This is a genomic window from Streptomyces siamensis (assembly GCF_039543605.1).
Classification (GTDB): Bacteria; Actinomycetota; Actinomycetes; order Streptomycetales; family Streptomycetaceae; genus Streptomyces; species Streptomyces siamensis.
In genome coordinates this window covers 168,920-224,998 of the sequence record NZ_BAABKB010000021.1, presented here as the reverse complement: position 1 = coordinate 224,998, position 56,079 = coordinate 168,920, and the positions used below count along the sequence as shown (strand labels likewise).

General features: G+C 70.7%; 48 protein-coding genes and 2 pseudogenes (2 of these 50 only partly in view). 27 read left to right on the top strand and 23 right to left on the bottom strand.

What is annotated here, in order from left to right; translation table 11 throughout:
• Positions 1 to 164, top strand: a pseudogene (locus ABEB03_RS25480) (SAM-dependent methyltransferase) (its annotated part extends 17 nt beyond the left edge of the window); the annotation flags it as partial.
• 319 nt (positions 165 to 483) lie between these two features.
• Positions 484 to 1,488, top strand: coding sequence for a helix-turn-helix domain-containing protein (locus ABEB03_RS25475; RefSeq protein WP_345653888.1), 1,005 nt, complete (start codon positions 484 to 486; stop codon positions 1,486 to 1,488).
• A 126-nt stretch (positions 1,489 to 1,614) separates the two neighbouring features.
• On the opposite strand, the gene ABEB03_RS25470 is transcribed toward ABEB03_RS25475, so the two are convergent.
• The 3 genes from ABEB03_RS25470 to ABEB03_RS25460 form a co-directional block, all read right to left on the bottom strand.
• Positions 1,615 to 5,391, bottom strand: coding sequence for a S8 family peptidase (locus ABEB03_RS25470; RefSeq protein WP_345653886.1), 3,777 nt, complete (start codon positions 5,389 to 5,391; stop codon positions 1,615 to 1,617).
• A gap of 217 nt (positions 5,392 to 5,608) precedes the next feature.
• Entirely contained in the window at positions 5,609 to 6,016 is a 408-nt protein-coding gene (msrB, locus tag ABEB03_RS25465) for a peptide-methionine (R)-S-oxide reductase MsrB (RefSeq protein ID WP_345653881.1), read from the bottom strand.
• 346 nt (positions 6,017 to 6,362) lie between these two features.
• A complete protein-coding gene (locus ABEB03_RS25460) occupies positions 6,363 to 6,638 on the bottom strand; it encodes a hypothetical protein (protein WP_345653878.1) in 276 nt (91 codons plus the stop codon).
• A 424-nt stretch (positions 6,639 to 7,062) separates the two neighbouring features.
• On the opposite strand from ABEB03_RS25460, the gene ABEB03_RS25455 reads away from it, so the two are divergent.
• The gene (locus ABEB03_RS25455) at positions 7,063 to 7,560 is read left to right on the top strand and encodes a winged helix-turn-helix transcriptional regulator (RefSeq protein WP_345653875.1); all 498 of its coding nucleotides are present in this window, start codon (positions 7,063 to 7,065) and stop codon (positions 7,558 to 7,560) included.
• Between the two features lie 422 nt (positions 7,561 to 7,982).
• Here ABEB03_RS25455 and ABEB03_RS25450 read toward each other — a convergent pair whose 3' ends face one another.
• The 4 genes from ABEB03_RS25450 to ABEB03_RS25435 all read right to left on the bottom strand — a co-directional run bounded on the left by ABEB03_RS25450 (position 7,983) and on the right by ABEB03_RS25435 (position 15,080).
• Positions 7,983 to 10,481: a SpoIIE family protein phosphatase gene (locus ABEB03_RS25450; protein ID WP_345653872.1), complete on the bottom strand. Its 2,499-nt coding sequence runs from the start codon at positions 10,479 to 10,481 to the stop codon at positions 7,983 to 7,985.
• Positions 10,482 to 10,727: 246 nt separating this feature from the next.
• Complete coding sequence (locus ABEB03_RS25445) at positions 10,728 to 11,303, bottom strand: TetR/AcrR family transcriptional regulator (protein WP_345653869.1); 576 nt, start codon at positions 11,301 to 11,303, stop codon at positions 10,728 to 10,730.
• A 79-nt stretch (positions 11,304 to 11,382) separates the two neighbouring features.
• Positions 11,383 to 14,202 (bottom strand): helix-turn-helix transcriptional regulator, encoded by a 2,820-nt coding sequence (locus ABEB03_RS25440; protein WP_345653866.1) that lies wholly within the window; start codon positions 14,200 to 14,202, stop codon positions 11,383 to 11,385.
• Between the two features lie 266 nt (positions 14,203 to 14,468).
• Complete coding sequence (locus ABEB03_RS25435; RefSeq protein WP_345653863.1) at positions 14,469 to 15,080, bottom strand: FMN-dependent NADH-azoreductase; 612 nt, start codon at positions 15,078 to 15,080, stop codon at positions 14,469 to 14,471.
• Between the two features lie 360 nt (positions 15,081 to 15,440).
• Here ABEB03_RS25435 and ABEB03_RS25430 point away from each other — a divergent pair, with 360 nt between their 5' ends.
• The gene (locus ABEB03_RS25430) at positions 15,441 to 16,655 is read left to right on the top strand and encodes an ABC transporter permease (RefSeq protein ID WP_345653860.1); all 1,215 of its coding nucleotides are present in this window, start codon (positions 15,441 to 15,443) and stop codon (positions 16,653 to 16,655) included.
• A 12-nt stretch (positions 16,656 to 16,667) separates the two neighbouring features.
• On the opposite strand, the gene ABEB03_RS25425 is transcribed toward ABEB03_RS25430, so the two are convergent.
• A complete protein-coding gene (locus ABEB03_RS25425; RefSeq protein WP_345654753.1) occupies positions 16,668 to 17,333 on the bottom strand; it encodes a nitroreductase in 666 nt (221 codons plus the stop codon).
• A 148-nt stretch (positions 17,334 to 17,481) separates the two neighbouring features.
• Between ABEB03_RS25425 and ABEB03_RS25420 the strand changes: the two genes are divergently transcribed.
• On the top strand, positions 17,482 to 18,132 hold the full coding sequence (locus ABEB03_RS25420) for an FMN-dependent NADH-azoreductase (protein ID WP_345653857.1): 651 nt from the start codon (positions 17,482 to 17,484) through the stop codon (positions 18,130 to 18,132).
• A gap of 217 nt (positions 18,133 to 18,349) precedes the next feature.
• Here ABEB03_RS25420 and ABEB03_RS25415 read toward each other — a convergent pair whose 3' ends face one another.
• The 4 genes from ABEB03_RS25415 to ABEB03_RS25400 form a co-directional block, all read right to left on the bottom strand.
• Positions 18,350 to 18,835, bottom strand: coding sequence for a MarR family winged helix-turn-helix transcriptional regulator (locus tag ABEB03_RS25415; RefSeq protein ID WP_345653854.1), 486 nt, complete (start codon positions 18,833 to 18,835; stop codon positions 18,350 to 18,352).
• Between the two features lie 140 nt (positions 18,836 to 18,975).
• Positions 18,976 to 20,691 (bottom strand): PASTA domain-containing protein, encoded by a 1,716-nt coding sequence (locus ABEB03_RS25410; protein WP_345653851.1) that lies wholly within the window; start codon positions 20,689 to 20,691, stop codon positions 18,976 to 18,978.
• 298 nt (positions 20,692 to 20,989) lie between these two features.
• On the bottom strand, positions 20,990 to 21,340 hold the full coding sequence (locus ABEB03_RS25405) for a hypothetical protein (RefSeq protein ID WP_345653848.1): 351 nt from the start codon (positions 21,338 to 21,340) through the stop codon (positions 20,990 to 20,992).
• Positions 21,341 to 21,423: 83 nt separating this feature from the next.
• Positions 21,424 to 21,807: a WhiB family transcriptional regulator gene (locus tag ABEB03_RS25400; protein WP_425589294.1), complete on the bottom strand. Its 384-nt coding sequence runs from the start codon at positions 21,805 to 21,807 to the stop codon at positions 21,424 to 21,426.
• 230 nt (positions 21,808 to 22,037) lie between these two features.
• Here ABEB03_RS25400 and ABEB03_RS25395 point away from each other — a divergent pair, with 230 nt between their 5' ends.
• From ABEB03_RS25395 to ABEB03_RS25350, 10 genes are all read left to right on the top strand, one after another.
• A complete protein-coding gene (locus ABEB03_RS25395) occupies positions 22,038 to 22,772 on the top strand; it encodes a hypothetical protein (protein WP_345653842.1) in 735 nt (244 codons plus the stop codon).
• A gap of 300 nt (positions 22,773 to 23,072) precedes the next feature.
• Positions 23,073 to 23,681 (top strand): helix-turn-helix domain-containing protein, encoded by a 609-nt coding sequence (locus tag ABEB03_RS25390; RefSeq protein ID WP_345653839.1) that lies wholly within the window; start codon positions 23,073 to 23,075, stop codon positions 23,679 to 23,681.
• A gap of 103 nt (positions 23,682 to 23,784) precedes the next feature.
• Positions 23,785 to 25,086 (top strand): MFS transporter, encoded by a 1,302-nt coding sequence (locus ABEB03_RS25385; protein ID WP_345653836.1) that lies wholly within the window; start codon positions 23,785 to 23,787, stop codon positions 25,084 to 25,086.
• A gap of 11 nt (positions 25,087 to 25,097) precedes the next feature.
• Positions 25,098 to 26,453 carry an FAD-dependent oxidoreductase gene (locus ABEB03_RS25380; protein ID WP_345653833.1) on the top strand — a complete coding sequence of 452 codons (1,356 nt, stop codon included), beginning with the start codon at positions 25,098 to 25,100 and terminating at the stop codon, positions 26,451 to 26,453.
• Positions 26,450 to 27,640, top strand: coding sequence for a CaiB/BaiF CoA transferase family protein (locus ABEB03_RS25375; RefSeq protein WP_345653830.1), 1,191 nt, complete (start codon positions 26,450 to 26,452; stop codon positions 27,638 to 27,640). Before ABEB03_RS25380 ends, ABEB03_RS25375 begins: the two co-directional genes overlap by 4 nt.
• The gene (locus tag ABEB03_RS25370; RefSeq protein WP_345653828.1) at positions 27,637 to 28,422 is read left to right on the top strand and encodes an enoyl-CoA hydratase-related protein; all 786 of its coding nucleotides are present in this window, start codon (positions 27,637 to 27,639) and stop codon (positions 28,420 to 28,422) included. The genes ABEB03_RS25375 and ABEB03_RS25370 overlap by 4 nt, the downstream gene beginning before the upstream one ends.
• Positions 28,423 to 28,435: 13 nt before the next feature.
• The gene (locus ABEB03_RS25365) at positions 28,436 to 29,329 is read left to right on the top strand and encodes a dihydrodipicolinate synthase family protein (RefSeq protein WP_345653825.1); all 894 of its coding nucleotides are present in this window, start codon (positions 28,436 to 28,438) and stop codon (positions 29,327 to 29,329) included.
• Positions 29,329 to 30,102 (top strand): SDR family oxidoreductase, encoded by a 774-nt coding sequence (locus ABEB03_RS25360; protein ID WP_345653822.1) that lies wholly within the window; start codon positions 29,329 to 29,331, stop codon positions 30,100 to 30,102. Before ABEB03_RS25365 ends, ABEB03_RS25360 begins: the two co-directional genes overlap by 1 nt.
• Before the next feature lie 31 nt (positions 30,103 to 30,133).
• Positions 30,134 to 31,570, top strand: a complete 1,437-nt coding sequence (locus ABEB03_RS25355; RefSeq protein ID WP_345653818.1) for an aldehyde dehydrogenase family protein — start codon at positions 30,134 to 30,136, stop codon at positions 31,568 to 31,570.
• Positions 31,571 to 31,773: 203 nt separating this feature from the next.
• Positions 31,774 to 32,460: a hypothetical protein gene (locus ABEB03_RS25350; protein WP_345653815.1), complete on the top strand. Its 687-nt coding sequence runs from the start codon at positions 31,774 to 31,776 to the stop codon at positions 32,458 to 32,460.
• 12 nt (positions 32,461 to 32,472) lie between these two features.
• Here the strand turns inward: ABEB03_RS25350 and ABEB03_RS25345 are convergent, their stop codons facing one another.
• Positions 32,473 to 33,669: an alanine--tRNA ligase-related protein gene (locus ABEB03_RS25345; RefSeq protein ID WP_345653812.1), complete on the bottom strand. Its 1,197-nt coding sequence runs from the start codon at positions 33,667 to 33,669 to the stop codon at positions 32,473 to 32,475.
• A gap of 329 nt (positions 33,670 to 33,998) precedes the next feature.
• Entirely contained in the window at positions 33,999 to 34,574 is a 576-nt protein-coding gene (locus tag ABEB03_RS25340; protein WP_345653810.1) for a TetR/AcrR family transcriptional regulator, read from the bottom strand.
• Positions 34,575 to 34,650: 76 nt separating this feature from the next.
• On the opposite strand from ABEB03_RS25340, the gene ABEB03_RS25335 reads away from it, so the two are divergent.
• The 3 genes from ABEB03_RS25335 (at position 34,651) to ABEB03_RS25325 (ending at position 37,374) form a co-directional block, all read left to right on the top strand.
• A complete protein-coding gene (locus ABEB03_RS25335; protein WP_345653807.1) occupies positions 34,651 to 35,613 on the top strand; it encodes an alpha/beta hydrolase in 963 nt (320 codons plus the stop codon).
• Complete coding sequence (locus ABEB03_RS25330) at positions 35,610 to 36,575, top strand: CocE/NonD family hydrolase C-terminal non-catalytic domain-containing protein (RefSeq protein ID WP_345653804.1); 966 nt, start codon at positions 35,610 to 35,612, stop codon at positions 36,573 to 36,575. The genes ABEB03_RS25335 and ABEB03_RS25330 overlap by 4 nt, the downstream gene beginning before the upstream one ends.
• 127 nt (positions 36,576 to 36,702) lie before the next feature.
• Positions 36,703 to 37,374, top strand: a complete 672-nt coding sequence (locus ABEB03_RS25325; protein ID WP_345653801.1) for a DNA alkylation repair protein — start codon at positions 36,703 to 36,705, stop codon at positions 37,372 to 37,374.
• 30 nt (positions 37,375 to 37,404) lie between these two features.
• On the opposite strand, the gene ABEB03_RS25320 is transcribed toward ABEB03_RS25325, so the two are convergent.
• The 3 genes from ABEB03_RS25320 to ABEB03_RS25310 all read right to left on the bottom strand — a co-directional run bounded on the left by ABEB03_RS25320 (position 37,405) and on the right by ABEB03_RS25310 (position 40,557).
• Positions 37,405 to 38,487 carry a hypothetical protein gene (locus ABEB03_RS25320; protein WP_345653798.1) on the bottom strand — a complete coding sequence of 361 codons (1,083 nt, stop codon included), beginning with the start codon at positions 38,485 to 38,487 and terminating at the stop codon, positions 37,405 to 37,407.
• Between the two features lie 242 nt (positions 38,488 to 38,729).
• Positions 38,730 to 39,905: a pentapeptide repeat-containing protein gene (locus ABEB03_RS25315; protein ID WP_345653795.1), complete on the bottom strand. Its 1,176-nt coding sequence runs from the start codon at positions 39,903 to 39,905 to the stop codon at positions 38,730 to 38,732.
• Between the two features lie 235 nt (positions 39,906 to 40,140).
• The gene (locus tag ABEB03_RS25310) at positions 40,141 to 40,557 is read right to left on the bottom strand and encodes a hypothetical protein (RefSeq protein ID WP_345653792.1); all 417 of its coding nucleotides are present in this window, start codon (positions 40,555 to 40,557) and stop codon (positions 40,141 to 40,143) included.
• A 259-nt stretch (positions 40,558 to 40,816) separates the two neighbouring features.
• Here ABEB03_RS25310 and ABEB03_RS25305 point away from each other — a divergent pair, with 259 nt between their 5' ends.
• Both ABEB03_RS25305 and ABEB03_RS25300 read left to right on the top strand, forming a co-directional pair.
• The gene (locus ABEB03_RS25305; RefSeq protein ID WP_345653789.1) at positions 40,817 to 43,009 is read left to right on the top strand and encodes a PP2C family protein-serine/threonine phosphatase; all 2,193 of its coding nucleotides are present in this window, start codon (positions 40,817 to 40,819) and stop codon (positions 43,007 to 43,009) included.
• Between the two features lie 4 nt (positions 43,010 to 43,013).
• The gene (locus tag ABEB03_RS25300) at positions 43,014 to 43,376 is read left to right on the top strand and encodes a hypothetical protein (protein ID WP_345653786.1); all 363 of its coding nucleotides are present in this window, start codon (positions 43,014 to 43,016) and stop codon (positions 43,374 to 43,376) included.
• 121 nt (positions 43,377 to 43,497) lie between these two features.
• Here the strand turns inward: ABEB03_RS25300 and ABEB03_RS25295 are convergent, their stop codons facing one another.
• On the bottom strand, positions 43,498 to 44,217 hold the full coding sequence (locus ABEB03_RS25295; protein WP_345653783.1) for a DinB family protein: 720 nt from the start codon (positions 44,215 to 44,217) through the stop codon (positions 43,498 to 43,500).
• 477 nt (positions 44,218 to 44,694) lie between these two features.
• On the opposite strand from ABEB03_RS25295, the gene ABEB03_RS25290 reads away from it, so the two are divergent.
• Positions 44,695 to 45,321, top strand: coding sequence for a hypothetical protein (locus tag ABEB03_RS25290; RefSeq protein WP_345653780.1), 627 nt, complete (start codon positions 44,695 to 44,697; stop codon positions 45,319 to 45,321).
• Between the two features lie 146 nt (positions 45,322 to 45,467).
• Here ABEB03_RS25290 and ABEB03_RS25285 read toward each other — a convergent pair whose 3' ends face one another.
• Positions 45,468 to 46,427 (bottom strand): NAD(P)H-quinone oxidoreductase, encoded by a 960-nt coding sequence (locus ABEB03_RS25285; protein WP_345653777.1) that lies wholly within the window; start codon positions 46,425 to 46,427, stop codon positions 45,468 to 45,470.
• Between the two features lie 270 nt (positions 46,428 to 46,697).
• On the opposite strand from ABEB03_RS25285, the gene ABEB03_RS25280 reads away from it, so the two are divergent.
• Together ABEB03_RS25280 and ABEB03_RS25275 are read left to right on the top strand one after the other, a co-directional pair.
• Entirely contained in the window at positions 46,698 to 47,297 is a 600-nt protein-coding gene (locus tag ABEB03_RS25280) for a TetR/AcrR family transcriptional regulator (RefSeq protein WP_345653774.1), read from the top strand.
• 283 nt (positions 47,298 to 47,580) lie between these two features.
• Positions 47,581 to 48,228 (top strand): histidine phosphatase family protein, encoded by a 648-nt coding sequence (locus tag ABEB03_RS25275; protein ID WP_345653771.1) that lies wholly within the window; start codon positions 47,581 to 47,583, stop codon positions 48,226 to 48,228.
• A 46-nt stretch (positions 48,229 to 48,274) separates the two neighbouring features.
• Here ABEB03_RS25275 and ABEB03_RS25270 read toward each other — a convergent pair whose 3' ends face one another.
• Positions 48,275 to 48,889: a TetR/AcrR family transcriptional regulator gene (locus ABEB03_RS25270; RefSeq protein ID WP_345653768.1), complete on the bottom strand. Its 615-nt coding sequence runs from the start codon at positions 48,887 to 48,889 to the stop codon at positions 48,275 to 48,277.
• 95 nt (positions 48,890 to 48,984) lie between these two features.
• Here ABEB03_RS25270 and ABEB03_RS25265 point away from each other — a divergent pair, with 95 nt between their 5' ends.
• The 4 genes and pseudogenes from ABEB03_RS25265 to ABEB03_RS25250 all read left to right on the top strand — a co-directional run bounded on the left by ABEB03_RS25265 (position 48,985) and on the right by ABEB03_RS25250 (position 53,728).
• Entirely contained in the window at positions 48,985 to 50,247 is a 1,263-nt protein-coding gene (locus ABEB03_RS25265; protein WP_345653765.1) for an NADH:flavin oxidoreductase/NADH oxidase family protein, read from the top strand.
• A 245-nt stretch (positions 50,248 to 50,492) separates the two neighbouring features.
• The gene (locus tag ABEB03_RS25260) at positions 50,493 to 51,410 is read left to right on the top strand and encodes an acetoacetate decarboxylase family protein (protein WP_345653762.1); all 918 of its coding nucleotides are present in this window, start codon (positions 50,493 to 50,495) and stop codon (positions 51,408 to 51,410) included.
• A gap of 11 nt (positions 51,411 to 51,421) precedes the next feature.
• Positions 51,422 to 53,020, top strand: a complete 1,599-nt coding sequence (locus ABEB03_RS25255; protein ID WP_345653759.1) for a succinic semialdehyde dehydrogenase — start codon at positions 51,422 to 51,424, stop codon at positions 53,018 to 53,020.
• A gap of 68 nt (positions 53,021 to 53,088) precedes the next feature.
• Positions 53,089 to 53,728: pseudogene (locus ABEB03_RS25250) on the top strand (type 1 glutamine amidotransferase domain-containing protein).
• A gap of 90 nt (positions 53,729 to 53,818) precedes the next feature.
• On the opposite strand, the gene ABEB03_RS25245 reads toward ABEB03_RS25250, so the two are convergent.
• The 3 genes from ABEB03_RS25245 to ABEB03_RS25235 all read right to left on the bottom strand — a co-directional run.
• Positions 53,819 to 54,997, bottom strand: coding sequence for a Cmx/CmrA family chloramphenicol efflux MFS transporter (locus ABEB03_RS25245; RefSeq protein ID WP_345653756.1), 1,179 nt, complete (start codon positions 54,995 to 54,997; stop codon positions 53,819 to 53,821).
• A 346-nt stretch (positions 54,998 to 55,343) separates the two neighbouring features.
• Positions 55,344 to 55,823, bottom strand: a complete 480-nt coding sequence (locus ABEB03_RS25240) for a hypothetical protein (RefSeq protein WP_345653753.1) — start codon at positions 55,821 to 55,823, stop codon at positions 55,344 to 55,346.
• 41 nt (positions 55,824 to 55,864) lie between these two features.
• On the bottom strand, positions 55,865 to 56,079 hold the 3' portion of the coding sequence (locus tag ABEB03_RS25235; protein WP_345653750.1) for a DUF3592 domain-containing protein. It continues 211 nt past the right edge of the window; the window shows 215 of its 426 coding nt (coding positions 212–426); its start codon lies beyond the right edge, outside the window — the gene reads right to left on this strand; the stop codon is at positions 55,865 to 55,867.

The window sequence follows — 56,079 nt, the reverse complement described above, 5'->3', positions numbered from 1 at the left end:
CGCGATGACGGACGCCTTCACCGCCGCCGGTTCGTCTTTCCGTCATCAGTGAGCCGCAGCCCGACCCGGCGGCCCGTGAACTGTTCCCCGACGGCTTCCACGGCCTCTCGGCGAGGACCACGTTCCTGTTCTTCGCCGTCGAGGTACCGCCGTCGGCCGACGGCACGGACGGCCGGCCGGTCGCCGACCGCGACGGTGCCGTGGTGCGATGCGCCGGAGATTTCTACTTGCAAATCGCAAGTAACACTGTCAAGGTGGACGCCGCCACTTGCGCATCACAAGTGTCGAGTGAGAGAGCCATGACTGCCCGCACAGCGCGGTCGCCCGGCGGGCTGCCGCAAGGGGCCGGCCCACGGGGAGGAGTGCCTGTCACTGAGCGGGAGTGCCCCCGCAAGCGATCAGGTCTGTCGGCGGTCATAGAGTCCAACATGGGACGCCGGTCTTCCATGCCGCACGTCCGGCCAAGGATGGGAGAAAGACGCGATGTTGAAGGCGGTGGGCATCTCGGCCCACGAAGCCGACGTGTACCGCACCCTTGTCACCACCGTCACGGCATCGGCGGAGGAGATATCGGCGACGACGGGCGCCGACTGCGCCGTGGTGCAACGGCTTCTCGCGGCACTGGCCGAGAAGGGGCTCGCGCGGGCGGTGGAGGGCCGGCCGGGCCGGTTCGCGGCCAACCCTCCCGAACCCGCCCTGCTGCCGCGGCTCGAGCGCCGCACCAACGACCTCGAAAAGGCACGCCTCGCCGTCACCGACCTGACGGAGACCTACCGCCGCCACGCCTGGGCCCGAGGCCCGGTCGAGATGATCGAGACGATCACCGGTGCCGAAGCGCTGCGCCAGCGGCTGCGCCAGCTCCAGGAAGGCGCCCGCGACGAGCTGCTGTGGTTCTGCAAGGCGCAGTACGTGGCGATGCCGTCGGGGACGAACCAGGCCGAGTTCGAGGCCCTGGCCCGCGGCATCAGGTACCAAGTCCTGTACGAGCAGGCATTCTTCAACGATCCCGACGCCGTTGACAACGTAGTCAGAGCCGTCCGTGTCGGAGAGGAGGCACGTGCCGTTCCTGCGCTGCCGCTCCGGATGGCGATCGCGGACCGCACCGTGGCCATCTGCCCTCTGGCACCGGCCGGCTCCGTCGCGGACCCCGACGATGTCACGGCCCTGGTGATCCGCGGCAGCAGTCTGCTGGATGCGCTCATCGCCCTCTTCGAGCGCTACTGGGAGGCAGGGACCCCGCTGCGGGTGACGTCGGAGGGCCGGATCGGCGAAGCCGGGGAGGCGGCGCCCGACTCTGCCTCGCCGGCGCCGGAGGACCGGCATGTGCTGTCCCTGATGATCGCCGGCTTCACCGACGAATCGATCGCCACACGCCTCGGTGTCAGCAAGCGGACCGTTCAGCGACGTATCCAGAGCCTGCTGAACCTCGCCGGGGTCGCGACCCGGATACAACTCGGCTGGCATGCCGCCCGCCGTGACTGGCTCTGACCCCCGGCCGGCGGGGCGAGCCCGAGAGGGTGCGGTCGGCGCCCCACGCCGACCGCACCGTCCAGGCGGTGCCGTGATGCCTCCCCACAAGGCGATCACGTCACCCACACCGCCCGGAGCCCTCGGCTACTTCACGCCGAACGCGCGAACCACCGTCTGCTCCACCTTGTTGCCCGCGCCGTCCCAGGCCTCGGCGCGCAGGGACACGAAGCCGGAGCGGGAGGTCAGGCCGCGGCCGAGACGCACCTCGTAGGTGCCGTCGCGGTGGACCGAGGCCGGGACGGAGGTCCAGTGCCGGCCGTCGTCGGTCGACGCCCAGACCCGCATGCCCTTGACGTGCGCGCCGGTCCAGCCGTCCTGGTGGCGAGCCGTCACCCGCAATGTCGTCGACGACGAACGCTTCACCTGGTTGCGGGTGTCGACCGGGACGTCGTAGTCGAGGAGCAGCAAGGGCAGCAGTTGCTCCTGACCCGACGCCGGCGGTGCGGACCGGAACGACCAGGAGGTGTCGGTCCTCGTCGAGAAGGTCCAGGCGGGCGAGTCGCGGAAGGTCTCCAGCTGCAGCCGGTAGAGACCCTCCCCCTGTCCGGCCGGGAAGTCGCCCCACGGTCGGGCCTGGTCGGCCACCTGCGTGCCGTCGCGGTAGAGGCGCGTACGCACCTGATCGGTCTCGTCGTCACCGGCGAAGCCGTAGTGGTGGCTCTCACCGTCGCTCATCTCCGCGAGCCGCAGAGCGATGGTGTCGCCCTGGCGCACCGAGCGGAATCCGGGGTTGCCGGTCGGGGCGGTCGGGCGGACGACCGATCCGTACCAGTTCTCGCGCAGGTGCTGGCCGGCCGCGTACTGGTGCAGGCCGCCCGTCATTCCTCCGCCGACCGAGCCTTCGGTGTCCCACGGCGGCTTGTGGGCGATTCTCTCCAGCCACACGGTGTCCCCGGCGCTGATCGTCTCGACCCGGGTCAAGGGCAGCTTCACGTAGGACCGGTTGTCCATCGCGAACGACGTGTCCTGCCAGGGGCGCCACGCGAACCGTTGTTCGATCGTCCAGGCCTCGGTTCCGGGCCGGTGGAAGCGGGATTCGACCGTCGCGGTGTCGGACGTCTTCACCGTGTAGGTCAGGCGGTCCGGTACGGCGCCCTTCTCGGCCAGGGTCAGATCGTAGAGGTACGGGCTGGCAGAGGTGCCGGACAGGTCCAGCGTGGCCGACTGGTGCTTCTGCCGCTTCATCCAGGCGAGGAGGTTCTCACCCTGCTGCTGCGGGAGGTGCATGGTGGTGATCGGGTCGCGTTCGCCGGTCGGGTCCCAGCGGGACCACACCGGGAGCGGGAACTCGTTGATGATCACCAATGCCGCGGCCCCGGTCTTGGCCACAGCGGCCATCTGGTCCAGGGACCCGCCGGACGTGTGCATCAGCACCGCCTTGCCCCGCAGGTCTCGGCCCGCCAGTGAGTCGGGCTCGACGTAGACCAGGGGCAGTCGGCGTGTGCCGTCGACGGCGGGCGAGTGCCCGAACAGCACAGGGGTGAGTTCCGGGGTGTGCTTGCCCTGGACATGAACCTGAAGTCGTGGAGCCACCATCCGCCAGCGCGAGTAGAACTCGAAGGTTCCCTTCTTGACGGGTGTGGTGGGTGTGGCGGAGACGGTGCGGACGGAGTCGAAGTCGATCGTCGTGGTGGAGATCTTCCGGGTGCCGACGGCCCGGTAGGAGCCGAAGTGGATCATGCCCTGCTGTTCCGACGCCTTGGGCGTGCGGACCTGGATGCGGCGCGCCGTTCTGGCGTCGAGCGTGATCTCCTTGTCGGAATCGAGCTTCAGCTCGGGCCGCAGGACCTCGGTGTAGTGGTAGCCCTTGACTTCGGTCTGATACACCAGGGCCTTGAAGAAGTACGTGTCTTCCGGAAGCGTGACGCGGGCGACTGTGCCGTCGGGCCCGGGCAGGGCGTAGCGCAGCGTGTCGAACCGGTAGTCGGAGCCGTAGAGTTCCAGCGACGGGACCGCTGCGGGGTTGCCTTCACTGTCGACGAAGTGCATCGTCAGCGTGCGCATCGCGCCCCGCACCGTCACGGCGAGAGCGGTGTGCACGGCTGGTGTTCCGTCGTCCGGAGTTGCCGTCACATAGCCCGACCAGCGGCCCCGCTCCAGATCCGCAGCGTGTGCCTTGATGGGGACCTGCACGGTCTCGCCCGGCTCGACGGTGACCGCAGGCGCATCCGTGGTGATCGCGTCGGCCGGCGCCTGTGATCCGTCGGCCTGCGTCATCCGGAGCGACAACGTGAGCCGGACCGGCTTCGCGGAATCGTTCGTGTACGCCGCTGTCCGAGTCGTCGTGCCGCTGTCCGGCCCGAGCACACCGAGGTCCAGTGCCCCGGTGCCGATCACGGTGCGCGCGAAGGCCGCGGCGACGTCCACGCGGCCGCCGCCCTGCTCGTCCACGCTCTGGCCCGCGATCACCTTCGACGAGCCGACCAGCGCGTTCTTGATGTCCTGGGGCTTCCACTTCGGGTGACGCTGCGCGAGGAGAGCTGCCGCGCCGGCGACATGCGGAGTCGCCATCGACGTTCCCGACGCCGAGGTGTAGAGGTCGTTCTCCGGGGTGCCCATCCGGGTGCCCGCGGCGCGCGCGGCAACGATGTCGACACCTGGCGCCGTCAGTTCGGGCTTGACGCTGTCGGTCTCCCCTACGGGGCCGCGGCTGGAGAAGCCGGCCAGGTCGTCGTTGCGGTCGACGGCGCCGACGGTGAGGGCGCTCGGGGCGATGCCGGGCGAGCCGACCGTTCCCAGGCTTGGGCCTTCGTTTCCGGCCGCCACGACGAACAGGGTGCCGGTCTCGTCGGTCAGGTGCTCCACCGCCGTCGCGAGCGGGTCGTCGCCGTCGGCCGCGGGGCCACCGAGGCTCATGTTGACGACTCGGGCGCCCGAGTGGGCGGCCCACTCCATGCCGGCCAGGACGTTGGAGTACGCGCCGGAGCCGGAGTCGTCCAGCACCTTGCCGATCAGCAGTTCGGCGTCGGGTGCGACGCCCTTGCGGGTGCCGTTCGCCGCCGCGCCCGAGCCCGCGATGGTCGCCGCCACATGGGTGCCGTGGCCGACGGCGTCGCGGGTGCTGTCGCTCGTGCTGAAGTTGTGTGTCTCGCCGACGCGTCCGGCGAGATCGGGGTGGGTGGCATCGACGCCCGTGTCCAGCACGGCGACCTTGACGCCCTTGCCTGTGACCCCGGTCTTCCAGACTTCCGGGGCGCCGATCTGCGGCACGCTGTGGTCCAGCGACACCCGTACCTTGCGGTCGAGCCAGATCTTGTCCAGGCCGCCGGCGAGACGGGAGGCGGAGGGGCGCTTCCGCGCCTCCCCGCGGTCGCTCGCGCTCGCACCGCGGGAGGTCTTGTCCGCCGTCCCTGTGACGGTGTCCCAGAACGTGTTCAGGTCGCCCTTGCCGGCGGCGACCGCCACACCGTCGATGCTGTCGAGCACCCGTCGGCGCTCCGCACCCGCGGGCGCCTTCTGTGCCGAGAGGCGGGTCGACGAGCCGTACCGCAGGAGCAGCGGCAGCTTCTTGGCGTGGGAGTCGTCGTATCCCTGCGCGATCAGGTCCGTCACGTTGAAGAGCGCCGGGTCCAACTGTCCCGAGGACAGGTAGGGAATGGCGCTGTGAGGTGTGACGTACACCCGACCGTCGACCTCACGTGTGCTGAACCCGCCGCTGTCGCGTTCTGTCGCGGGATGCACGGTCGCCACCTGCCGACCGTCCGCGTACCGGGTCACCGTGACACGGTCTCCCGTGATCAGTGTCACCATGTGCACGGACGGACGCAGGGCGCCCGGAGCACGTTCCGATCCGGGCACGCTCCGGCCGACGCCGGGTGCGGCCGCGCCCATGAGGACCGCCGCGACGGTGGCCACGGCCACCGAGCGGTACTGCGGCGCACGGGCAACACACCGCCACGGTCTGCTAATTGATCTCATGAGGGCACAGCGTGGCGGGAAGCAGGCGGTCGGTCAGCAGCTGGACCTGTCGGACCCGCGCCAAGTCACCTTTGCGCCAGGGGCTCCGAAGGTGCGGGAACCGGCACCGAACCGGTGCCGGTCGGCCCGCACCCTCGAGGCTGTCAGCTCTCGTCGACCGTCAGCTCTCGTCGGCCGTCAGACGCAGCGAGATGCTGTTGATGCAGTAGCGCTGATCGGTCGGGGTGGGAAAGCCCTCTCCCTCGAAGACGTGCCCGAGGTGCGATCCGCAGCGCGCGCACCGCACTTCGGTCTGCACCACGCCGTACGACCGGTCTTCGGCCAGTTCGACCGCGTCGCTGTCCTTCGGGTCGTAGAAGGAGGGCCAGCCACAGCCGGAGTCGAACTTCTCCGCGGAGGTGAAGAGTTCAGCGCCACAAGCCCGACAGGAGTAGACGCCTCTCGTCTTGGTGTCGGTGTACTCGCCGGTGAAGGGCATCTCCGTGGCGGCCCGGCGCAGCACCTTGTACTCGTCGGGAGCCAGCTCGGCACGCCACTGCTCGTCCGGCTTTTCGACGTCATACGACATGAAGCTCAACCTCATCACATTCGGTAGCGAGAAACGGAGGGGAAAAGGAATTCACCTCGCGGCAAATGGCTCTGCAGGGATTCCGTCGAATGATCCGCTGCAGGCTCGCGGCTGAGCCGGGGACGGCGCCTTTTCACGCACGTATGTCCTTGAACCGTGACGCGACCTGCGGTGTTCCCGCCGTCTCGCCGTCATGACGTGTGCTGAATCACACCCGCCGACCTCGGCGACCTGCTTTCCGCGCGAAAGGGAGAATCGGCTCGGTGGAAGAGAAATCCTGCCCGGAGAACCCCACCGGGACGGGACCGCATGGACGCGGCACGAAAGGCCGGCAGTGGCTCGGCACTCACCCGCCGGGTCGGCGGCGCGGCTCCGGCCGCGGGGGTCGGTCCGGCTTGTCGTTCAGCAGGTCGGCGAGATGGGCACCGAAGTGCTTCTCCAGGTCTCCCTCACGCTGCAGGCCTCGCTTGAAGAGAGCGGCGACCCGCTGCTGCGTCTCGGGCCAATTCAGTGAGGCGGCAAACGTGTTGCGGCCGTCGAGGAGAGTGTCGACGGCGGGGAGCGAGACCTGGTTGACGAGACGTTTCGCGGCCTCGATCGGGCGCCGGTCGAAGGAGGCCATGCGGCGGGCGAGGGTGTCGACGAATCCGTCCAGCTCGGGGCAGTGTCCGACGCGTTCGGGTTGCCCCGAGGGGCCGTGCGCGCCCCGCCCGCTTCCGGACCTTCAGGGTCCCACCGGTCGAGCACCCCTGTTCTCCTGCGGCGCCCTGCCGGTACCTCGTACCCCAGGGGGCGTCTTCGCGGCCGCGGTCGCCGAAGGCGGGCCGTGGGGCACGGGCGCTTCGAGTGCCGCTCGAGGCGCCTGCTCCGCAGCGCGCAGTACAAAGAGCTCACGCGCCGAACTCGGCTTCGGCGCCCCGGTCGGCGAGCTCCGAGCCCGATGGATCCGCGCGACCGCGCGGGCACAGGCCGCAGATGATGCCGGCCCCGCCGACCGCAGCGTTGATCCTTTACAATTGCAAGTAACACGTGTCTGGGAGGCACTCGTGAAGCGCCGAGAGCTGGTCCACTCGCCCTGCCCGATCGACCGCTCGCTGTCCGAGGTCGGTGACACCTGGACGCTTCAGATCCTGCGTGACGCCATGCGCGGCGTCACGCGGTTCACGGACTTCAACAAGCGCATCGGGCTCGCCTCCAACATCCTCACCGCGCGCCTGCAGAAGCTCGTGACGGTCGGGATCTTCGAGATCCACGAATCGGCACTCGGCAACTCCCACGAGTACGTGCTGACCGACAAGGGGCGCGACCTGCACATCGTGCTCTCAGCGCTGCGTCAGTGGGGCGAACGGCACTTGTTCGCGGACGACGAGGTGCTGACCCGCGTGGTCGACGCCCGCACGGGCCAGGCACCCCGCCGCCTGGAGCTCACCGCGGAGGACGGCAGCCCCCTGTCTCCCGACGACCTGCTCCTCGTGCAGTCCCGCGCGGCCGAGCCGTTGGCCGATGCCGTACCGGTCGAGACTCCTCGTCGGCACACGACGTGAACCGGCCGCCTCGTCCGTCGCGTCCGGCCGACGCGTCCATGGACGGCTCTTCGCGCTGATGCCGACGCCGTGAGCGCGCGCGTCGTCGTGGGGCGGGCAGGCAAGCCGGCCGAGCCGTCTCGGGCAGGGACTGTTCCAGTACCGCCCAGTGCACACATCGATGTAATGGCTCGGCCCGAAGCGCCCTCCTCGCTTCGGAAAGAACCACGTGATCTTCCAGTACGTCCGAGTGCCCTCGCGGCCGAAAGGGGAATTCCGCGAAATAGCAGGCAATGAAAGCCAGTTGTGCCCTCGGCACTTCGGCCGGGCGTACAACGCGCTGTCCTGGCCTCCCTGCCGTCGGGGAGGTGCCGGACGCCCGGGAGGGGCCCCGGTCGGGCCGGATGTCGTCCGGGATCCACGTCACCGTCGAGGAGACCCGGTCAGCTCCGCGTATCGACAGGCGGAACGGACGACCGGACACAGGCCCCGGCGGGAAGGTCCTGTTCGGCCCAGACGATCTTGCCGCCCGACACCGGTCGGGAGCCCCATCTGCGGGCCAGTTGGGCGACCAGGAAGAGGCCGCGGCCGTTCTCGTCCATGGTGTGCGCGCGACGCGGACGCGGGGAGCAGACATCGGTGTCGAACACCTCGCAGGTCAGCACCTGGTGTCGGATCAGGCGCAGACCGATGGGGCCGGTCCTGGGCCGGACGGCGTTGCTGACCAGTTCGCTGAGGATCAGCTTCGTGGACTCCTCCAGACCTTCCAGGCCCCACTCCTTCAACTGGTCCGCTGCCAGGGTGCGGGCGGCGCGGGCGGCGGTCTCGTCACTGGGCAGCGCCCAGGAGGCGACCTGGGTCGGGTCGAGTGAGCGGGTCCGGACCAGGAGCAGCGTGACGTCGTCGCACGGCGTCTGCCCCGGGAAGCATGCCGTCGCTTCGGTGCAGAGCTCCTCCAGCGAGCGATCCGGCTGCCCAAGAACGGCGCCCAGGCGGTGCATGCCCTCCTCGATGTCGCCGTCTCGGGTCTCGATCAGACCGTCGGTGTACAGGGCGAGGAGACTTCCCTCGGGCAGTTCCAGCTCCACGGCCTCGAAGGGGTCCCCCAGCCCGATGCCCAGCGGGGCCCCGGCAGGCAGGTCGGGGAAGGTGACCTGCCCCTGCGGGTCGACGATCGCGGGCAGGGGATGCCCGGCCCGCGCCATGGTGCAGCGGCGGCTGGCCGGGTCGTAGACCGCGTACAGGCAGGTCGCGCCCATGACCGCGGGGGCCCCGTCCGGGGCGTCGTCCTCACCGGCCAGGCGCTGGACCGTGTCATCGAGGTGGGCCAGCAGCTCGTCCGGGGGCAGATCCATGTCGGCGAGGGTGTGCACCGCGGTACGGAGGCGGCCCATGGTCGCGGCGGCGTGGAGACCGTGCCCGACGACGTCACCGACGACCAGGCCCACCCGGGCACCGGACAGCGGGATCACGTCGAACCAGTCGCCCCCCACGCCGTGGTCCATGTCGGCGGGCAGGTAGCGGGAGGCCACTTCGACCGCCGTGCCGCCCCTCAGCTTGTGCGGCAGCAGGTGGCGCTGCAGGGCGAGGGCCGCACAATGCTCGCGAGCGTACTGACGGGCGTTCTCCAGCGACTGCGCGGCGCGGCTGACGAGCTCCTCGGCCAGGAGTACATCGACTTCCTGGAACGGCTCCGGGTCCTCGGTGCGGACGAACAGCATCACGCCGAGCAGTGCGTGCCGGGCGCGGATGGGGACGGCCATCAGCGAGTGGGCGCCGTTGTCGTAGATCCTCTGCGCCAGTACCGGCGCCTCGTCGAGCCAGCTGCACGAGGCGGCGTCCAGGACCGGCTCCAGGCGCGACCTCCCGGTCCGCAGTACCTCGGTGAAGGGTGAGGCGGGCGGCACGATGACGGGCTCGCCGAGCGCCGACGGGGATTCCGGGACGCCCTGGTGGATCGAGGCCAGTCCGGCACGCCGGAAGACAGGGAGGTGCTTGCCCTTGGGTCCGAAGGGGAGCGGGGCCCCGTCGCCGAACGAGACGGACTGCTCCAGGTCGACGGCGACGAAGTCGGCCAGCAGAGGCACGGCCAGTTCGGCCAGCGCCTGGCTGGTCTGCATCACGTCCAGCGTGCTGCCGAGGCCCGTGCCCGCCTCGCCGAGGGTGGCGAGGCACTCGCGCGCCCGCCGGCTCTCGACGACGTCGGCACTGATGACACATCCCCCCAGAGACCGTCCGTCGGCGCCCTGGATGCACTGGAACGAGACCGCGAACGGGTGCTCCCGATGGGGTCCCGTGGGCAGCCACGTCCGGTACTCGTGGACCAGGGTGGTACCGCTCTCCAGTACCTGCCGCATCACCGCTTCCAGCGTTTCGGCCTTGGGGCCGGGCAGCACATCGGTGATCCGGCGTCCGAGCCTCCGGTCATGGGAAAGGCCGTCGTGGCTCTCCATCACGTCGTTCACCGCGGTGCAACGCAATTGCGGGTCCCGTATGACGATGCCGACCGGCGCGCGGGCGAGCAGCAGTCCCCGGACCGATCCGTTCATCGGGTCCCCGGACCGTTCGCCGAAGTCGGCCAAGGACGCGAGCCACCATGGTGTTCCGTCGCCCTTCTCCAGCTTCGACATCCGCAGGCTGACGTCGAGCACGCGCCCGTCCCGGTGGCGCACCGCCGTCGCGCCGGACCAGCCGTTCTCGGCACGACACCGCTCGACGAACGCAGATGTCGTCAGCACCGCCCCGAAGGACGGCAGTACGAGGGCGGCCGACCGTCCCACGACGTCCCTCGCGGCGTACCCGACGAGCTGTTCGGCGGCCTGCGTCCATCCGACGACCATGCCGTGGTCGTCGAGCAGCGCGACCGCGGTGTCGGATATCTCGGACGCACTCATCTGCTTACCGAGTGTCACCGAGTCGAGGTTCGTCATGGTCATGGTCATCGCAGTGATTCCTTGGATGGCTGAGTGAGGGAGTGGAGGCGGGATGCCATATGCCCGTTTTGCGTGATTGACCAGTCAAGGCCCTGGTTTGTGACAGCGTCGCAGCCCAAACGAAATGAGCTGGGTCACACCGACAGTCGGCCCCCGAAGCGCCCCGGCACCGCGTCGAAGCCGGAACTACGTCCGCCTGCTCGGTCCAGGACGCTCAGCGCATCGGTAGCGGACCAATACGGGACGCTCGGCGCGTCAGTCCAGGACGCTCAGCGCATGGGAGACCGCGCTCTCGAGAAAGGCCCGGTCGGCGCGCGCCTTCCCCATGACCCGCAGGCCCTGGACGAAGGTGGTCAGGAACCGGGCCAGTCCCGCGGTGTCCTTGTCCGCCGGCAGGTCCCCGCGCGCCTGTGCCCGCTCCAATGCGCCGGCGATGGTGCCCTCGACCAGATGCAGCGTCGCCGTGGCCCTCTCCGCCGTGGCCGGATCGGCGGGCCTCTCGGTGACGGCATTGACCAGGAAGCAGCCCCGACTCGGGTCGTGGACGTCGGCCTCGACCATGGCGATGAGCGCCGCCCGCAGCGCGGAACGCACGTCCCGGGCCGACTCCAGCTCCGCGATCAGCGCACCGGCGTAGGCCGAGCAGTAGCGTTCGAGAGCGCGGGCGTACAGCTGCTCCTTGGAGCCGAACGCCGCGTAGAGGCTGCCGCTGCCGATGCCCAGTTCGGCGGTGAGGTCCTGCAGGGAGGTCGCGGCATAGCCGCGGCCCCAGAACAGTTCCATGGCTCGCTCGACCGCCTGGTCGACATCGAACTCCCTGCTCCTTGCCATAACCGGCACCGTAGGAGTTCTGGATCGCATGAGCAAGAACAAGCCACTGTGTCGAGAGGCGCCACGACTTCGGCGGAGGTCACTCCTGCCGGAGCGGTTCCTGGGAAAATGTGTGCGCCGAGGCGATGCGGGTCAGTTCCACCCTGGTGTTCACACCGAGTTTGGCGAAGGCATGACGCAGGTGTGAGTTCACGGTGTGCGGAGACAGATGGAGCCGGTCGGCGACGGCCCGGTTGGTCAGTCCGTCGGTCACCAGCCGGACGACACGCAGTTCGGAGGCGGTCAGGCTCTCCCAGCCCGATGAGGCCACCGCGGTACGGCGTCGGTGGGACTCGGAGCGGAGGCCCACCTTCTCCAGTCGCGCCTGCAGACGCTGCACGTCTCCCGTGGCCTTGCAGGCGACCGCCCGGGCCAGGGCCCGCTGGAGAAGTGTGGTCGCGTCTCCCGGGCGGCCTTCTTCGAGGGCGCGGCCGGCCATCGCCTCCTCGGCATCGGCCGCGGCGAGTGGCCGCTGGGTCAGCTCATGTCCCTTCGCCGCCTGCTCCAACACGTCGAGGTCGTCCTGCAACAGTCCGCGGACATGTGTGACCGAGGCGGCCACGGCACGATCGAACACATCCCGCGGAGACAAGTGCTCCAGGGTCGTCAGAAGGGCCTCGGCCCGGGACCGGTCGTTCGCCCGCAGTGCCACGGAGGCGAGTTGCGGCCACAGCCCGGGAGGGAGCGTCAACAGGTCTGCCACGGCGTCCTGTTCGTAGAAGCGCGCGCCTTCGCGCACGGCGGCCGTCGGGTTCCCCTGTGCTGCGAGGAGCAGGCTGCGAGCGCACACCGTCCAGGGGTCGGGCCGCGGCGCCGCGCCCGGGGTGATCCCGTCCGTGGCGGCGAGGCGTCCCGCGGCGAGGGTCAGGTCGCCCTGCCGGAGCGCCACCATGGCGAGCACTGCGTGGGCGGTGGGATCGGCGGTGTCGAGTTCCAGTTCCTCCGTGACCGTGAGGGCGGCCTCCGCCTCGGCTTCCGCGTCTCCGAGTTCGCCGCGCTCCAGGAGCAGGCAGGCGCGTCGGGTGTGCCATGCGGACAGGGACCACACAGCACCGGAAGCCTCCGCCTGCACCTGCCCTTCGCGCAGCAGCGTCTCCGCGTCCGTCAGCCGCTCGGTCGAGGTCAGCACGGTGGCGAGCCACAGCCCCGGCAGGCGCAACGGCCGCAGTTGAACGCCGGAGGCCGCGTGCCCCGCGCGCTCGACAGCCGCTTCCGCGAGATCGACCGCTCGGGCGATCCGGCCACGCAGCAGTGCGGTGTGGGACTGGAAGAGCATGGCGCCGGCCACGACGGCCGGATCGGGATCCTCGTAGGCGGCGTCCACCAGGTCGCATCCGATGGCTTCCGCGGTGTCGATCTCCCCCAGGAAGGCATGCGCGGTGCCCTTGGTCTTGAGCAGGATCAGCCGCAGGTCGGCCGGCACATCGGGCAGTGTCAGCGCCTGCCCCAGTTGATCCAGAGCTGCCGGGTACCGTCCCGCCGCCAAGTGGATCTCCGCGACGGTCAGCCGCAGGGACGCCTCGTCCTTCGGTGTCACCCTCAGCGCGAGGGCCTCGTCCGCGAGGGCCAGGGCTTCGCGCGTACGCCGGGCAGCGCGGAGCGTCTGCACGGCCTCGATGAGTGTCCGGGCCCGTCGGGGATCCGATCTCGGCGTCAACCCCACTGCCCCCAGGGCAAGTTCGACAGCCGTGTCCGGTGCGGCGCCGACCATGCCCTGAGCGGCGTCGCGCAGGATGCGAGCGGCCGCGACGTCCCCCGGCGCGGCTCCTGCCAGTACGTGCCGCACCACGTCTTCCGGTGGTCGGCCGAGGGCCAGCAGGGTGTCGGCGGCTTCCCGGTGCATGGCTCTGCGCAGAGGCAGGGGCATCCCGTCGTGGACGGCCCCGCGCACGAGATCGTGGCGGAACGCGAACCTGGGGCCGGCCTCGATGAGCATGCCGCTGCGCAACAGGTCCTGCGCGGGTCGCAGGAGCTGTCCCACGCCTCGCCCGAGCAGCCGGGCCACGTCGAACAGCTCGAAGTCGGCGCCGAGCACGGCGGCCGCGTACAACAGGTCGGTCATGTCCGGCGTCATGCGTTCGAGACGCTGCGCGACGACCTCGGGCAGGCTCGGCACGGCGTCGGCAGCCGATGCGGCCATCGAAGCCCTGCCGTCCGACACGGAGCACAGGCCCTCCGCGACGGCTGCGCGAAGGAGTTCGACGAGGAGGAAGGGGTTTCCCCCGGCTGTGGTGAGCAGACCGGCGAAGCTGTCGTCCACGGGCGCGTGGAGCATGTCGCCGACCAGTTCGGCTGCCGCGCTGTCCGGGAGGCCGCCCAGGGTCATGACCACCGTGTCGGGATCGTCCTTCGGCTGCGCGACGGCGAGCCGCGACGTGGGCCGGGCGGCGAGGAAGAAGGCCACCGGGGAACCTGCCAGCCGCCGTGGCAGTGTGCGCAACGCGGCCAGGGTCGCCGAATCGGCCCAGTGGACGTCGTCCACGAGCACCGCCACCGGGGTGCGCCCGGCCCGTCGTTCGAGCTCTTGTACCAGCGACTCCAGCACATGGTGGCGGAGCATCGGGTCGGTCGCGTCGCCGGCTGTTCCGTCCGGCACGTCTCGGTCGGCGCCGAGACGGTGCAGCAGGCCGAGCAACGGCGCCATGACCCGATAGCTGCTCTGTTCGTCGGCCCGGGTCTCCGTCACGTCGAAACCGGCGGCCGTGGCCAGCGACGCCGCTTCGGCGAGCAGCCGGGTCTTGCCCAGCCCGGAGGCGCCCTCCACGTACAGCACGCGGGTACGTCCGTGGGCGACGCCGCCCAGCACATCCCGTACGCGGGCCAGCTCGGTGTCCCTCCCCCGCAGCGGCTGGTCGGACAACGGCTTCTCCGTTCCACGACTCCTTCGCTCAACACTGCAACGTGACCGGCGCACGGGCAACGCACACACGTGCTGTCCACCCACCGCCGCCATCCGCGGTTCCGGCCCGCATGCGCATCACATGATCATGCGATGCACATGCGGGTCACACGGTGTGTCCGGCCCGTCTGCGTCACCCGGACCCCGCGCGGCGGTCGATGAGGGCGCTCTGCGGAAGCAGCGTTCTCTCGGCCGCCACGACGGCGGGCCTCCCGTGTCCGGCGGCCTCAGAGGACCTTGAGCGATGCCGCGATGGCACGATCGGCCTCGATCAGCCCCGCTTCGATCTGCTCGCGGGCCGGTCCGTTGACCGAGAGGAATTCCACGTCGGTGATGCCGATGAAGCCGAGGACACCACGCAGATAGGGGGCGTGGTGGTCCAGGGCGGCGAACGCGGGATCGGTGAAGTCGCTGCCCGACGCACGGACGACCACCGCCTTCTTGCCGGCGAGCAGGCCGCGCGGCCCGTTCTCGTCATAGGCGAAGGTGCGGCCGGCCATGCAGATCTGGTCGATCCAGGCCTTGAAGGCGGCGGGAACGCTGAAGTTGTACATCGGTACGCCGAGCACCAGCACGTCCGCGGCCTCGACCTCGGCGATGAGCGTCGCGGACGCGTCGACGGCGGCCCTGGTCCGCGGGGTGTGGTGATCGGCCGGGCCGAAGACGCCGGTGACCCAGTCCTCGGAGACGAGGTCCGGCACTTCCTCGGTGACGTCCCGATAGGCCACGGTGCCCTCGGGGTTCGTACGTCGCCAGGCCGCGACGTACTGAGCGCCGATCCGCCGCGTGAGGGAGTCGGCACAGCGCGAGCTGGAGTCGATGTGGAGCAGGTGAGGCATGGTCTCTTCCCAACATTCAGGATTGATCATTCCACAATGAGGATGTGGAAATGCGCCGCCTGTGCGCGCACAGAAAGCAGGGGATTGCCTCCGGGCGCACGCCACGACAGCGGCCGCAAGGCCCAGGAGTCAGGGAGTGGCGCTCGACCGCGCCCTCCGCATCTCAATGTACATGAATAAGTTGAACTCTCAACCATCTATTCCGGGTGATGCGGATCGCGTCCGGAGAGGTCGCCACATGTCCGGGCGAAATCGCATGAACGAGTGATGCCGGGACCGGCACCGATCTTCGATGCTGTGACGAACTGCCCTGGCCGGCCGTCCGCCGCCCGGGCCGTCGACGTTTTGCGAAGGAAGTCCGTGCACCACGAGATCATCAGCGACACCGCAGCCATGGACGGACACGAGCCCGGCGCGCGCCACCGGCACCGTGCGGCGATCCCGACCGATGCCGCACCGAACAAGCCCGGCCTCACCGGCTCGGCGGCCGTTCTCAGACCCGTCATCACGGTGCTCACCGTGGGTCTGGCGTTCGTCAGTGTCTTCCTCGCCGCCTTCCACACGCCCACGGCCCACCGACTGCCCATCGCCGTGGTGGCGTCGGACAAGAACGCCGCCCTGTTCGACGTGAGACTGCAGCGGACGGCACCCGATGCCTTCCAGGTGGAGCGCTATCCCGGCGAGACCGCGGCCAGGTCGGCCGTCGAGCACCGCAAGGTCTATGCGGCCTACGTACAGACGGGGTCCGCGTCACATCTTCTGTACGCGGGTGCGAACGGAGTCGCGGTCCAGGCGCTGGTGGCGCCTCTCGGCCGCCCCCAGCCCGGTGCGGACGGCCCCAAGGCCCACGTGGAGGACATCGTCCCGCTGGCACCGGGAGACAGCCGGGGACTCTCGGTGTTCTACGCCTCCTTCGGCCTGGTTCTCGCGGGCTTTCTCTTCGGCCAGATGACCTACCAGGTGGCGCCGCGTCTTCCGTTCACCCAGCGCATGGGCAGCCTCACCCTCTTCGCCGTGATCGGCGGGCTGGCCACGGCCCTCGTAGCCGGGGCGGCCTTCGGCGCCATCCCCGGACCCGTCCTGGGCATCGCGGGCATCGTCACCCTGATGTCGGGCGCCGTGGCGGCGGGAACCGTCCTGCTGATCCGCCTCTTCGGACCGCTCGGCGTCCCCCTCGGATCGATCTTCATGCTCGTGATGGGCAACGCGACCAGCGGCGGAGTCCTGCCTCCGTCCTTCCTGCCCGGCTGGCTGGAACCACTGGCCTCGGTGATGCCGCCCGGCGTCGGCGTGCGAGCACTCAACGGCCTGGCGTACTTCCACAACGACGGGGTCGAGAGCGGGCTGATCATCCTTGCGGCCTGGATCCTGCTCTGCATGGGGGCCATTCTCGGCCTGGACAGGCTCGCCGCCTCCCCCGCGATCCTCCACGTCGCCCACCGGGGAAGCCCTGCCCACGCCATCGGAACACCCCGGGCAACACCTCAGCCACCGACCCTCCCGGCAGCACCGGACGGGGCGCGGACAGCGGTCTTCCTGGCCGAGCGGTCCACCCGCAGCACCTCGGTCGACTGAGGGCGGGCGGCGTCAGGAGCCGATGAAGGTCACCGTCTCGTCGAGCGGTGCCCGGCCGGTACGGGTGTGATCCACCGTGCGGTCCTCGAACCCGATCGACATGCCGCAGAAGAGCATGAGCTCGTCCGGCGGCGACAGGACCTCCGCGACGGTCCTGTGGAACTTCGCCCACGCCATCTGCGGGCAGCTGTGCAGCCCCTCGGCGCGGAGCAGCAGCATGACGGTCTGCAGATACATGCCGACGTCGGACCACTGGGGCCGCCCCAGGTCACGGTCGATGTAGCAGAACAGAGCGGCGGGCGCGCCGAAGCACTCCCAGTTCGCCGCGGCGGCCCGCTGGCGCGCCTCCAGGTCCTCGCGCGCGATGCCCAGCGCGCCGTAGCGCTGCTCACCGAAGGCGGAGCGGCGCTCACGGTACGGAGATTTCAACGCGGGCGGGTACTGCTCGTACTCCGGCTCGTCCCAGGGGTCCCCTGCGGCCAGCCGTTCGCCGGAGCGCTTCTTGAGTTCGGCCAGCGGCGCGCCCGTGAGGACGTACGTGTGCCAGGGCTGGAGGTTCGATCCGGACGGCGCCCAGGCCGCGGCGGACAGCACGCGCTCCAGCATCTCCTTCGGGACGGGCTGGTCCGCGAATCCGCGCACGGCCCGTCGGCTCATGACTGCCTCGTAGACGTCCATTAACCCGCGCTCCTCGGTCACCGTGACCATCTCTCCACCTCTTCCTCGACTGTATTGTTCGTAACGGTATCATTCAATACTATCTTTGACGAGCACGCGTCTCCGCCCCCGGACACCGCCTCGGGCGAACATTCATTTGGAGAAGGTCATGACCACGCTGTTGCACATCGACTCGTCCGTATTTCCCGGCGAGGCCTCCTCGTCCCGCTCGGTGGCGGCCGCCTTCCGCTGGACCTGGGAGGAGCAGCACCCGGAGGGCACGGTGATCTACCGCGATGTCGCCGCCAACCCCGTACCGCACATCACCGCCGCCGCCTGGTCCGCCGGCTCGGCCGCCCCGGTGGAGCGCAGCGCGGAGCAGTCCGCGGCGTTCGCCGCACGCCTGGAGCTCATCGAGGAGCTGGAGCAGGCGGACGCCGTCCTGATCGGCGCCCCCATGTACAACTACGCGATCCCGTCGACGCTCAAGGCATGGCTGGACAACGTGATCCTGCCGGGCCGCACCTCGGGCGAGCGCCCCTCCGCCCAGGGCACCCCGGTCGTCGTCGTCGCAAGCCGCGGCGGCTCCTACGCGCCGGGCACCCCTCGCGAGGGTTACGAGTTCGTACAGAACTACCTGGAGGCAGTCCTCAAGGGCAGCCTCGGCCTGGAACTCGACTTCATCGTCCCTGAACTCACCATGGCCCCGCGCAATCCGGCCATGTCCGAACTGATCCCCCTGTACGAGGCCTCCCGCAAGCGCGCCTTCGAGGACGCGAGCGCCAAGGCCAAGGAACTCGCCGAGCGCATCGCCGCCTGACGCCCGGACCACAGACGCCGCGTGATGCCTCGCTCCACGACATCACACGGCGTCGTCGCCCGGGCCCTCCACGAGAGCGAAAACAGACACTCCGCTCCCCGTCCGCAGCCGGTGCAGGCGCCTGGACGCGGCGGCCGCGCTCCTCAACGCCGTGTTCGCCAGGAGATATTCATGAGACGAGGTGCCCCGGGCGACAGGCAAGGGTGCTCGGCCGCGATCAGGCTTGACCACCCGCGGGATAGGCGAAGCGGGTCAGCAGGTCCGTCAGCTGCTCGGCCTCGCCGGGCTTCAGGTCGGCGATCAGACGGTCGGCCAGCGGCGCCGCCGCCACATGAGCCGCGTCGAAGAGCTCGACACCCTGAGGCGTGATCTCCACCGCCCGCGCCCGCCGGTCCCCCGGGACGGCCTTGCGTACGGCGAGCCCCTTACGCTCCAGGTCGTCGACGATCCGCATGATTCCCGCCTTGTCCGAGCCTGTCGCCGCCACCAGGTCCCGCTGCACCGTGGGCCCTCGGTCGACCAGCACGATCAGCACGGCAAAGTGCCGCAACTCGATGCCGAGCGGCCGAAGCGCCTCCGTCATCACCGTGGCCGCGCGCCAGTGCGCCTGCCGCAGCAGCAGGCCGAGAGCGAAAGGCGAGGTGTCCCCGGGACGGTCGGTCGCACGCGATGAAACGGTCTTGTGAGGCACTTCGGCGGTCATGCGGCCACATTACAGCCGTCTATTCACTCGATACATTCTCGTTCGACACCAAATGCGCCCGTGTCCGCTGCTCGCCGCGCGCCCCGGTCCCACGAGCGACCACACGACGGAGCCCGGCCCCGGAGTGCGGGGACTTCATGTCAGCCGGCGTCGTAGCCCCAGCGCGCCCGGCCGTCCTTGCCCATGTAGCACTTCGCGGGGCGTCCGTCGGCCGTGGTCGCGGTGGCGCCCACGGGAGAGCAGTACTGCCCGAACCGGATGCCGGACTGGCTGCCGGAACCGCCCGACGTTCCGCCTGACGTGCTGGAGGAGCCACCACCGGTCGAGCCACCACCGGTCGAGCCACCACCGGTCGAGCCGCCGCTGCCGGACGAGCCGCCGCTCGTGCCGCCGCCCGCGGTGGAGTCGTGGGACGGCTCGGGGCGGGGCTTCGGCTTCGGCTTGGGTTTCGGTTCGGGCTTCGGTGTCGGCTTGGGACTCGGCCGGGTGCAGGGGGCTCCTGGACCGATCAGCCACAGGCCGACCTGGGTCGAGACCATGATCTCGGTGCCGGGCTCCGGTTGCTGGCGGCACACGTGCCACTCGTCGAGGTCGTGGGAGCCGTTGTCCAGGCGCTTGCCGGTGTATGCGTGCCGCATCGCCAGGTGATCGAGGTCGAGGGCCTCCAGGGCGCCATCGGCTTCGTCGAGGCTCTTGCCGACGAGGTCCGGCATGGCGACTCGGCGCGGGCCCAGGAGGTGTGTCGGGCACACCTCCTGCTTCGGCACCGCGTAGAGCGTGAGCGTGCGCACGGACGGGCGGACGGTTTCCTCTCGCGACGGAGTCTGGAAGCAGACCTGCCAGCCGGACGCGGTGTTGCTCACCGGCCGGAAGGCGGAGGAGGCATCGGACACCGACACCTTCAGCCATGCGTGCGCCTGTGCGTCCGCGACGGCAGCGGTGACAGAGGCTCCGCTGAAGTCGGGGACGGCCAGTGAGGTGTCCGCCCCGACCCGGGCCGGGGCGTCGCGTCCGTTCGAGACCGAGTTCAGTCCTGCGACGAGCGTGCCGACCACGACCGCGGCCAGGAGAACGGGGTGCCTGCGCAGCCAAGTGGCGGGGCGTGCTCTGCTGTTGGGACGCACGGGAGCACCGGCGGGCAGGAGTTCCCCCACGGCTTCGAGGAGTTCTCCCTTGGGGTCGATCTTCGATCCGTGCAGTTTGCGCACCGTGCCGTCGACGACGATGTCGACGCGGTCGAGAAGGCCGTGGGCGCGGCGCAGGATGCGCAGGGGTTTCGGCGCCCGGGACGCCTTGGGCGTCAGGAGAGGGCGAAGAAGGATGAGTCCGCGCTCGGTGAGCGCCGCATAGCCCCAGCCGCAGTGGTAGAGCGACCGCACGACCTCGCCCGGTTCGAGTTCCGCCAGCAGCACCTTCTTGTGGTCGTCCGGCAGCGAGATGTTCTCGTCGGCGTCTGCCGAGGCGGTGCGGGGATCAGCGGCGAGAGAGTCGGACACCGGTTTCCCGGCGCGCAGGACGAGTTCGCCGGACGCGTCGAGCTGCGAGCCCCACACCGTGATGCGTCGCCCCGTCACGGACAGGTCCACACGTCGCTGCGCCCCGTACGCCGTGCGCAGGATCGTCAGCGGCCTGGGAACCCGCGTCGGCGCGTCCCCGCCGAGCAGGACGAGTGCCTCCTCGGTGAGCGCGGCGTACCCCAGCCCTTGGTGGTAGAGCGCCAGCACCGTCTCACCGGCTCGCAGGGTATGCAGCAGAGCCTCCGCCTTGCGGAGGGGAAGCGCGACGGTCTCGCGGGCCGCGACGTCGGCGGTGCGCGGATCGTTGCGCAGGAGGCGCTGCGCGGCAGTTGGGGACATACGCGGAGGATAACGGCCACGATTCCTCGCCCGGACTCCGGACCGGGAACCGCTGCAAGGCCGTGACCAGCGACGATGATGCGGGGAGCTTCGTCCGTCGGTTGCCCTGGCCAAGGCGCCGGGACCCGTGCGCCGCGACCGCACCGACTTCGTACGCCAATTCCCGCTCGCGCAGCGCTGGTTGGCGACCGAGCGAGGATCGGACGACGTGCCCCGGCCGGCTGTCGTCGGCTGCCGGGCCGCCCCGGAGTGCGGCAGGGCTGCCTACGGCGGCGATGTCGCACCCTGTCGGCAGGGGTCAGCCGGCGGGCCGGAAACGGAGTGCCGACCATGTGTCGTCGATGGACACCTGCCGCACAGGTCGCACGCCCCGCTCGGCGAGCAGGGCGGCCAGGGAGTCACGATTGAGGTCCGTGCCCAGTCGCCCGCCCTTCGGGTAGGCCACCCAGGCCAGCGCGTCACGCCGCGCGGCGGCCAGCGCCGCCCCGGCATCCGCCCCGTCGAGCTCGCCGGCCATGGTCACGAAGGCGAGCACCGCATCGGCCGAGGCCGCGACCTCCGCGCCCTCCCCTTCGACGTCCAGCTCCACATCACCGGGCTTGCCCAGCACGACGACGCTCTGACCGGGCTTGATTTGCAGCTTGCTCATCACAGACACCCGCTGATCCTGTCACTCCGGACGCGACCACGCTCGTCGGCCGAGCCCGGCGACCCAACCCGTGTGCCGGGACGTCAACTCGCCCTGGGCCGAGCGGGCACGGCGCCCTGGGTGTGCTCGTGTTCCCACCGCGCCGTCTCCAGAAGACGCCGCCAGGAGGAGACCATGGGGCGGCGGCGCAGCAGTGCGCGGCGCTCCCGCTCGGTCATGCCTCCCCACACACCGTGCTCGATGCGCTGGTCCAGCGCGTAGGCAAGGCATTCGGTGCGTACGGTGCAGCCGTTGCACAGCGCCTTGGCGCGGTGTTGTGCGGCGCCCTCGACGAACAGATCGTCGGGGTCGGCCGTCCTGCACAGTCCCCGTTCACCCCAGTCAGTGCCCCTGCCCGCCATCGTCCGATGCCGTCCTCTCCCCTGTTCGCCCCCGCGAGTCGTCCCCCGACCCCGGGCGGCAGGCATATGACACTACGCCGTTCGAGCGCGATCCGAACTCCTGGCGTACGTCACCACACCTTTGGGTGAGCGGGACTTGCCGCCGATGTGCAGCGGCGCTATGCGGCGCTCCGCCATGGCGGAGACGTCTTCGCCGTCATCGACGCGACCGTGCCGAGGCACGGGAGTACGACCTCAGCGACAGGTGAGTACCCGTACTCATGTGCGCGATGAACGGCATCCTGCATGTTGCGTGCATGCGATCCAAGTCTCTCCAGAAGCCCGTGCTGTTGACCGCCCTCGGCTGCCTGGTCCTGTCCGGCTGCGGCAGGCTGAACGCTTCCGCCGACCAGACCCCCGCGGGCAGCGCCGTCTCGGCGACGGCGCGGCGGGATGCCCTGTCGGACAGCAGCGATCCGGAGATCCGGTTCCTCGCGCTGCTGGGCCGCGTCATGGACACCTGCGCCCCCGACTCCTCCCGCGGCGCCGACGGCGGCGTACCCGAGCCGGAGGATCTGCCGGGTGCGGAGGAGGAGTCCACACCGCGATACGGGCCGGGCGAGACCCCGCCCGGGACTCCGAACGAGGAGGGCGACATACCCGTTCCCCTGGATGATCCCGCTCCCGCGACGACGAGCCCGGACTCCACCAGGCGCGGGCCGGTCAAGGAGGTGCCCCTGACCGGCATCGACAAGTGCATGGGCGGCGAGCACGCGCAGCGCGTCCGTGAGGCGTTCGAGAACGCGAGGACGACCGGCTACCAGGCGATGCGCGAGAAGCTGATGGGCCTGGACTACCCGGCGTCGCGGATCCACCGGATGCCGGACCGCGCGGGCGCGCCCCGGGCAAGGCTGGACCTGCGCTTCATGGGCAATCAGTTGGCGTTGGAGGTCACCCTGACCGACGGCGGGGTGGACGTCGAACCGTTCGGGGCACCGGAGACCGACGACGTGAAGGTGGCCGAGGTACAGCGGAAGGCCGACGACCGCTAGCGCCTGCCCGACCATTCCCTGCTTCACCCGGACCTTGGCCGGTTCCTGACGGGATTCCCCAACTCGCCACGCTTTCAACGGCATCGGCTCCGCCACGTGCCCGACCCTCCCTACCGCCCCGGCCCACGCCGGGGCGGCTTCCGCATCTTTGGGCCGCACCCTCCTGACCTGCGGATTCATCCCCGCACCGGGCCGGAATCGCGCGGGGCGTCACGGAGATGAACATCAGGGGCTTGTTTTCATCATCCTGAAGGTCTTCAATATGACGCAGGACACAGCCCCCAGGGACAGGTGGAGACCGTGCACGACACCGACGCACCGATGCCGGACGGCCGGCCGGATCTCGATGTACTGGTCGCCACGGTCGGCCTCCAGATCAAGGCCCTGCGCAAGCAGGCCGATCTGACCCTGGACGAACTCAGCCGCCGGTCCGGCATCAGCACCGGACTGATCAGCCAGGTCGAACGAGGGAAGGGCAACCCCTCCTTCACCAGCCTGGTGCAGATCGCCCACGGTCTGGACGTCCCGATCGGGCGGCTGTTCCATCTCGCGGACCAGGTCAGCCCCGTCGTCCGTGCCCACGAGCGCCGCAGCCTGGACTTCCACGGCTCGGACCCCGCTGACGGCGACCGCTACGAACTGCTCACCCCATCGCTCAACGGCGCGCTCGAGGTCCTCTGGGTGGTCACCCAGCCGGGCCACGACACCAGCGCCAACCCCTTCCGGCACAACGGCGAGGAGTTCGGCATCGTCCTCTCCGGCGTGAAGGACGTCTATCTCGACGGCGTCCGTCACCGGCTCGAAGCGGGCGACTCCATCACGTACTCCTCCAGTACGCCGCACTGGTACGTCAACCCCGGCGACGAGCCCGCCACCTCGATCTGGGTCATCACTCCGCCCAGCTGGTAGGCACAGGCCTCGCGCCGTTCCGTCCCCAACGCCCCGGCCGTCGGCTCGGGCGCCGGTACCGCACGGCCTCGTTCCGTGCGCCTCCTCCATGAGGTGCCCCACCATGGCATCACTCATCGACAGATCCTCTGTCGCCGCCGGAAACTCCCTCTCCCACCGCCGCGCCCTGCTGGCCCTCGGCGGCGGCAACGCCATCGAGTGGTACGACTGGATGGTGTATGGGCTGCTGGCCTCCTACATAGGACCGCTCTACTTCCCCTCCGGCAGCTCCGTCTCCGAGACCATGTCCGCGCTCGCCGTCTTCGCCGTCGGCTTCGCCGCCCGGCCGCTCGGCGCGATCATCTTCGGAACCCTCGCCGACCGGATCGGCCGACGCTCCGTCATGCTCTTCTCCATCGGGTCGATGGTGCTGTCCAGCCTGGTCATCGCCCTCCTGCCCAGCCATGCGAGCATCGGCGTCTGGGCCGGCGTCATCCTGCTGGCCAGCCGCATCCTGCAGGGACTCTCCACCGGCATCGAAGCCCCGCTCAACTCCGCCTACATCGTGGAGCTGGCACCCGAGGGCAAGACCGCCCGGTTCGGCACCGTCATCAGCATCTACGTGCAGGCCGGCATCGTCGGCGCGTCACTGGTCTGCTTCCTCACCACCTCGCTGATCGCTCCCGACGCCATGGCCTCCTGGGGCTGGCGCATCCCGTTCGCGGTCGGCGCCGTCGGCGGTCTGGTCTTCCTCTGGCTGCGGCGCGCTCTGCCGGAGACCCTGCACGACCAGGAGGACAAGCCGGCCGAACCGGCGCGGGTGGGCCAGGTCTGGGCCGAGGTCTGGCAGCACCGGCTGGCGCTGCTGGCGATCGTCTTCGTGGTGGCCGGCGCCCAGGCGCTCAACTACACCTGGGCCACCGGACTGCCCAACCTGGCACGCTCCGCCTACCTGGAGGATCCGGACACCGTCTTCCTGGTCTCCACCGTCGCCGGGATCTGCGTGGCCGCGCTCTACCCCCTGGTCGGCCGGCTCGCCGACCGCAACCGGATCTCCCGCACCTTCATCGTCTCCCGGCTCGCCGTGGTGCCGCTGATCTTCATCGTGCTCGCCTACCAGCGCCCCGGCATGGCCGTGTTCACCGTGGTGATGCTGGTCGGCGCCCCGGTACTGGCCTTCACCATGGGCCTGTACAACACCGTCGCCGCCACCTTGATGCCGACCAGCTGCCGGGTCACCGGCGTCGGCCTCGGCTACGCGATCGGTGTGGCCGGCTTCGGCGGCACCGCCCCCTATCTCCTGCTGTGGCTCCAGGACATCGGCGCCGCCTGGGCGTTCCCCGTCTACGGCGCGGTCCTGTGCCTGCTCAGCGTCCTGCTCTACGTGCTCGTCCTCCGTCGCGGCGCCGTCCGCGTCGGGAGCTGAAAGGAACTCAGATGCCCCAGACCGTCTCTCTCGACGCCGTCGAGGCACCCGTGGTCCGGCGATCCGACGTCGTCGTGGTCGGCGGCGGACCGGCCGGTGTCAGCGCGGCCGTGGCCGCCGCCCGCGCCGGGGCCGACGTGACCCTGCTGGAGCGCTACTCCGCCCTCGGCGGCCTGGCCTCCGGCGGCATGGTCCTGGTCCTCGACGACATGATCAACGGGAACGAGATCACCGTCACCGGCGTCGTCGACGAGTACGTCGAGCGCATGGCCAAGCTCGGTCTCGCCGTCTACCCGCCGGTCGAGGACCGCCGCTCCTCCCCCGAGATGTGGGCCAAGTGGGGCCGGTGGGGCGCCTTCGACTTCCACTCCCACACCAACCCCAAGCCGGTCTGCTACGCCGTCGCCTTCGACCCCGACGGCTGGAAGCGGGTCTCCAACGACCTGGTCCGCGAGAGCGGGGTCAACCTGCGGCTCCACAGCTGGTTCTCCCGGCCCGTGGTCCAGGACGGCGCCGTGAAGGGCGTGGTCTGCGAGACCAAGTCCGGGCCGCAGGCGGTGATGGGTGACGTGGTGATCGACACCACCGGGGACATCGACGTGGCCTCCCGGGCCGGCGCCTCCTACGCCCAGGACAACTACCTGGTCACGCTGGTCTTCCGGCTCGGCGGGGTGGACACCGCGACCGCCGAGCGCTTCGAGCAGGAGAACCCGCGCGAGGCCCGCGCCATCAACCGCAAGATCAAGCGGATGCTGGGCGGCGCCTGGGAACTGTGGTGGCTCAAGACGCCCGTCCCCGGCGTGGTCTGGTGCAACTGCCCGCACATGACCGGCTTCGACGGCACCGACCCGGTCTCCCTCACCGAGGCCGAGTTCGAGGCGCGGACCCGGATCGGCGCCGTCCTGGACCACATCAAGACCGACCTGCCCGGCTTCGAGAACGCCTATCTGCTCGACGTCGCCGAACAGATGGGCGTGCGACAGACCCGGCTGCTCCAGGGCGAGTACGTGGTCACCAAGGAGGACGTCACCTCCCGCCGTCACTTCGCCGACAGCGTCTCCCGCGGCCGCGACTACTACACCCCGTACCGGGCCCTGCTGCCGCGCGACGTCGACCAGTTGCTGGTGGCCGGCCGGCACTACTCCGCGACGCCCGAGGCACAGCGGATCTCCCGGGAGATCCCGCCGTGCATGGCCATGGGCCAGGCCGCCGGCATCGCCGCCGCCACCGCGGTGGAGCAGGGAGTCATGGTCCGGGACGTCGACCCGGCCGTCATCCAGCGCCGGATGCGCGAACAGGGCGCCGACCCCGGTGATGTCCCCGCGGAGAACGCGACCATCGACCAGATCGAGGAGGCCGTGGCATGACCGCCGCCGCACAGCCGCTGACCGGCATCACCGTCATCGACTTCACACAGGTCTTCATGGGCCCGTCCTGCACCCAACTGCTGGGCGACTACGGGGCCGACGTGATCAAGGTGGAGCGGCCGGGCACGGGCGACATATCCCGGACCTCGATCCCGGACCCGGCCGGCCTGGACAACCCCATCTTCCTGTCGATCAACCGCAACAAGCGCAGCATCGCCATCGACACCCGCACCGAGGAGGGCCGCCAGGCCGTCCAGGAGCTGGTCCGCACCGCCGACGTCGTGGTGAGCAACTTCCGGGCCGGCGTGATGGAACGTCTCGGCCTCGGCCACGAGGCGCTGCGCGCCGTCAACCCCAGGATCATCTGGGCTTCCGGAACCGGCTTCGGCACCGAGGGCCCGTACGCCCACAAGGGCGGGCAGGACGCCATCGCCCAGGCGTACAGCGGGGTGATGTGGCGCCGGGTCTCCGACGACGACCCGGTCACCCTCTACCCGACCACACTCTGCGACTACACCACCGGCATGCACCTGCTCCAGGGCATCCTGCTGGCCCTGCTGCACCGCGACCGCACCGGTGAGGGACAGAAGGTGGAGGTGTCGATGTACGACTCGATGCTCCACATGCAGATGCAGGAGGCCTGCCAGCAGCTCAACCGCGGATCCGAGATCAACTGGGCCGCGATGCCGCTCACCGGGGTGTTCCGCACCACCGACGGCGCACTGATCATGGTCGGCGGCTTCAAGGCGAACCCGCTGCACCACATCAGCCGCGCCCTCGAACTCGACGAGGACCTGGGCGAGCGCCCCGAGTTCGCCACCCTCGACCTGCAGTTCGCGCACCGCCCCGAACTCCAGCGGATCTTCGCCGAGGCGGTGGCCGGCAACACCACCGAGTACTGGGTCAAGCGGCTGGAGGAGGAGGACATCCTCTGCGCCCCGGTGCGCAGCCTGGAGCAGACCCTCGACGACGAGCAGACCGCGGTCAACAAGATGATCGTCGAGATGGACCACCCGGTCGCCGGCCGGATCCGGGCTCTCAACGCACCGCTCCACCTGTCCGCCGCCCCCGCCGAGGTCCGCCGGGTGCCGCCGCGGCTCGGCGAGCACGGGGCCGAGGTGCTCGGCGAACTCGGCTACAGCCCCGAGCAGATCGAACTCCTCCGCGAGAAGGGGATCCTGCGATGACCGACGAGGTCCGCTACGTGAGGGACGGGCACATCGCCCGGGTCACCATCGACCGGCCCGCCGTGCTCAACGCGGTGGACGTGAAGACCAATGTCCGGCTCAACGAGATCTGGGCGGAGATCGAGGGCGACCCCGAGGTCCGGGCGGTGGTCGTCACCGGCGCCGGAGAGCGGTCGTTCTGCGTGGGCGCCGACATGTCCGCCGACGCGGTCGACAAGACCGGTCTGGAGTACTGGGCCGGTCTCGACCCCAACGGATTCGGCGGACTCAGCCTGCGCACCACCCTGGACGTGCCGGTCATCGCCCGGGTCAACGGCTACGCCCTCGGCGGCGGCATGGAGATGGTCCTCGGCTGCGACATCGTCGTCGCCGCCGACCACGCACGGTTCGGTCTCACCGAGCCCCGGGTCGGCCGGATCCCGCTGGACGGCGGGGTCTTCCAGCTGGTCCGCCGGCTGCCGCACACCCAGGCCATGGGCCTGCTGCTCACCGGCCGCCGCGCCTCGGCCGCCGAACTGCAGGGAATGGGCCTGGTCAACGAGGTGGTCCCGGCCGAGCAGTTGGACGAGGCCGTCGACCGCTGGGTCGCCGACGTCCTGGCCTGCGCCCCCACCTCACTGCGCGCCATCAAGCAGATGGTCCAGCGCGGCGCGGGGCTGTCACCGCAGGACGCGCACAAGCTCCGTACCCCGGCGCTGATGGCGGCACTCGACAGTGCGGACGCCGAGGAGGGCGTACTCGCCTTCCAGCAGAAGCGGCCGCCGGTCTGGCCCGGACGATGAAGGGAGCCCACTGATGCCCGAAAAGCTCGCACCCGGAGTGTGGGGCGTCGTCGCCACGCCCTTCCTCGGATCCGCCCTGGAGGTGGACGAGACCGGTCTGGCCCGGCTGGTCGAGCACTACGAACGGATCGGAACCACCGGTCTGACCGTCCTCGGGGTCTTCGGGGAGGCCGCCCGGCTCTCCACCGAGGAGCGGCGGACGGTGTTGGAGACGGTGGTCGACACCGTCGGCCTGCCGCTGGTCGTCGGGGTCACCGGCCTCGCCACCGCACCGGTGCTGGAGGAGGCACGCCTGGTGCGCGAGGTGGTCGGGGACCGCCTCGCCGGACTGATGGTGCAGGTCAACTCGCCCGATCCTCAGGTGGTCGCCACCCACCTCAACGCCGTGCACGAGGTCACCGGCGCCGGGATCGTGGTCCAGGACTACCCGGAGACCAGCCGGGTCACCATCCGCACCGCCGACCTGGTCCGCGCCGTCCACGCGGTCCCGGCCACGGTCGCGGTGAAGGCCGAGGCGCCGCCCACCCCGGCGGCCGTCGGCCGGCTCACCGCCGAACTGGACGTCCCGGTCTTCGGCGGCCTCGGCGGGCTCGGCCTGCTCGACGAACTGGCGGCGGGCGCCGCCGGGGCGATGACCGGGTTCTCCTGCCCCGAGGGCCTGATCGCCTGCGTCGAGGCCTGGCGCGACGGCGGCTACGAGGCGGCCCGCGAGGCCTATCTCCCGTATCTGCCGCTGGTCAACTTCGAGGCGCAGGCCGGGATCGGCCTGGCACTGCGGAAGGAGGCGATCCGGCGGCGCGGCCTGATCATGGAGTCGGGAGTGCGGCCACCGGCCCCGCAACTGCCCGAGGCCCTGGTCCCGCAGCTGGAACGCCACCTTGCCGCGCTGCCGAAGGAGGTGCGCTGATGGACCTCGGTATCCATGGCCGTGTCGCCGTGGTCGCGGCCTCCACCGGCGGCCTGGGACGGGCGGTCGCCGAAGCCCTGGCCGCCGAGGGCGCCTCGGTCGTGGTGGCCGGCCGGCGCGGCGACCTCGCGAAGGAGATCGCCGCCGAGCTGCCCGACGCGGTCGGCGTCCAGGTCGACCTCACCGACCCGGACGGGCCGCGCGTGCTGGTCGAGGCCACGCGGGCGGCGTACGGCGATCCCGACATCCTGGTCCTCAACGGCCCCGGCCCGCGGCCCGGTACCGCGTCCGGTCTGGACACCGGAGACCTGGCGACGGCCGTGGACTCGCTGCTGCTGGCCCAACAGCGGCTGGTGGGGCTGACGTTGCCCGCGATGCGTCGGCGCGGCTGGGGCCGCATCCTGGCCGTCGGCTCCAGCGGGATCGCCGAGCCGCTGCCGGGGCTCGTCCTGTCGAACGCCGGACGGGCCGCCCTCGCCGCCTACTTGAAGACCCTCGCCGCCGAGGTGGCGGCCGACGGAGTCACCGTCAACCTCCTGCTGCCGGGCCGTATCGCCACCGACCGGGTGGCGGCACTCGACGCCGGGCGGGCCGCGCGCGAACAGCGCCCCGTCGCCGAGGTCGAGGCCGCCTCGCGGGCGGCGATCCCCGCCGGACGCTACGGCACCCCCGCCGAGTTCGGTGCGGCCGCCGCCTTCCTGTGCGGCGCCCCCGCCTCGTACGTCACCGGAACCGCGCTGCGCTGCGACGGCGGCCTGGTCCGGAGCCTGTGAACTCCCCGACTTCCTCAAGGAATCCGCACCCATGAGTACTGTGCACGTCCCCAATCTGATCGGCGGCGAGGAGGTCGCCGGCGACGGCCTGGAGCGCTACAACCCGGCGCATCCCGCGGAGTTGGTCGCCGTGGCCCCGGCCTCCGGGGCCGAGGCCGTCGACGCCGCCGTGACGGCGGCCGCCGCGGCCCAGCCGGGATGGGCGGCGCTGCCCGCCCCGGCCCGCGGCACGATCCTCATGGACGCGGCCGAGATCCTGCGTGGCCGTCACGAGGAGGCCGCTCGCGACCTGGTCAGGGAGGAGGGCAAGACACTGGCCGAGGCGCGCGGCGAGGTCCGGCGGGCCATCGACGTACTACGGTTCTTCGGCTCCGAGGGCTGGCGGCTCGGCGGGCAGGTGCTGCCCAGCTCGTTCCCCGACACGACGGTCCAGACCCGCCGGGAACCGGTCGGGGTGGTGGGCCTGATCACCCCGTGGAACTTCCCGATCGCCATCCCCGCCTGGAAGCTGGCGCCCGCGCTGATCGGCGGCAACGCGGTGGTGCTCAAGCCCGCGGAGCTCACCCCGCTGTCCACCCGCCATCTCACCGAGGCCCTGGTCCGGGCCGGGCTGCCCGCCGGGGTGCTCAACGTGGTGCACGGCACCGGCGCGGTGGCCGGCGAGGCGCTGGTGCGCGACCCCCGGGTGGCGGCGGTCTCCTTCACCGGATCCACCGCGGTCGGCATGCGCATCGAGCGCACGGTGCAGGAGCGCCGTGGCCGGGTGCAGGTCGAGATGGGCGGCAAGAACGCCCTGGTGGTACTGGACGACGCCGATGTGGAGCAGGCCGCGCGGATCGCCGCGGCCGGCGGCTTCGGCCTCACCGGCCAGGCCTGCACCGCCTCTTCCCGGGTGATCTGCACACCGGGCGTGTACGACGACTTCGTGGCCGCGCTCACAAAGGAGGCGGCCCGCTGCCGTCCGGGCGACGGCCTGGCCGACGGCACCGCGATGGGGCCGGTGGTGAGCGAGCAGCAGCTCGGCACGATCACCGCCGCGATCGAGCGGGCCAGGGACGAGGGCGCGACCGTCGCCGCGGGCGGCGAGACCCCCGACGGGCTGATGCTCGCCCCGACGGTGCTCACCGGCCTGAGCCGGGACAGCGCGGCGGCCCGCGAGGAGATCTTCGGCCCGGTCGTCGCGGTGTTGCCCGCGGAGGGTCTGGACGACGCGATCGACCTGGTCAACGACTCCCGCTACGGCCTCGCCGCGGGCATCTGCACCCGTAGCCTGTCCGCGGCCCAGCGCTTCGCGGCGGCCGTCCGCGTGGGCGTCGTCAAGGTCAACCGCCCGACCACCGGGCTGGACCTCAACGTCCCCTTCGGCGGTGTCGGCGACTCCTCCAGCAACACCTTCCGCGAGCAGGGCGCGGTCGCGGTGGACTTCTACACCTGGTCCAAGTCGGTGTATCTCGGCTGGGAAGACTAGCTCGGGACCGCACAGGCACAGGTGGCGGCCGGCACGCACCGGCCGCCACCGACTCGTCGCGGTGCCCACCGGACGACCGATTCGCAGCCGCCTCGGCCCCGTCGGCAGCGTCACGGCCGGTGGCCGGGATGCCGCAAGGTGGCCGCGCTGCGGGGCGAGCAGGCGTGCCGCGCAGTAATTGCGGGCGAGCAGACGTACGGCGCATGAACCGCGTTGCGGAGCGGGTGGACGTGCCGCACACTCTGCGGGTGATCGTTCTGCAGCCCGTCCTGGAGGTGCACGCCCCCGACGGATTCGCCCTGTGGCCTGTCGACGGGACCCGGCCGTATGCCTTCCTCCCGCTCAGCGGCGGGCTCGCTCCCGCCGAGGTGGGCACCGCGGTGATGAGCATCGCCGACTGCAACACCGTCGAACCGGAGGACGGCGGCCGCCCGCCTCGGCCCGTCGATCCCCTCGAGGGCTTCCTGCACGGCCTGCTCACCATGGACGACCTCTTCGCGTCCGGCGGTCTGCGGATCACGGACACCGCGACGGGTGTCACGCTGTTGCCGGGCTGCTGCAACGGGCTGGACGAGCGGCGCGACTGGCGCGAGGTGCTCGACGGCGACGGCTGGGCCTCCTTCGGTCACGACCCCTCGCCGCTCGCCGAACGTGACGGCGACACCGTCCGGTTGACCGTCGACGCCCAGGACGAGAGCAGCCCGGTGATCGAGGTGCCCCTCGGCGACCTGCGCCGTCTGCTCGCCGACGCGGAGCGCGACCTGGACGACTTCATCCGGCTCGCCGCCGGTTGGGTCGCGCTGCACCTTCCCGACCACGCCTCCCCCGTGATCTCCGCGCTCGGTCGCGCTCTCGGCCTGCCCGTGCCTACGGGACCGTCGGCCCCGTAGGCCTCGCTCGGGTCAGCTCCGTCCGGACTCGCCCGTCGGCCAGGGCTGTTCGCGCAGGCTGATCACCAGATCACGCGGCAGGCCGTGGGTGTCGTGCAGGTAGTGGAAGTCCTCCTCCCCCAAGGGCCGTTGGAAGCGGGGGCGGGCGAGCACACTGCGGCCACGCTCCAGGAGACGGCCGAACCGGAGCTCCTCCTCCAGCAGCAGGCGCCGCACATGGCCGGGGTCCAGGTCCTGGTGGAAGTGGTCCAGGGTGTGCGACACCAGCTCGAGCGGCAGGTCTCCGAGACTGCGCGTCGGGTCGTCCCGCCAGAGGGTGGTGAGGACCCGTCGGACCAGGCGGCGCAGTACGTAGCCTTGCCCGGTGTTGGACGGGCGCACCCCGTCGCCGATGACGACGACGGCCGAGCGCAGGTGGTCGTGGACGAGGCGGAGCGACCGTTCGTCCAGTGGCCACAGGTCCGGGACTAGACGGCGCCAGGGGTCGAAGACGTCGCACTCGAACACCGACGACTTGCCCTGGAGCAGCGAGGCCAGTCGCTCGAGGCCGAGCCCGGTGTCGATGTTGGGCTGCGGGAGCGGCACGAGGAGACCGTCCTCCTGCCGGCGATGACGCATCATCACGTGGTTCCACACCTCGACCCACCGGTCGTCCTGGGTCGGCGTCGACTCGGGCGGTGTGTCACCGGTCCACATGAAGATCTCCGAGTCGGGCCCGCACGGGCCCACGGGGCCGTTGGACCACCAGTTGTCCTCCACGGTGAGCTCCACGGGAACGCCGAGGTCCTGCCACAGGCGCAGGGAGTCGGTGTCCGGTCCGACCTGGTCGTCGCCGCCGAAGACGGTGGCGTGCAGCAGGCCGGGGTCCACACCCAGCCCCTCGGTGAGCAGCCGGTACCCCCAGTCGAGGCTCGACGGGCCGTCGTAGTCGCCCAGTGACCAGGTTCCGAGCATCTCGAAGACGGTCAGATGGGTGGCGTCGCCGACCTCGTCGAGGTCCGTGGTGCGCAGACAGCGCTGCACATTGACCAGCCGTCTGCCCAGTGGGTGTGGGCGGCCCTCCAGATAGGGGGTGAGGGGATGCATGCCGGCGGTGATGAACAGCACCGGGTCGCCCGGAGGTGGCAGCAGCGTCGAGCCGGTGATCCGGCGATGGCCTCGGTCCTCGAAGTACTCGACGAATGTGCCGACGATCTGTTCGGTGTTCATGGGTGTGGCTCCTACGCGTCGCAGCGGGGAGGCACCGGACCACGGGACCGCGAGGGTCGTCACGCCGGGTCGTGAACGTAACGGCGCCGAAGCGCCAGGGAACCACCGACGGTCCGTGTCCGGTCGCCGGTGGGAGAGAGAAGGTCAGGCGGCGGCAACCGGCGAGCTGGTCGCTCGCGCGGTCGCGGTGATCGTTCGGCCGGTGACGTTCATGCGGCCGACCATAACGCCCCCATGTCCCCGAGGCATCCGAATATCTCCGCCCCGGTTGTCGACGTCGGCCCGAGTCCACCTTTCAGGGCGGGCCCGGACGGGCGATCGCGCTGCCGCTACGTCCGGCCGGAACCGTCGGTGAACTGCGGCAGAACCATCTCGACCAGTGCGTCGACGTCGGCGTCGACCATCGGTTCGCCGGTCATGCCCATCCGGTGGAGCAGGGTTCCCACGACGACGTCGATGAAGAACAGGACACGGTTCTCCGGTTCGCCGAGGGCCTCCTGGAGCTGGAGCCGGTAGGGATCCTGCAATCGCGCGGACAGGATCTCGCGCAGGGCCGGGTCGCTGACGGCGTCGCTGAACACTCCCGCGAACGCGTCGCCCACGCCGGGCTCACCGACCTTCCCGGCGACCCATCGGATGCTCGACGACATGATCTCGGCCCGGCTGGTGCCCTCCAGCGGCGCCGGGCCGAAGGCGTCCAGGAGGCAGTCCACGATCAGCGCGCCCTTCGTCGGCCAGCGCCGGTAGACCGTCGACTTCGCGACGCCGGCCGCGGCGGCGATGCGTTCGACGGTGGCGCGCGCGTAGCCGAGTTCGTGGACGGTGCCGAGCGTGGCGGCGAAGACCACGGCGTGGACGCCGGAGCGCGGTCGGCCGGGCGGTCTGGCGGATGTGGTCGAAGCCATACCCACACGATAGCTGTTTTCGCTACCTTAGGTTTCGATACCTCAGGTCGCGAAACTCTCTGGACGAGGAGAAGACATGAGCGAGATCAGTGCTGTCCAGCGTCCGCCGGAGCCGGACTGGCCGGCCATGACGGCCGAGGAACTGGCCGTCTACCGCGAGGCGGAGAACCGCGTACGGGCCTCCCGCGCGGCGCGGACGATCACCGGGAATCCGGATCCCGGCGCCGAGATCCGCTGGCAGCAGGCCGTGTTGGCCGGCCGCGAAATCCCGGTCCGGGTGTACCGGCCGGCCTCCGGACGGGACGGCGAAGGCACAGCCCGGGCGCAACTGCCACTCGTGGTCCATGTGCACGGAGGAGGTTTCGTGGGGACGGCGGTGCAGAGCGACTGGGTGAACAGCAGGCTCGCCGCCCGGCTGCCCGCACTCGTCGTCTCGGTCGAGCACCGCCTCCTCGACCCGGACACCCCGCTGTCGGCGGCCGTCGACGACGGCTGGGAGGTGCTCCAGCACGTGGTGCGGCACGCGGCGGAATGGGGCGTCGACCCGGCACGGACCGCCGTCCTCGGCGAGAGCTGCGGCGGACTGATCTGCGCCCTCGCCGCCCTGCGGGCCAGGGACTCGGGCCTGGATCTACAGGCGCAGGTCCTCGTCAATCCCGCCGTCGACGTGACCGACTCGATGCTCGACCACGCCTCGGTCACCGAGCACGCCCGCACCCCGACGCTCGCCGTGCCCCAACTGCAGCTGTTCCAGCGGCTCGCCGTGCCGGCGGGGGCCGACCCTCGCGCGCTCTCGCCGCTGTACGCAGACGACCTGACCGGGCTCGCGCCGTCGCTCGTGGTGGTGCCGACCCACGACCCGATCGCCGATCACGGCCGCCGCTACGCGGAACGACTGCAGACGGCCGGGTCGTCCGTGCGGCTCTCCGAACTCCCGGGTGTGGGGCACGCGTTCCTCAGCATGCCGGGAGTGGTGCCGCAGGCCGAGGCCGCGTGCGCGGAGATCCTCGAGTTCCTCCGGGGCTTGCTCACCGCATGACGCGTCGGGAGAGCCCCGTCTACCTGCAGATCGACCAGGGACGCGGCTGGACCGTCGACGGCCACATCGAGCTGTTCGACGTCCTGAAGGGCCCCAAGAAGCTGGACATCGGCTCCTATCCTCCGATGCAGTCACGCCCCTGGGTCGAAGAGCACGACAAGATGTTCCGCTGGTACGAGTACTGGCTCAAGGGCGTCGACAACGGGATCGTGGACGAGCCGGCCGTGAGCGTCTTCGTGGAGGGCTCGCGCGAGGTGGTCACCGCGGCGCAGTGGCCGCCGAAGGAGACCGAGTACAAGGCACTGCATCTGCGCCCGCGGCACAAGCTCTCCTTCGAACCCGAGCTCATGGGCACGGAGCACGCGGCCCCTGACGGCTCCTACCAGGCACCGCTCACCGTCACCGACAAGGTGGAGGTGCTGAAGTGGAGCACCGAGCCGTTCGAGGAGCCCACCGAGCTGATGGGCACCGGGGCGGCACACCTCTTCGCCGAGATCGACCAGGTCGACACCAACTTCATCCTGCGCCTGTGGGACGAGGCTCCCGGTGGCGGCCGGCAGCTGATCACCACCGGATATCTGAAGGCCTCCCACCGCGAGCTCGACGAGGAACGCACCACCGAGGGCAATCCGTACCACCCGCACACCCGGGCCGTGCCGGTGGAGCCCGGGAGGATCGAGGAGTACGTACTGCGGCTCTACCCGTTCGCGGCCACCTTCCGGCCGGGTCACCGTCTGACGGTGGAGCTGTCGAACGACGAGCCGTTGGCCGACGCGCACAACGCGCTGCTGCCGCCGGACGCCTTCCACCTGCCGGTGGGACGCCCCGTCACCCACAAGATCTACCGCGACGCCGCACACCCCTCCCGTCTCGTGCTGCCGTTCACGACGGTCACGCCACCGCACGCGGCAGGCCCGGACGCTGCCCGCGCCGATGAGGGAGCGCGGCGCGGCGGCTCCTGAGCGCCGCCACGATGCCGCCGGGGGGCCGCCGCGTCCCCGGCGGCCTCCTCCGCGGGCGATGGAACGCCCGAGCCGTGTCCGATCCTGCGTAGGCTGCCTCTCGCACGGAAGCGAACAGGAGGCTGAGGTGGCCGAGACGACGCTGGCCGAGGTCATGGCGGAGCTGAGCGAGCTCGAGGACCCGAAGACGCGCGCGGTGAACGAGAGGCACGGTGACGATCACGGTGTGAACCTCAGCAAGCTGCGCGCGCTCGCGAAGCGGCTGAAGACGCAGCAGGACCTCGCGCGCCGGCTCTGGGGGACCGGCGACACCGCGGCGCGACTGCTGGCGCTCCTGATCTGCCGCCCGAAGGCGTTCGAGCGTGATGAGCTCGATGCCATGCTGCGCGCGGCGCGCACCCCCAAAGTGCACGACTGGCTCGTGAACTACGTGGTGAAGAAGAGCCCGCACGCCGAGGAGCTGCGCCTGGCCTGGACGGCCGATCCGGATCCGGTGGTCGCGAGTGCGGGCTGGGCGCTGACGACCGAGCGTGTGGCGAAGAAACCCGAGGGCCTCGACCTCTCAGGACTGCTCGACGTCGTCGAGGCGGAGATGAAGGACGCCCCGGACCGGCTGCAGTGGGCGATGAACCACTGCCTGGCCCAGATCGGGATCGAGCACGCCGAGTACCGCGCCCGTGCCGTCGACATCGGTGAGCGCCTGGAGGTGCTCAAGGACTACCCGACGCCCCCCGGCTGCACGTCTCCGTTCGCACCCGTCTGGATCGACGAGATGGTGCGCCGGCAGCGCCACGAGTAGAAACGGTCGCACGCGCCGGGCCGGGACTCGTCAGGCGCGATCGCCCCTCCCGGTGGTTCCGTCCTCGCCGTCGCGCCCCTCGTCCTCGCCGAGATGGAGACGCGACAGATCGCGTGCGAGGCGGGTCGCCTGGCGGGTGGTCAGGGCATCGGGTCGGCCGATGTACTCCGCCCGCCTGGTCCCCGCCGTCATGCGGTCGTCGGCAACGGTGATCTCCAGGTCGGGCGAGGCACCGGGCTGGGTGTCCGGAACGAGTCTGATCAGTGTGACGCCTGCCCGTCCGTCGTCGAGGAGCCAGTCCGCCCCGGTCGGAACGGGAAGCGTGTCGCACACGACGACGACGTGCGGGCACGGGCTGATGCCGTCCCTCGAGAACGGGGCTCGGTCGCGAAGCCCTTCCAGGAGCCGGGCGAGACTCATGGCGTCGTCGGCCAGAGCGGTGCCGCGCGCCGCCGGCGCCGGGTCGGAAAGCGGCCTGGCGTGGGGCAGACAGTCGATCCACTCCCATGCGTCCGATCGCTCCACGGGAGCGTAGACGATCACGCGACAGTCGTCCGGCCCGTGAAAGGTCACCAGCTGCGCGAGCATGCTCCGGACGAGGTCGCGTACGCCGTGCTCGTCGGTGCCCCGCAGGTGGATGTGCTGAAAGGCGCGAAGGCTCACCCGGATGGGCAGTTCCTCGAGTGTTCCGTACTCCTGGACGAGGGCACTGACCCCGTCGGCACACACGGCATCGGCTCCGGCCGGAACCGCGGGAGCCGTCAGACGCGTGGCGAGCCTCTGTCGCCCCGTGCCGATCCGTACGTGGACGAAATCCCCGTCCTCGCCCCTCCTCTCCCAGAGCTGCGTACGGCGGGCCACGACGCGGCGCAGTTCCGACGGCTCGGGATTCGACCACAGGTCGGCCTCCCGTTGCAGTGCAGCCGTACGGAAGAGCTGACGGCGTGTGTCGGTGAGGTACCGGAGATACGACCGTCGCTGCTGCGTCGCGTGCGCGGCGTCACTGCCTGCGCCACGCATCAGCGCGGCAGCAAGTGCCACGGCGATGCCGGCCACCAGGGCGGCGCAGCCGACGAGCCGCGCGACGACACCGTCGGCCACGAAGAGCAGCACCGCCGAGGAGACCGTCCCCGGTGCGGCCGACAGGCCGGGCCACAGCCACCTGTGCCGCCATGAACGGCCTCGGAGAACGGGAGGTGGCCGGAGCATCACGGGGTCCGACGGGACCTCCGTGGGACGAAGGCGGGCCTGCCGGACGAATGCCTGGGTCGGCGACAGGCTGCCGGCACCGGATCCGTCGGTCGGGTCCGGGCCGTGCGGGGGCGGTGTGTTCGTGGCGGTCAACTGCTTCTCCGTCAGGTGATACCGATGCCCGGGCCGGCCGGATCGGCCCGGGTGGGCTCGTCCAGCAGGTGGCCCAGTCCGGCCGGCAGGCGTGTCAGCCGGCCCAGCACGGCCGAGTTCAGCTGTTCGGCGGTGAGTGACCGGGCTCGGCTGAGGTCGGTGGCGACCAGGACGGTGCCGGAGAGATCGGCACCATGCAGATCCGCTCCCGACAGGTCGGCTCCGGTGAGGTCGGCTCGTGCGAGCCGAGCGTCGATCAGGGTGGTGTCGCGCAGATCCGCGCCGTCCAGACGTGCTCCTTCGAGTCGTGCGGAGAACAGGTCCGCTCCGCGCAGCGAGACGGAGGACGCCCAGGCGTCCTCCAGTCGGGCCGAGGACAGCGAACAGTTCGTGAGCACGGCCTCTCTGATCTCCGCTCCCCGCAGGTCGGCACGGATGAGGCGCGCCCCGGTCAGCACGGCACCGTCGAGGCGGGCGCCCCGCAGATCCGTGGCGTCGAGTTCGGACTCGCGCAGGACGGCCCGTCGCAGGTCGCTTCCCCGCAGCAGGCATCGCCGCATGTCTCCTCGCTCGAAGGAGAGCCCGAGGAACTCCGCGCCTCTCAGATCGGCCTCGGCCAGGTCGACGCGTGTCGCCGGACCCAGCGTTCCCAGCACGTCGAGTGCCGCTTGGACGTCCGGCTCCAGCCTGGACATCGCGTGGGGCCGCTCCGGTGTGCCGGGCGTCGAAACGCCGCGGCCCGGCAACGCGCCCGCGATCGGACGCCTGCGCACCACGAACGAGGAAAGTACTTTGGCGATCGAGGCCGCGTCCTGCCGGGAGTCGCCGGCCAGTCTCTGCAGGGCGAACACCCCGCCCAGGCGAGCGTCCAGGTGTTCGCTGCTCAGTTGGCCGACGGCGCCGGCGTACCGGTCGGTGATCTGCCCCTGCCGAGACAGCACATAGCCCCTGGCGGTGTAGACGAGTCCGCCGAGGACGGCCAGCCCGGCTGCGGTCTGCAGCACCATGCCCCGCACGTTGTTCAGGTGGCTGAGGCGCTCGACCGGCTTCAGCGGTCGCGCTTCCTCGTCGGCCAGCCGATGCGGAATCCACTGGAGAAGGAGGAACCCGACGCCCATCGCGGCCGCGAACACGACGACGGCCGCGCCGACCGGCCGTAGCAGCGCCCACCGCTTGCCGCCGCGCATCACTATGGCCCTCCAAGGACTCGCTGACGAGCAACCTACCGGCTTGCAGGTGCCGCGACAGGGGCAGTTCGTGGAGAAGCCTTGCCCATGGGGGCCGCCCCGTCGTCTCCCGCGACGAAGAGGTCGGCCTGCGAGGAGATGGTGACGGCCGACAGCCCGTGGAGAGGCCGGACTTCACGGGTTCCGAGTCCGGCTCTCCCGTGCCTGCGGTGCAGCGGGCCGCACCGCACACACCTCAGGTCCAGGTGGTGACCCACTCCAACATGTGGTCGTAGCTGTCCCAGATGATCCCGCCGGTGGGCGTGCCCTGCCAGTCACCGAGCAGGCAGCGGAGCGTCACATGGTGGTCCTCGGCGAAGTCGAGGTCGACATCGCGGGTCGTGTCGTAGCCGTTGCTGTTCCAGTAGTAGTACGTCCCGTACCCGTCCACGGTCAGCTCCGCGACGGCGGAGTGACCGTCGGCGTCCCGGTCCTTGACGATGAGGTGCTCGCCATAGGGCCGGAACTCGCAGTAACCACCCTTGTGCCACGTCTGGTCCACGTAGATCCCGGCGACCGGGTTGTCGGCCTGGGCCGAGGACGCGGCGAATCCGACGGCGGTGCAGGCGGCCAGAACTGTGGCGGCAACTCTAGCGATGGGGCGCACAGACACTTCCCTTTCGTCACTCCTTGACATGCATGACTCAACATCATCATAGGTTTCACACGCCCTCCGGAACATCAACTTCACTACAGAGGAGACGACTTGGTCGCCGACGATCCCGGCGAGCGCCTTCGAGTCGGTTGCACAACACTGATCATGAATGTTCAAGGTCTTGCATAGCGGGGCGCTTGTGGGCTTCTCTCCCGCTCCCTCTCACACAGGATCTAACGTCGTGCTTCTGAGAGGTCCGGCAGTGGGAGGCACCGTCATGACCATTCCCTCTGATGCACTGGACCGCGTACGGGCGGCGCTCCGCCAGGTCTGCAGCCCCTGGGAGATGTCGGCCGCACTGGCCGGCTCGTGCGCCTGGCTCGGGGTGGTGGGCTGGGCGTTGATGCTGGCACAGGACGACGGCGCCCATCTGTTCCCGTGCGGCATCAGTGGACTTCCCTCGGTGTGGGAGCCTCCGCTGCGTCCGCTGGCACGTTCCGGGAGCTGGCCGATCTGTCTTGCCGCACTGGGTCACGTCTGGACGGGGCACGGCGTCGAACGCCCCTACCCCCTCCCGGAGGCCGACGCCCCGGCGGCGGCCGCGGCGCTCCCCCTGCGCAAGTCGATCGGCGCTCTCGTGGTGCTGCGACCGGGTCCGACACCGTTCACACACCCAGAGCAAACGTTTTTGTCCGCTGTCGCCGATGAAGTCGCCGCCGTCCTGGCCGACCTCCCGAGCCGCGGACAGCCCGACGTCCTCCCGCAGCTGCGGGAGGTCGAACGCGGCGCCTTCACACTCGACCTCACCGGACAGGACATCACCTGCGACCGTGTCTTCGCCGCCATCCACGGGCTTCCCGGACCGGGCCGGCATCCGCTGTCCGCGGCCCTGGCGGCGCTGCCGCAGGCCGATCTGCCGCAGGCCGAGCGCCTCCTGCAGCAGTTGCAGCAGGAGCCCGGCACCTATGAAGTCATCTACCGTGTCGTCGGCTTAGACGGGCTGCACGTCATGCAAGCCCGCTGCTCCCGCAGTGCGGAGGTGCTCGATCGGGTGGTACTCACCGGCCATGTCACCGACATCACCCGTGATGCCGACAATGCCGCGTGGCGCGAGGAGCGCATGCACCGGCAGATCCGCAGCGCGGAGCAGATGCGCGCGCTCGCCGCCGCCTGCGCCTCGGCCGGCAGCACCAGCGAACTGGCCGCGGCCACCTGCGACGTACTGGCTGTCTTCGGCGCCGACGCCATCGTGCTGGCCGAGGCCGCGGACCAGCACTTGAACCTACTGACCAGCCACGGACAGCAGCCGCACCACCTGGAGATGCTCCGCACCGTCGAACTGAGCGCGAGCGCGCCCCTCACCGACGCGCTGCGCGAGCACCGAGCCGTGTTCATCGCCTCCCACGACGAACTCGTGTCGGCCTACCCCCACTACGCCGACGTGTCGCGCCGCCTGGACCGGCAGGCCTGGGCCGCACTGCCGATCCCGCTGTCCGCGCCGGACGCCCGCCCCGCCGCCTGCCTGCTGTCCTTCACCCGGCCCCACGCGTTCACCCCCGAGGACCACGCCCTGCTCATCGCGGCCGCCGGACTGCTCGGACGCGCCCTGGACCGCTGCCGCGCCTGGGACACCGAGCACGCACGCGCCGTCGAGCTGCAGAAGGGCCTGCTTCCCACCGCGCTGCCCCACCTGACGGGCATCGAGCTGGCCGCCTCCTACCTTCCCGCGGCCGCAGGCGCCCACGCCGGGGGCGACTGGTACGACGCCTACACCACCAGCAGCGGCCGGCTCCTGCTCGGCATCGGCGACATCGAGGGACACGACACCCAGGCCGCCTCGTTGATGGGCCGGCTGCGCACCGCCATCCGCGCCTATGCGGCACTCACCGAGGACCCGGCCGAACTGCTGCACCACACCAACCGACTGCTGACGGAGGACAACGACAACGATCCCGAACGTGCTCGCACCGCCACGTGCTGCCTGATCCTCCTCGACCCCGCGACCGGCGACCTGAGATGCGCCTCGGCCGGGCACCCCAGCCCGCTCCTCCACTCCCCCAGCAGCGGATCCCGCGAGCTCATCACCGGTGTCGGCCTCCCCCTCGGCATCTTCGCCGAAGGCACCTACCGCTCCACCCCGCACCGGCTTCCCGAGAACACCCAACTCCTGCTGCACACCGACGGACTCACCGACCGGCCCGGCACCGATCCGGCCGAGGCCCACGACCGTCTCGACGAAGCCTTGGAACAGGCGGCGTCGCTCCCCGCCGAGGCGGCCCTGCGGCACATCACCTCACACTGCCTGGCGGGCGCCCGACCCGTCGACGACTGCGGCGCACTCCTGGTCCGCCGCCACGACAACTCCCGGGCGTACAGCCGCAGCAGCCCGAGCAGGAGCGGCGCCGCCGACCGCCCGCGCGGCGCCGGGCCGGCTCCGTACGGAGCCCGGGGCACCGGTCGGATACGGTGACCGAATGGCCGAGAGCCTGCCGTCCGACGTGGCCGACGTGCTGGCTGCCGTCCTGGACTCGGACAACCCCGTTCATGCCGCGCTCGGCCGGCAGATTCCCCACCTGAGTGTGCGTGAACGCTGCTCCTGCGGCTGCGGTACCGCATACTTCGACCTCGACCCCGGCGCGGTGGTGCCCGCCCCCACCGGCCCCGGCACGGTTGTGGCGGCCGAAGCGCAACTCGTCACCGGGACCGGAGAGCGCCCCGGCGAGGTACTGGTCTTCGCGCAGGACGGCTACCTGTCATGGCTGGAGGTCTGCTCATGGAGCGACGACGTCGACGTGACGCTGGACTCCGCGCGTCAGTGGCTGCGGCCACGCCCTTGATCCGCACCGGCCGGCGTCGGAACGGTCCGAGGCTCGGCGCCACGTCGGCCGGGTCGCAGCGACGCCGCCCCGCACCGGGCATCGACCGTGCCGGGGAGGCGTCGGGAACTCCGGCCCGGGCCTAACCGGCCGCGGTGAAGCGGGTCCGCCACAGGTCGCGGAGCACCGCGATCTCGGCCATGTGGTGGATGAGTTCGAGGTTGGCCCCCGACAGTACGTCGACGTACGGATCGTCGGGGTCGGAGCCGTACGGGTACTGCGAGAAGCCGACGGTGTCGAGCTGCTCGTCGGTGACGGTGGCGACGCTGTCGCGCCAGCGGTCGAGCACCGCCCAGAACCGATCGAGCGCCACGGCGGCCGAGGGCGTGAAGTCGACGAGCAGCTTCGGATCCTGCCGCCGTTCGCCGAAGGTCCACTCCCATCCGCCCGCGAAGCCGTAGTGCAGATGCCCCAACCGCCAGGCGATGGTCGTCACCGGCGTCTTGTCGGGCTCCGGGTCACCGGTGTGGGCGAGGATCTCCTCGACCCGCTCGACACTCACGCTCCAGTCCTCGGCGATCTTGGCGACGGTCATACCGCCGGCCGCCTGCCGGGCGACCTCCGCGTACTCGTCGGCCGGGATGTCCGGGGCGCCGAGATCGAGCACCCACTCGCCCGGCCCGAACGCTCTCGCAGTGGTCGCCTCGCCCCGCCGCCGGATCGACCAGCAATCGGGCACCGGCTCCCACAGGTACTCCTCGTCGCCGAGCCCGGTCAGTCGAACCTGTGCCATCTCCCTGGCACGGTCGAACTGGTCGAGCAGCAGGCTCAGCCGACCGGTCCGTGCGCCCTCGGACTGCATGCCCGGCTCTCCTTCGCCCTCGCGGCTCCTGCCTCGCCCCGCTCAGGCGGAAGTTAGCGGCTCGGCACAATGGGACGCGACCCATTTCCCCGCCCGCGAAACGGCGCGGCATCACGGCTCCGATGTCCGCCTCGGCCACGTGCCTCTTCCTCTCCGACCGTGACCGCCGCCGGCAGGACGCCGCGCCCAGGTGACCGTCGCGCGAAGCGGGCGACCCACGACCGGCCGGCACGAGCCGCGGCTCGCCGGTCTCGTAGGGTCGTGCACGTGGTGGAGATGACAGGTGACCCGCGCAGACTCGGAGTCCCCGTGGCCGAGGCACGGCTACGGTTCGAAACGGAACCCCAGGAGACGCAGGGCGGGCCGACGCGAAGGCTGCTCGCAGTCGACGGAGAGCCCGCCTTCGAGCTGAGCTTCTGGTGCGGGTCGTGTCCGTTCCTGTTCCGGCGCCTTGCGGGCGCCCGGCAAACGCTTTCGATGGCGAGCCTGCGGGAACGCCTCGCCGAACCGCTCCCCGGCCTGGACGAGGGCGTCATCGACGCGTTCGGCACTCTGTTGCCCGAGGGCGTCTACCTGCCACTGCTGCTGCGTGTCGAACCACGCCTGGTGGTTCCGGGGCAGGAGGGCGACTACTTCAGCCACGAGCAGGTGGACACCTGGGGCATCGACCAGTTCTGGGGACTGCCGGAGTACCCGCACACGCCGTACTACCGGACCTTCGAGACGGTGGTCGACGACGACGCCCACCTCTACGAGTTCGTCGTACCCATGGTTCCCCCGACGTGGAACGACCGGGAGCGGGTCGAGGAGTACGTCGAGCAGATGCGGCAGGGACAGGTGCCGACGGCCGTGGCCGTGTCGACCCTGGACCTGTGCCAACCGGCGCTGGACCTGTCGACGGACTACTACCAGCACTGGGGGCTGACGCACTTCCTCCTGGACGGCCACCACAAACTGGAGGCGGCAGCGTCGGCGGGACGCCCCGTGCAGCTCCTGTCGCTCCTGGCCCTGGACGAGAGCCTGGCCGAAGCCGCCGACCACGGCCGGTTGGCCGCGCTGCGCTCACAGCCTCGCCTGAGCCGCGGAGCGCGGCGCGTGCGGTGAAGCGCGTGTCGGACGCCGGGCCGGATGCCCCACCCCGGTGTCCCTGACACGGAGGGGGGCCTCGACACGGGGGCGGGACCCCTCGGCATCAGCAACGACAGCCCGGAGCTGTCCCAACCGGCCGGATCACCAACGTCCCCCGTGCTTCAGTCGTTCACCAGCAGGATCTTGCCGGTGTGCTGCCCGGCCTCCATGAGCCGGTGCGCCTCGGCGGCCTCGGCCATGGGCAGGGTCCGGTCGACCACCAGCTCCACGACACCGTTCTCGATCATCGGCCAGACCTCGTTCTGCACTTGCGCCACGATGGCGGCCTTCGCCCGCGCCGACCGGGTGCGCAGAGTCGTGCCGTGCACGGAAGCGCGCTTGAACACCAGCTCGGCGAGGTTGAGTTGGCCCTCCAGTCCGTCCTGCAGGCCGATGACGACCAGGCGGCCGTCGTGGGCCAGGGGACGGATGTTCCGTTCGAGGTACTGGCCTCCGATGACGTCGAGGACGACGTCGTAGGGGCCGTGTTCGGTGAAGTCCTGCGTGCGGTAGTCGATCGTGACGTCGGCGCCCAGTTCCCGCGCACCGGCGGCCTTCTCGGCGCTGCCGACGGTGGTGACGACGCGGGCTCCGAGCGCCTTCGCGATCTGGACGGCCATGGTGCCGACGCCTCCGGCCCCGCCGTGCACGAGGAGGGTCTCGCCCTCCTCCAGCCGCGCGGTCATGACGAGGTTGGACCACACGGTGGCCGCCGCTTCGGGCAGGCCCGCCGCCTCGACCAGACCGATCCCCTTGGGCACCGTCAGCAACTGCCCCGCGGGGACGGCGACCTTCTGCGCATAGCCGCCGCCCGTCAGCAGGGCACAGACCTCGTCGCCCAGCTGCCGGCCGGTGACCCCCTGGCCGATCGCGCTGATGCGGCCCGAGACCTCAAGGCCCGGATACGGCGAAGTGCCCGGCGGCAGTGGGTAGAGCCCCCAACGCTGCATCACGTCGGCCCGGTTCAGTGCAGCGGCCACCACGTCGATGACGACTTCCCCGGCGGCGGGCGACGGGTCTTCCGCCTCGATCCATTCCAGGACCTCGGGTCCGCCGGGTTCCTTGATCGACACAGCCTTCATGACACTTCCGTTCACAGGGTTGAGGTGAGGGGTCCCTCGGGCGTCCGGGCCGCCGAGTGCTCGTGGTTCGCCGTGGCCGGGGGCGGCGCTGAAGGTGCGCAGCTCGTCGCGCGCATGACGCGGGCAGAGCAGCCGAATGGCGGCGGGCCCGAAAGCCCAATGTTTACATCACATACATTCGATACGAGAGTGAGCAGTGTCAACATTGGGGCAGCTGCCCGGCGAAGAGCAGCCTTGTCGAGCATTGCTCAACAAGCTAGGGTCCCCGGCATGACCGCGAAGTCCGCCTCCACTCACGTTCGGCTGCGCCCCGACGAACGTCGGACGCAGCTGATCGGCATCGGTCTGCGCCTGCTCACCACTCGCCCGATCCACGACCTCTCGATCGACGAGGTGGCTGCCGAGGCGGGCATCTCGCGCGGGCTGCTCTTCCACTACTTCCCGACCAAGCGGGACTACTACGTGGCGGTGGTACAGGCGGCGGCAGGCCGGCTGCTGCTGCACGCCGAGGCGCCGGAGGCGGGCACGCCGACCGAGCGTGTGCACGGGATCGTGGACGGCTTCGTGTCGTTCGTGCGGCGTCGCAAGGCCAACTACGTGGCCGTGGTGCGGGCCGGCGCGGGCGGCGACGAACTGGTGCGGGAGGTCTTCGAGGAGAACCGCCGCACTCTCACCGACCGTGTCCTGGAGGCCGCGGGCGTGGGCGACCCCACACCGCTGCACACGCTGGCCGTGCGCGGCTGGCTGGCCATGGCCGAGGAGACCGCCATCAGCGCCACCGACGAGGTCGTCACCACGGCCGACCTGGTCGACCTGCTCGTGGGCAGCCTCGAACAGGTCATGGAGCAGTTCACCTCCAGACATCACTGACCCGTGCCGGCCAGGAGCCCGGCCGGACGTCCGCCCCGATCACCGAGCAGCGCTCGACAGAAGGGGAAGCACATGAGCCGCCCGCCGCCGACCGGCCCTGCCAAGAGGCCTTCGACCTGTTGCGGTTCGCTGTGACCGCCCAGCAGAGCCCCTGCGTCCACCACCACGGGCAGACCCGCGATCCGGCCCTCCGCAACACCCGGATCGCCGCCAACCGCCATGATCGACACAGCCGTTCGGTCATCCGCCGCACCGGCGGAAGCTGACGGCCGGGAGTACCGCCATGCCGCTCATCTGTCTCGTCCGCCACGGTCAGGCGTCCTTCGCCGCCGAGGACTACGACGTCCTGTCCGAACTCGGGCGCACCCAGGCCGCCGCCGTCGGCCAAGAGCTCGCCCGCCGCGGCCTGCGCGATCCGCACCTCGTCTCGGGAACCCTCACCCGCCAGCGCGACACGGCTCAACTCCTCGCGGAGGCAGCCGGGTTCAAGGAGCCGGTGCGCAACGACACACGCTGGAACGAGTTCGACCATGTCGCCCTGCTGGCCCGCTACGCGCCGTCACCCCAGGACGCCTACTCCGTGCAGGAGTTGCTCGATCACGCACTCCTCGCGTGGATGGCGGACCCCGCAGCGGCCGGCGACCAGGCCTGGGCCGCCTTCGCCGAGGGCGCCGCGGCCGCCCTGGACGAGGTGTCCGCCGCGCTCGGCCGGGGCCGCGACGCGGTGGTCGTCACCTCGGGCGGCCTCCTCGCCGCGCTCATCGGCACGCTGTTGTCCCTGCCGCCCGAGGGAGTCGTCGCGCTCAACCGCGTGACGGTCAACGCCTCCGTCACCACCCTCGCGGTCGGCGGATCCGGCACCAGTCTCCTCACCTTCAACGACCACGCCCACTTCGCCGGCGACCGGCGCCCGCTGCTCACGTACCGCTGAGACGGGTCCGTTCCGGCCGCCCCCGGATCGTGACCCCTGCGGCTTCCTAGGCCTTCGCAGGGGTCACGGACGGCGTCCGCGAGGCCGCCGGAGAGACGGTGAACAGTGCGTGGACCGCGGCGCCGACCTGGTCGGCGACCACCTCCGGGGTGGAGGAGTCGAGTTTGCCGTCGAGGTGCAGGAACGCCAGTCCGTGGACGAGAGCCCACACGGTGGTCGACAGCACGTCCGGGTCGGCTCCCGGGAAGGCGCCCCGGACGATCCCGCGGACGTACTCCGAGATGGCGGCGGTCGCGCCGACCCGGTCCTCGCTGGTCGGGTCGCAGGGCTCGGCGAACATCACGCGGAACAGCGCCGGGTGCTCGAGCGCGAACCGGACGTAGGCGACCGCGACCGCGGCGAGGTCGTCGGGGGTCGTCGGCGAGGGGTGCACGGCGGCCAGCTGTACGGCGAGTTCGCGGTAGCCCTGCGCGGCGACCGCGGAGACGAGCGCGTCCCGGTCCGGGTAGTGGCGGTAGGGGGCGGTCGCCGACACTCCGGCCCGCCGCGCCACAGCCCGCAGGGACAGCCCGGCGCTGCCGTCCTCCTCCAGCAGCTCCCGAGCGGCACGCAGGCAGGCGGCTCGCAGGTCGCCGTGATGGTACGCACCCGCTTGCGGCATAGGTCACACTCCCTCATGTTTACAGCGTTCACATCGTCCGGCTAATGTGAGCGGCGTACACATTGTATGCGATCGAGAGGGAGAGGGGAACTCGGATGACCCGCGAGCTGTTCTCGCCGCTGCCCCTGCGCTCCGGACAGGTACTGGGCAACCGGATTGCGAAGGCCGCCATGGAGGAGAACATGGCCGGCGAAGGCCAGGTGCCCGACAGGCAGCTGACCGGGCTCTACCGGCGCTGGACCGCCGGCGGCACCGGACTGCTGATCACCGGCAACGTCATGGTGCACGCCGAGGCGCTGACCGGCCCCGGCGGAGTCGTGCTCGACCACTCCGCCCCGCTGAAGCCGTTCACCGACTGGGCCAGGGCCGGCAAGGCCGGAGGCGCGGCGATGTGGATGCAGATCAACCACCCCGGCCGCCAGATCCAGGCCGACATGCCCGGCGTCGTGTGGGGCCCGTCCGCGGTGGGCGTCGACCTGGGCAAGCACAGCAGCCGCTTCGGTCGCCCCGTCGCCATGACCCCCGAGCAGATCGACGCCACCGTCACGCGCTTCGCGGTCACGGCCCACCGCGCCGAGAAGGCGGGCTTCGACGGTGTGGAGATCCACGCCGCGCACGGCTACCTGCTGTCCCAGTTTCTGTCGCCCCTGGTCAATCAGCGCACCGACGCGTGGGGCGGGTCGCTGGAGAACCGGGCCCGGATGCTGCTCGACGTCGTCCGCGCCGTCCGCGCCGCCGTCTCGCCGTCCTTCGCCGTCGCGGTGAAGCTCAACTCCGCAGACTTCCAGCGCGGCGGGTTCGACGCCGACGACGCACGGCAGGTCATCGGGATGCTCGACCCGCTCGGCGTCGACCTGGTCGAACTGTCCGGCGGCAGCTACGAGAGCCCCGCGATGACCGGCCGTCGCGCCGACTCGCGCACCCAGGCACGCGAGGCCTACTTCCTCGATCTCGCGACGGACCTGGTCAGGAGCAGCCCGCTCCCGCTCATGCTCACCGGCGGCATCACCCGGCGCGAGACCGCCGAGAAGGTGCTCGACAGTGGAGTGGCGCTGGTGGGGATGGGCACCGCCCTGGCCGTCACCCCGGACCTGCCGAACCGCTGGCGCCTGGATCGCGAGGCCGACCGGCAGATGCGGGCCGTGACGTGGTCCGACAAGGCCCTCGCCTCGGCCGCGAGCATGGCCCAGGTCCGCCACCAGATGCGCCGCATCGCCCGCGGCAGCGACCCCAGGCCCGGCACCCACCCGGCATTCGCCCTGGTCTCCGAGCAGCGCCATCAGCGACGAGCCCTGCGCCGCTACCGGGCCTGGCTGCCCGCCTCGGGAGACACCGCCGCGGCGAGCCGGCCCGCGTAGCCCGCGCCCCGGCCGGCACCCGAACCCCGGTCGCGGCCGCAGCCGCGGCCCGGACAGCGGCAGCCACCGCCCTCTGACGGGCGCCACTGCCGAAGCGGCCTCATCGCCGCCCTCGCCCGATCAGATCCGCCGAGCTCGTCGACGGATGACACCCACTCTTTATTGACGGTGCTTACATCCCGGCCCAGGCTTGAGCCCGCCCATATGTAAGCACTGCTCACATGCAATCTACGGGAGCTACGCCCATGCCCACGCCCCAGCAGGACACAGCAGAGGTCGACCTGGGCGGCCGTACGGTCACCGTCCCGAAGGGCGGCCTGTACGACCGGTACCGGATGGACACCGACCTCGACGAAGTCGCCCGCGACCCCCGCGTCAGCGGCGTCGACTTCTTCCGCCGGCTGCCCAAGACCAAGGTCGACTCGCCGATCGGTGCCACACTCACCCCGAACTTCTACTACCGCATCTCGACCGCCCGGATCACGATGCTCGCCCGCTCCCGCACGATCCGTACCCGCCTGCCCGGGGAGCTGGCGCCTCTGGAGATCGCGCCGGGCCTCGGGCTGATCTCGGTCATGTTCTTCCGCTACGACGTGTGCGACATCGACTTCTACACCGAAGCCGCCGTCGGGATCGCCGTGAAGCCGGCACGGCACGGCCGGCTCGGCTTCTTCGACCTGGTCGCCGGTCTCAAGAACGAACACCTCGACTCCTACGTGCTGTCGCTGCCCGTGAGCACCGAGATCGCCCAGGTCCGCGGCCATACCGGCTACGGCTTCCCCAAGTGGGTCACCGCGCTCGACGTCGACATCGACGCCGCCCGGACGACCGCGCACGTGGCCAACGACGCCGGCGGGACCGACCTGTCGCTGCGGGCCACCACACCCGCCCAGACCGCCTACCCGAGCGGCAGGCGCGTCTCCAGCCTCACTTCGTACACGTCGATCGAGGGCGCGTGGCACTCGACGCTGAGCCAGACCAACGTGCTGTCGGCCGGGACGACGCGTTCGGCGCGCGGCGTCGCTCTGCAGGTCGGAGAGGGCCGCATGGCCGACGACCTGCGGTCGCTCAGTCCGATCAGGACCATTCAGTTCGACGTGGTGACCGAAGGCCAACTCGCCCTGCACATGCCGGTCCCGACCTCCGTGCAGAGCCGGATCTGAGGAGCCCCGCCATGGCCACCGACCACGCCGTTCCGTCGACCTCCGCCCACCGCTCCGTCCTACCCGCCTCCCTGACCTCAGCCCGGATCGAGCGGCTGGCAGCGCGCGTCGCGGCCGCGGCGGACGCGGCCCGCGTCACCACCAGCGCCCCGTACACCGGCGCCCCGCTGGCCGACCTGCCGGTCTCGACACCTGGGGACGTCGAGGACGCCTTCGCACGCGCCCGCATCGCCCAGAAGGCCTGGGCCGCGACATCGCTGAGCCGGCGCAAGAAGATCATGCTGCGCTTCCACGACCTGGTGCTCGCCCGCCAGGACGAGGTGCTGGATCTGATGCAGGCCGAGAGCGGCAAGACCCGCCGCGACGCGTTCCTCGAAGTGACCGACACCGCCATCACGTCCCGGTACTACGCGCGCAGCGCCGCCCGGTTCCTGGAGCCCAAGCGGCGTCGCGGCGCGATCCCGGTGCTCACCCACACCACCGAGCTGCGCCATCCCAAGGGCGTCGTCGCGATCGTCTCGCCCTGGAACTACCCGCTGAGCATGGCCGCCGGGGATGCCATTCCGGCACTGATGGCCGGCAACGCCGTCGTGCAGAAGCCCGACACCCAGACCGCGCTCACGGCGTTGTGGGCACTCGATCTGATGCACGAGGCCGGCCTTCCGGCCGGTGTGTGGCAGATGGTGGTCGGCCGGGGCAGTTCCATCGGCGGCGCGCTGATGGACAACGCCGACTACATGATGTTCACCGGCTCCACCGCCAGCGGGCGCAAGATCGCCCGCGACGCCGGGGAACGCCTCATCGGCGCGTCCCTCGAACTCGGCGGCAAGAACGCCATGATCGTCCTCGACGACGCCGACATCGAGAAGGCCGCCGACGGTGCCGTCGCCGCGTGCTTCCCCTCGACCGGCCAGCTCTGCGTCTCCGTCGAGCGCCTGTACGTCGACGAGGCCGTCCACGACCGGTTCGTCGCCGCCTTCGTCGCCCGTACGAAGCACCTGAAGCTCGGCGCCTCGTACGACTACGGCAGCGACGTCGGCTGCCTCACCAACCCCTCCCAACTGGAGACCGTCACCGCGCATGTCGACGACGCCGTCGCCAAGGGCGCGACCGTCCTCGCGGGCGGCAGGGCCCGGCCCGACCTGGGGCCGCTGTTCTACGAACCGACCGTTCTCGCCGGCGTCACCCCCGACATGACGCTGTGCGAGCACGAGACGTTCGGCCCCGTCGTGTCGGTCTACCCCTTCCGCGACGTCGACGAGGCGATCGCCCGGGCCAACGCCACGCCGTACGGCCTCAACGGCAGCGTCTGGTCCCGCAACGGAGCCCGGGGACGAGCCGTCGCCGCCCGTCTGCACGCCGGCACCGTGAACGTCAACGAGGCGTACGCCGCGGCATGGGGAAGCATCGACGCGCCGATGGGCGGCATGGGTGACTCGGGACTCGGCCGTCGTCACGGCGCCGACGGCATCCTCAAGTACACCGAACCGCAGACCGTCGCCCACCAGCGCGTCCAAGGATTCACCCCGCCGGCGCGCGTCTCGCCGGAGACCTGGGCGGCCCTCCTGTCCACCGCGCTGAAGGCCCTCAAGGCAGCCGGCGTTCGCTGAGGCGCAGACGTGGTGTCGAGCCCATGAGACAGGTGCCGGAACCGTCACCGCAGAAGGAAGAGATGGAAATGACCAAGGCCCTCTTCGTCGTGTCCGCGGCAGATCGCTGGACGCTGAACGACGGAACCGCCCACCCCTCGGGGTTCTGGGGTGAGGAACTGGCGATGCCGCACAAGATCTTCACCGAGGCGGGGTGGGAGATCACGATCGCCACCCCGGGCGGCAAGGCACCGACACTGGACAGGCTGAGCATGTCCCGTACCGCCGGTCTGCCTTCCAAGCTGCGTGAGGTCTCCCGGTACCTGGACTCGATCCGGAGCGAGCTCAACAGCCCTCGGGAGCTGGCGAAGACCGATCCTGACGATTTCGACGTGGTGTTCTACCCCGGTGGACACGGTCCCATGGAGGATCTCGCGGTCGACCCCGTCTCCGGCGCCCTGCTCAGCCGGGTGCTGCGCTCCGGCAAGCCGCTGGCGCTGTCTGTCCAACACCGAGGAGAAGCTCAACAGCTTCGGCCGCAGGGCTCCGTGGCTTCTGGAGGACCGTCTGCGCGAGGGCGGAGCGGACTACGTCAAGGCACGTCTGCCGCTGTTCCCGTTCGTGGTCGTCGACCGGAACCTGTACACCGGCCAGAACCCCGCGTCCTCCGAACGGCTCGCCAAGCGGCTCGTGGCGGATCTGACCAAGACGGCACGCCGAACGCCTTGACCCGGTTGCCGAGGCATCTCGTGGGAGGGTCGGCCGCCGGTCACGGCGGGAAGGTGCCTTCGCCGACCCTCGACAGGTGATTCACGCGGGTCAGGAGAGCACCTCGCTGCTCCGGCCGGCCGCGATCACGCGTCGCAAGGGCCAGGCGACAAGGAGCACCGACAGCACGAGCAGGCCGCTCACCCAGAGCGGTCCGGTGTCCCCCGCTGCGGTGGTGAGCGTCGTCGCGGCGACGAACGGCCCGACAGCGGCGCCGGCGTTGAGTGCGGCCGTCGCGTAGGAGCCGGCCATGGTGGGGGCTGCCGCCGCCTCGTAGAGGACGCGCGTGATCAGCGTGCTGCCCAGCGCGAACGACAGCGCGCCCTGGACGAACACGAGGCAGAGCAGGGCGGCCGGCTCGTGGGCCAGCACGGCCAAAGCGCCCCAGCCGGACAGCAGCAGCGGACCACCGACTGCGACGACGAGGCCGGGGCGCCGGTCGGACAGACGCCCGGCGACGGTCACCCCGACGAAGGAACCCGCGCCGAAGAGCACCAGGACGACAGGGACCCACAGCTCGCCCATTCCGGCGGTGCCGGTGACGACGGGGGCCAGGAAGGTGAAGCTCGCGAAGGTCGCCGCGTTCACCAAGGCTCCGAGCAGCAGGACCAGGAGCAGCCGCGGGCTCTTCAGCCGGGCCAGCTCCGATCGCAGGCCCGGCCTGTCGGCCGCGTCCTGATGCCCGCGGTGCGCCGGGAGACGTGTGAGGATGCCGATGGCCGCGGGCAGGCAGAGGGCCGCGACCGCCCAGAACGTGGCCCGCCAGCCGAGCAGTGTGCCGAGCAGTGTCCCCGCCGGCACACCGACGATCGTGGCCAGCGTGGTGCCCGACAGCAGCACGGCGAGTGCGCGCCCCTTCATGTCGGGAGAGACGAGCGTGGCGGCGGTCGTCAGGGCCACGGCGAGGAAGCCGGCGTTCGCGAGCGCCGCGATCGCCCGGGTCGCGAACAGGACCGCGAAGCTGGAGGTGACGGCGCCCACGGCGTGGGCTGCCAGGAACGCCAGCACGAACCCGAACAGGCTGGACCGTCCCGGCCGGTTGCGGGCGAGCCCGGCCATGAGGGGGGCACCCACGGTCATGCCGATCGCGAAGGCCGTCGTGAGCAGGGCTGCTGTCCCGACGGTGACGTCGAGGTCGGCGGCGATCGCCGGCAGGAGCCCGGCGAGCATGAATTCCGAAGTGCCCATGGCGAAGACCGCCATGGCGAGCAGGTACAACGGGAAAGGCATCGAGTGGCTCCGAGGTGAGGAGAAGCACGAGAAGGTCGTCTCGTCACCGCGGTCAGCGCCCACAGGCGTGCTCGTCCGGCCGCGGAACGCGGCGGGACGGCAGAACTACGAACTAGGAGTTCTGGGGGCTGACGGCGTGACCGAAAGCCCCCACCTCGGCTGACTCAGGGCTCGACATGGCCCGGACGGTACCCGACCGATGGCCGTCGTGGCATCTCGGTTTCAGAGCTGCCGGAAGGCGTCGCCGTCACCACTCCGCTTCGGGCCGCCGCGGCAAGCAGCGATCGAGGCTGAAGCACACGTGCTTCCGTAGCTGCGTGCCGTGTCGTGTCGTCGGCAGGGGTGATCACTGTGAGACCGACCCGACACTGCGGACCCACACGGGCAGCGGCACCATGTCGGGTTCGGGTCCAGTGGGCTCCGATCGGTCACGCACGCCTTCAAGGTCCGACCAAGTAACCGCGCCCGGCTCCCGGTCGCTCAGGAAGCCCTCGATCACCGCTCCCAGGTCGCCGGTCGGCACATACCCGCCGCCGAACGGCAGTTCATCTGCTCCCACAGATCCGGTCGAGCAACGCAGTTGCCCCGCCTGCTCGTCGTGCCACACGTAGAACGTCGCCGCTCCGGCGAAGCGCATCTCCCGGACGCGAAGCCGTATGCCTTCAGCAGTCCGCTCGAAGGCGGCGACCACCGCGGACACGCTCAGAGAGCGCTTGTCGTCGTCCCCGCCCAGCCGCCAGGTGTTGGTCTCCCACTCCACCCGGCGGTCAGCCGGCTCCAGCACCAGCGGCGCGTCCGCGATCTCAGCGATCCAATTCAACAGCACCTCGGCAGTATCCCGGAGTGGGTCGCACCGTTCCGTTGCGGTCAGAGAGTGACCAGCCGGACGAGCAACACCACCGACGTGCCCGCGGTGAGCACCGATCCCAGCACGGTGAACACCAGGTCGACCGCTGCTGTGTCCCAGCCCTGGATCGCGAACCGGCGGGGATCGGTCGGGTCGTATCGGACCGTGACGACGGCCCCCACACCGAAGCCGGCCCGGACGGACCCGCGACCGAGCCTCGACGAGTACGCGCACT

Bases quoted from the DNA above. Each gene is read 5' to 3' on its own strand.
- ABEB03_RS25380 (WP_345653833.1), top strand. From the start codon at position 25,098: ATGCCCCAGACCGTCTCTCTCGACGCCGTCGAGGCACCCGTGGTCCGG.
- ABEB03_RS25300 (WP_345653786.1), top strand. From the start codon at position 43,014: ATGGCCGAGAGCCTGCCGTCCGACGTGGCCGACGTGCTGGCTGCCGTC.
- ABEB03_RS25350 (WP_345653815.1), top strand. From the start codon at position 31,774: ATGAACCGCGTTGCGGAGCGGGTGGACGTGCCGCACACTCTGCGGGTG.
- ABEB03_RS25370 (WP_345653828.1), top strand. From the start codon at position 27,637: ATGACCGACGAGGTCCGCTACGTGAGGGACGGGCACATCGCCCGGGTC.
- ABEB03_RS25285 (WP_345653777.1), bottom strand. From the start codon at position 46,427: ATGAAGGCTGTGTCGATCAAGGAACCCGGCGGACCCGAGGTCCTGGAA.
- ABEB03_RS25265 (WP_345653765.1), top strand. From the start codon at position 48,985: ATGACCCGCGAGCTGTTCTCGCCGCTGCCCCTGCGCTCCGGACAGGTA.
- ABEB03_RS25245 (WP_345653756.1), bottom strand. From the start codon at position 54,997: ATGCCTTTCCCGTTGTACCTGCTCGCCATGGCGGTCTTCGCCATGGGC.
- ABEB03_RS25445 (WP_345653869.1), bottom strand. From the start codon at position 11,303: ATGGCAAGGAGCAGGGAGTTCGATGTCGACCAGGCGGTCGAGCGAGCC.
- ABEB03_RS25260 (WP_345653762.1), top strand. From the start codon at position 50,493: ATGCCCACGCCCCAGCAGGACACAGCAGAGGTCGACCTGGGCGGCCGT.
- ABEB03_RS25405 (WP_345653848.1), bottom strand. From the start codon at position 21,340: ATGAGCAAGCTGCAAATCAAGCCCGGTCAGAGCGTCGTCGTGCTGGGC.
- ABEB03_RS25340 (WP_345653810.1), bottom strand. From the start codon at position 34,574: ATGGCTTCGACCACATCCGCCAGACCGCCCGGCCGACCGCGCTCCGGC.
- ABEB03_RS25450 (WP_345653872.1), bottom strand. From the start codon at position 10,481: ATGACCATGACCATGACGAACCTCGACTCGGTGACACTCGGTAAGCAG.
- ABEB03_RS25460 (WP_345653878.1), bottom strand. From the start codon at position 6,638: ATGGCCTCCTTCGACCGGCGCCCGATCGAGGCCGCGAAACGTCTCGTC.
- ABEB03_RS25335 (WP_345653807.1), top strand. From the start codon at position 34,651: ATGAGCGAGATCAGTGCTGTCCAGCGTCCGCCGGAGCCGGACTGGCCG.
- ABEB03_RS25255 (WP_345653759.1), top strand. From the start codon at position 51,422: ATGGCCACCGACCACGCCGTTCCGTCGACCTCCGCCCACCGCTCCGTC.
- ABEB03_RS25315 (WP_345653795.1), bottom strand. From the start codon at position 39,905: ATGCGCGGCGGCAAGCGGTGGGCGCTGCTACGGCCGGTCGGCGCGGCC.
- ABEB03_RS25420 (WP_345653857.1), top strand. From the start codon at position 17,482: ATGACCACGCTGTTGCACATCGACTCGTCCGTATTTCCCGGCGAGGCC.
- msrB (WP_345653881.1), bottom strand. From the start codon at position 6,016: ATGTCGTATGACGTCGAAAAGCCGGACGAGCAGTGGCGTGCCGAGCTG.
- ABEB03_RS25400 (WP_425589294.1), bottom strand. From the start codon at position 21,807: ATGCCTGCCGCCCGGGGTCGGGGGACGACTCGCGGGGGCGAACAGGGG.
- ABEB03_RS25295 (WP_345653783.1), bottom strand. From the start codon at position 44,217: ATGCAGTCCGAGGGCGCACGGACCGGTCGGCTGAGCCTGCTGCTCGAC.
- ABEB03_RS25330 (WP_345653804.1), top strand. From the start codon at position 35,610: ATGACGCGTCGGGAGAGCCCCGTCTACCTGCAGATCGACCAGGGACGC.
- ABEB03_RS25280 (WP_345653774.1), top strand. From the start codon at position 46,698: ATGACCGCGAAGTCCGCCTCCACTCACGTTCGGCTGCGCCCCGACGAA.
- ABEB03_RS25355 (WP_345653818.1), top strand. From the start codon at position 30,134: ATGAGTACTGTGCACGTCCCCAATCTGATCGGCGGCGAGGAGGTCGCC.
- ABEB03_RS25305 (WP_345653789.1), top strand. From the start codon at position 40,817: ATGACCATTCCCTCTGATGCACTGGACCGCGTACGGGCGGCGCTCCGC.
- ABEB03_RS25385 (WP_345653836.1), top strand. From the start codon at position 23,785: ATGGCATCACTCATCGACAGATCCTCTGTCGCCGCCGGAAACTCCCTC.
- ABEB03_RS25395 (WP_345653842.1), top strand. From the start codon at position 22,038: ATGCGATCCAAGTCTCTCCAGAAGCCCGTGCTGTTGACCGCCCTCGGC.
- ABEB03_RS25375 (WP_345653830.1), top strand. From the start codon at position 26,450: ATGACCGCCGCCGCACAGCCGCTGACCGGCATCACCGTCATCGACTTC.
- ABEB03_RS25415 (WP_345653854.1), bottom strand. From the start codon at position 18,835: ATGACCGCCGAAGTGCCTCACAAGACCGTTTCATCGCGTGCGACCGAC.
- ABEB03_RS25475 (WP_345653888.1), top strand. From the start codon at position 484: ATGTTGAAGGCGGTGGGCATCTCGGCCCACGAAGCCGACGTGTACCGC.
- ABEB03_RS25345 (WP_345653812.1), bottom strand. From the start codon at position 33,669: ATGAACACCGAACAGATCGTCGGCACATTCGTCGAGTACTTCGAGGAC.
- ABEB03_RS25435 (WP_345653863.1), bottom strand. From the start codon at position 15,080: ATGCCTCACCTGCTCCACATCGACTCCAGCTCGCGCTGTGCCGACTCC.
- ABEB03_RS25365 (WP_345653825.1), top strand. From the start codon at position 28,436: ATGCCCGAAAAGCTCGCACCCGGAGTGTGGGGCGTCGTCGCCACGCCC.
- ABEB03_RS25425 (WP_345654753.1), bottom strand. From the start codon at position 17,333: ATGGACGTCTACGAGGCAGTCATGAGCCGACGGGCCGTGCGCGGATTC.
- ABEB03_RS25275 (WP_345653771.1), top strand. From the start codon at position 47,581: ATGCCGCTCATCTGTCTCGTCCGCCACGGTCAGGCGTCCTTCGCCGCC.
- ABEB03_RS25360 (WP_345653822.1), top strand. From the start codon at position 29,329: ATGGACCTCGGTATCCATGGCCGTGTCGCCGTGGTCGCGGCCTCCACC.
- ABEB03_RS25290 (WP_345653780.1), top strand. From the start codon at position 44,695: ATGGCGAGCCTGCGGGAACGCCTCGCCGAACCGCTCCCCGGCCTGGAC.
- ABEB03_RS25270 (WP_345653768.1), bottom strand. From the start codon at position 48,889: ATGCCGCAAGCGGGTGCGTACCATCACGGCGACCTGCGAGCCGCCTGC.
- ABEB03_RS25410 (WP_345653851.1), bottom strand. From the start codon at position 20,691: ATGTCCCCAACTGCCGCGCAGCGCCTCCTGCGCAACGATCCGCGCACC.